Annotated in this window: 54 protein-coding genes (2 of these 54 only partly in view); 27 read left to right on the plus strand and 27 right to left on the minus strand. The window is 67.4% G+C overall.

Annotation, left to right across the window (positions count from 1 at the left end; genetic code table 11):
- Positions 1-162: the 3' end of an LOG family protein gene (locus tag AC3A6B_RS00305; protein WP_487834757.1), read on the plus strand. It extends 705 nt beyond the left edge of the window; 162 of the gene's 867 nt are visible here — the last part of the coding sequence; the start codon falls outside the window, past its left edge; its stop codon occupies positions 160-162.
- Here the strand turns inward: AC3A6B_RS00305 and AC3A6B_RS00310 are convergent.
- The 5 genes from AC3A6B_RS00310 to pncB are packed head-to-tail and all read right to left on the minus strand — an operon-like array spanning position 150 to position 6,330.
- Positions 150-1,331, minus strand: coding sequence for an MFS transporter (locus AC3A6B_RS00310; protein ID WP_487834758.1), 1,182 nt, complete (start codon positions 1,329-1,331; stop codon positions 150-152). The two genes, AC3A6B_RS00305 and AC3A6B_RS00310, sit on opposite strands and share 13 nt — an antisense overlap.
- A 13-nt stretch (positions 1,332-1,344) precedes the next feature.
- Entirely contained in the window at positions 1,345-2,697 is a 1,353-nt protein-coding gene (locus AC3A6B_RS00315; RefSeq protein WP_487834759.1) for a DNA recombination protein RmuC, read from the minus strand.
- A 5-nt stretch (positions 2,698-2,702) separates the two neighbouring features.
- On the minus strand, positions 2,703-3,689 hold the full coding sequence (locus tag AC3A6B_RS00320) for a 2-hydroxyacid dehydrogenase (protein ID WP_487834760.1): 987 nt from the start codon (positions 3,687-3,689) through the stop codon (positions 2,703-2,705).
- A 2-nt stretch (positions 3,690-3,691) separates the two neighbouring features.
- Positions 3,692-5,080 (minus strand): sodium:proton antiporter, encoded by a 1,389-nt coding sequence (locus tag AC3A6B_RS00325; protein WP_487835222.1) that lies wholly within the window; start codon positions 5,078-5,080, stop codon positions 3,692-3,694.
- 20 nt (positions 5,081-5,100) lie between these two features.
- Positions 5,101-6,330 (minus strand): nicotinate phosphoribosyltransferase, encoded by a 1,230-nt coding sequence (gene pncB, locus AC3A6B_RS00330; RefSeq protein WP_487834761.1) that lies wholly within the window; start codon positions 6,328-6,330, stop codon positions 5,101-5,103.
- A gap of 186 nt (positions 6,331-6,516) precedes the next feature.
- On the opposite strand from pncB, the gene AC3A6B_RS00335 reads away from it, so the two are divergent.
- Together AC3A6B_RS00335 and AC3A6B_RS00340 are read left to right on the plus strand one after the other, a co-directional pair.
- Positions 6,517-6,750, plus strand: coding sequence for a CsbD family protein (locus tag AC3A6B_RS00335; RefSeq protein WP_487834762.1), 234 nt, complete (start codon positions 6,517-6,519; stop codon positions 6,748-6,750).
- Positions 6,751-6,778: 28 nt separating this feature from the next.
- Complete coding sequence (locus tag AC3A6B_RS00340; RefSeq protein WP_487834763.1) at positions 6,779-7,186, plus strand: hypothetical protein; 408 nt, start codon at positions 6,779-6,781, stop codon at positions 7,184-7,186.
- A 48-nt stretch (positions 7,187-7,234) separates the two neighbouring features.
- On the opposite strand, the gene AC3A6B_RS00345 is transcribed toward AC3A6B_RS00340, so the two are convergent.
- Complete coding sequence (locus AC3A6B_RS00345) at positions 7,235-7,684, minus strand: acyl-CoA thioesterase (RefSeq protein ID WP_487834764.1); 450 nt, start codon at positions 7,682-7,684, stop codon at positions 7,235-7,237.
- Positions 7,681-8,622 (minus strand): histone deacetylase family protein, encoded by a 942-nt coding sequence (locus tag AC3A6B_RS00350; protein ID WP_487834765.1) that lies wholly within the window; start codon positions 8,620-8,622, stop codon positions 7,681-7,683. The genes AC3A6B_RS00345 and AC3A6B_RS00350 overlap by 4 nt, the downstream gene beginning before the upstream one ends.
- Positions 8,623-8,805: 183 nt before the next feature.
- On the opposite strand from AC3A6B_RS00350, the gene AC3A6B_RS00355 reads away from it, so the two are divergent.
- Both AC3A6B_RS00355 and AC3A6B_RS00360 read left to right on the plus strand, forming a co-directional pair.
- The gene (locus tag AC3A6B_RS00355) at positions 8,806-9,363 is read left to right on the plus strand and encodes a phasin family protein (protein WP_126836462.1); all 558 of its coding nucleotides are present in this window, start codon (positions 8,806-8,808) and stop codon (positions 9,361-9,363) included.
- A 105-nt stretch (positions 9,364-9,468) separates the two neighbouring features.
- The gene (locus AC3A6B_RS00360) at positions 9,469-10,227 is read left to right on the plus strand and encodes a 3-hydroxyacyl-CoA dehydrogenase (RefSeq protein WP_487834766.1); all 759 of its coding nucleotides are present in this window, start codon (positions 9,469-9,471) and stop codon (positions 10,225-10,227) included.
- Here the strand turns inward: AC3A6B_RS00360 and AC3A6B_RS00365 are convergent.
- On the minus strand, positions 10,175-11,128 hold the full coding sequence (locus tag AC3A6B_RS00365) for a YihY/virulence factor BrkB family protein (RefSeq protein WP_487834767.1): 954 nt from the start codon (positions 11,126-11,128) through the stop codon (positions 10,175-10,177). The genes AC3A6B_RS00360 and AC3A6B_RS00365 overlap by 53 nt on opposite strands.
- A gap of 90 nt (positions 11,129-11,218) precedes the next feature.
- Here AC3A6B_RS00365 and dnaG point away from each other — a divergent pair, with 90 nt between their 5' ends.
- From dnaG to sugE, 5 genes are all read left to right on the plus strand, one after another.
- Positions 11,219-13,111 (plus strand): DNA primase, encoded by a 1,893-nt coding sequence (gene dnaG, locus AC3A6B_RS00370; protein WP_487834768.1) that lies wholly within the window; start codon positions 11,219-11,221, stop codon positions 13,109-13,111.
- A 280-nt stretch (positions 13,112-13,391) separates the two neighbouring features.
- Positions 13,392-15,704: an RNA polymerase sigma factor RpoD gene (rpoD, locus tag AC3A6B_RS00375; protein WP_487834769.1), complete on the plus strand. Its 2,313-nt coding sequence runs from the start codon at positions 13,392-13,394 to the stop codon at positions 15,702-15,704.
- 100 nt (positions 15,705-15,804) lie between these two features.
- A complete protein-coding gene (locus AC3A6B_RS00380) occupies positions 15,805-17,043 on the plus strand; it encodes a multidrug effflux MFS transporter (protein WP_487834770.1) in 1,239 nt (412 codons plus the stop codon).
- 5 nt (positions 17,044-17,048) lie between these two features.
- Positions 17,049-18,179 (plus strand): HPP family protein, encoded by a 1,131-nt coding sequence (locus tag AC3A6B_RS00385; RefSeq protein ID WP_487834771.1) that lies wholly within the window; start codon positions 17,049-17,051, stop codon positions 18,177-18,179.
- A 25-nt stretch (positions 18,180-18,204) separates the two neighbouring features.
- Positions 18,205-18,525, plus strand: a complete 321-nt coding sequence (gene sugE, locus AC3A6B_RS00390; RefSeq protein ID WP_487834772.1) for a quaternary ammonium compound efflux SMR transporter SugE — start codon at positions 18,205-18,207, stop codon at positions 18,523-18,525.
- A 3-nt stretch (positions 18,526-18,528) separates the two neighbouring features.
- Here the strand turns inward: sugE and AC3A6B_RS00395 are convergent, their stop codons facing one another.
- The 3 genes from AC3A6B_RS00395 to AC3A6B_RS00405 are packed head-to-tail and all read right to left on the minus strand — an operon-like array spanning position 18,529 to position 21,655.
- Positions 18,529-19,506 carry a Bug family tripartite tricarboxylate transporter substrate binding protein gene (locus tag AC3A6B_RS00395; protein ID WP_487834773.1) on the minus strand — a complete coding sequence of 326 codons (978 nt, stop codon included), beginning with the start codon at positions 19,504-19,506 and terminating at the stop codon, positions 18,529-18,531.
- A gap of 30 nt (positions 19,507-19,536) precedes the next feature.
- Positions 19,537-20,691 carry a CaiB/BaiF CoA transferase family protein gene (locus tag AC3A6B_RS00400; protein ID WP_487834774.1) on the minus strand — a complete coding sequence of 385 codons (1,155 nt, stop codon included), beginning with the start codon at positions 20,689-20,691 and terminating at the stop codon, positions 19,537-19,539.
- 13 nt (positions 20,692-20,704) lie between these two features.
- The gene (locus tag AC3A6B_RS00405) at positions 20,705-21,655 is read right to left on the minus strand and encodes a hydroxymethylglutaryl-CoA lyase (protein WP_487834775.1); all 951 of its coding nucleotides are present in this window, start codon (positions 21,653-21,655) and stop codon (positions 20,705-20,707) included.
- 113 nt (positions 21,656-21,768) lie between these two features.
- Here AC3A6B_RS00405 and AC3A6B_RS00410 point away from each other — a divergent pair, with 113 nt between their 5' ends.
- Positions 21,769-22,692 carry a LysR family transcriptional regulator gene (locus AC3A6B_RS00410; RefSeq protein ID WP_487834776.1) on the plus strand — a complete coding sequence of 308 codons (924 nt, stop codon included), beginning with the start codon at positions 21,769-21,771 and terminating at the stop codon, positions 22,690-22,692.
- Here the strand turns inward: AC3A6B_RS00410 and AC3A6B_RS00415 are convergent.
- The gene (locus AC3A6B_RS00415; RefSeq protein WP_487834777.1) at positions 22,676-23,605 is read right to left on the minus strand and encodes a LysR family transcriptional regulator; all 930 of its coding nucleotides are present in this window, start codon (positions 23,603-23,605) and stop codon (positions 22,676-22,678) included. The two genes, AC3A6B_RS00410 and AC3A6B_RS00415, sit on opposite strands and share 17 nt — an antisense overlap.
- A 188-nt stretch (positions 23,606-23,793) precedes the next feature.
- Here AC3A6B_RS00415 and AC3A6B_RS00420 point away from each other — a divergent pair, with 188 nt between their 5' ends.
- Together AC3A6B_RS00420 and AC3A6B_RS00425 are read left to right on the plus strand one after the other, a co-directional pair.
- The gene (locus AC3A6B_RS00420; protein ID WP_487835223.1) at positions 23,794-24,447 is read left to right on the plus strand and encodes a DsbA family protein; all 654 of its coding nucleotides are present in this window, start codon (positions 23,794-23,796) and stop codon (positions 24,445-24,447) included.
- A 42-nt stretch (positions 24,448-24,489) separates the two neighbouring features.
- On the plus strand, positions 24,490-25,107 hold the full coding sequence (locus AC3A6B_RS00425; protein WP_487834778.1) for an NAD(P)-dependent oxidoreductase: 618 nt from the start codon (positions 24,490-24,492) through the stop codon (positions 25,105-25,107).
- On the opposite strand, the gene AC3A6B_RS00430 is transcribed toward AC3A6B_RS00425, so the two are convergent.
- From AC3A6B_RS00430 to AC3A6B_RS00470, 9 genes are all read right to left on the minus strand, one after another.
- On the minus strand, positions 25,101-25,517 hold the full coding sequence (locus AC3A6B_RS00430; protein WP_487834779.1) for an SRPBCC family protein: 417 nt from the start codon (positions 25,515-25,517) through the stop codon (positions 25,101-25,103). The two genes, AC3A6B_RS00425 and AC3A6B_RS00430, sit on opposite strands and share 7 nt — an antisense overlap.
- A 71-nt stretch (positions 25,518-25,588) precedes the next feature.
- On the minus strand, positions 25,589-26,293 hold the full coding sequence (locus tag AC3A6B_RS00435; protein ID WP_487834780.1) for an ABC transporter ATP-binding protein: 705 nt from the start codon (positions 26,291-26,293) through the stop codon (positions 25,589-25,591).
- Positions 26,286-27,044, minus strand: coding sequence for an ABC transporter ATP-binding protein (locus AC3A6B_RS00440; protein WP_487834781.1), 759 nt, complete (start codon positions 27,042-27,044; stop codon positions 26,286-26,288). The genes AC3A6B_RS00435 and AC3A6B_RS00440 overlap by 8 nt, the downstream gene beginning before the upstream one ends.
- The gene (locus AC3A6B_RS00445) at positions 27,041-28,012 is read right to left on the minus strand and encodes a branched-chain amino acid ABC transporter permease (protein WP_487834782.1); all 972 of its coding nucleotides are present in this window, start codon (positions 28,010-28,012) and stop codon (positions 27,041-27,043) included. Before AC3A6B_RS00445 ends, AC3A6B_RS00440 begins: the two co-directional genes overlap by 4 nt.
- Complete coding sequence (locus AC3A6B_RS00450) at positions 28,012-28,884, minus strand: branched-chain amino acid ABC transporter permease (RefSeq protein WP_487834783.1); 873 nt, start codon at positions 28,882-28,884, stop codon at positions 28,012-28,014. The genes AC3A6B_RS00445 and AC3A6B_RS00450 overlap by 1 nt, the downstream gene beginning before the upstream one ends.
- A 113-nt stretch (positions 28,885-28,997) precedes the next feature.
- On the minus strand, positions 28,998-30,170 hold the full coding sequence (locus AC3A6B_RS00455; RefSeq protein ID WP_487834784.1) for an ABC transporter substrate-binding protein: 1,173 nt from the start codon (positions 30,168-30,170) through the stop codon (positions 28,998-29,000).
- A 156-nt stretch (positions 30,171-30,326) separates the two neighbouring features.
- A complete protein-coding gene (locus tag AC3A6B_RS00460; protein ID WP_487834785.1) occupies positions 30,327-31,325 on the minus strand; it encodes a PDR/VanB family oxidoreductase in 999 nt (332 codons plus the stop codon).
- Positions 31,325-32,065 (minus strand): GntR family transcriptional regulator, encoded by a 741-nt coding sequence (locus AC3A6B_RS00465; protein ID WP_487834786.1) that lies wholly within the window; start codon positions 32,063-32,065, stop codon positions 31,325-31,327. The genes AC3A6B_RS00460 and AC3A6B_RS00465 overlap by 1 nt, the downstream gene beginning before the upstream one ends.
- The gene (locus AC3A6B_RS00470; RefSeq protein WP_487834787.1) at positions 32,062-33,177 is read right to left on the minus strand and encodes an aromatic ring-hydroxylating dioxygenase subunit alpha; all 1,116 of its coding nucleotides are present in this window, start codon (positions 33,175-33,177) and stop codon (positions 32,062-32,064) included. The genes AC3A6B_RS00465 and AC3A6B_RS00470 overlap by 4 nt, the downstream gene beginning before the upstream one ends.
- A 147-nt stretch (positions 33,178-33,324) precedes the next feature.
- Between AC3A6B_RS00470 and AC3A6B_RS00475 the strand changes: the two genes are divergently transcribed.
- From AC3A6B_RS00475 to AC3A6B_RS00485, 3 genes are all read left to right on the plus strand, one after another.
- Positions 33,325-34,446, plus strand: coding sequence for a 5-methyltetrahydropteroyltriglutamate--homocysteine S-methyltransferase (locus AC3A6B_RS00475; protein ID WP_487834788.1), 1,122 nt, complete (start codon positions 33,325-33,327; stop codon positions 34,444-34,446).
- Positions 34,447-34,484: 38 nt separating this feature from the next.
- The gene (locus tag AC3A6B_RS00480; RefSeq protein ID WP_487834789.1) at positions 34,485-35,141 is read left to right on the plus strand and encodes a glutathione S-transferase family protein; all 657 of its coding nucleotides are present in this window, start codon (positions 34,485-34,487) and stop codon (positions 35,139-35,141) included.
- Between the two features lie 272 nt (positions 35,142-35,413).
- Positions 35,414-36,793, plus strand: a complete 1,380-nt coding sequence (locus tag AC3A6B_RS00485; RefSeq protein ID WP_487834790.1) for a phospholipase D-like domain-containing protein — start codon at positions 35,414-35,416, stop codon at positions 36,791-36,793.
- On the opposite strand, the gene AC3A6B_RS00490 is transcribed toward AC3A6B_RS00485, so the two are convergent.
- Positions 36,790-37,860, minus strand: a complete 1,071-nt coding sequence (locus AC3A6B_RS00490; protein WP_487834791.1) for an ROK family protein — start codon at positions 37,858-37,860, stop codon at positions 36,790-36,792. The genes AC3A6B_RS00485 and AC3A6B_RS00490 overlap by 4 nt on opposite strands.
- Before the next feature lie 22 nt (positions 37,861-37,882).
- Complete coding sequence (locus AC3A6B_RS00495) at positions 37,883-38,671, minus strand: alpha/beta fold hydrolase (protein ID WP_487834792.1); 789 nt, start codon at positions 38,669-38,671, stop codon at positions 37,883-37,885.
- Positions 38,672-38,766: 95 nt separating this feature from the next.
- Between AC3A6B_RS00495 and AC3A6B_RS00500 the strand changes: the two genes are divergently transcribed.
- A complete protein-coding gene (locus AC3A6B_RS00500) occupies positions 38,767-40,305 on the plus strand; it encodes an ABC transporter permease/substrate-binding protein (RefSeq protein ID WP_487834793.1) in 1,539 nt (512 codons plus the stop codon).
- A 48-nt stretch (positions 40,306-40,353) separates the two neighbouring features.
- Here AC3A6B_RS00500 and AC3A6B_RS00505 read toward each other — a convergent pair whose 3' ends face one another.
- The 4 genes from AC3A6B_RS00505 to AC3A6B_RS00520 all read right to left on the minus strand — a co-directional run bounded on the left by AC3A6B_RS00505 (position 40,354) and on the right by AC3A6B_RS00520 (position 44,746).
- A complete protein-coding gene (locus AC3A6B_RS00505) occupies positions 40,354-41,790 on the minus strand; it encodes an aldehyde dehydrogenase family protein (protein ID WP_487834794.1) in 1,437 nt (478 codons plus the stop codon).
- 86 nt (positions 41,791-41,876) lie between these two features.
- Complete coding sequence (kdgD, locus tag AC3A6B_RS00510; RefSeq protein ID WP_487834795.1) at positions 41,877-42,788, minus strand: 5-dehydro-4-deoxyglucarate dehydratase; 912 nt, start codon at positions 42,786-42,788, stop codon at positions 41,877-41,879.
- A gap of 31 nt (positions 42,789-42,819) precedes the next feature.
- Positions 42,820-43,794, minus strand: a complete 975-nt coding sequence (locus AC3A6B_RS00515) for a Bug family tripartite tricarboxylate transporter substrate binding protein (protein WP_487834796.1) — start codon at positions 43,792-43,794, stop codon at positions 42,820-42,822.
- Positions 43,795-43,921: 127 nt separating this feature from the next.
- On the minus strand, positions 43,922-44,746 hold the full coding sequence (locus AC3A6B_RS00520; protein ID WP_487834797.1) for a FadR/GntR family transcriptional regulator: 825 nt from the start codon (positions 44,744-44,746) through the stop codon (positions 43,922-43,924).
- Positions 44,747-44,811: 65 nt separating this feature from the next.
- On the opposite strand from AC3A6B_RS00520, the gene AC3A6B_RS00525 reads away from it, so the two are divergent.
- The 10 genes from AC3A6B_RS00525 to asd form a co-directional block, all read left to right on the plus strand.
- Positions 44,812-45,639, plus strand: coding sequence for an NAD-dependent epimerase/dehydratase family protein (locus AC3A6B_RS00525; RefSeq protein ID WP_487834798.1), 828 nt, complete (start codon positions 44,812-44,814; stop codon positions 45,637-45,639).
- 5 nt (positions 45,640-45,644) lie between these two features.
- Complete coding sequence (locus AC3A6B_RS00530; protein WP_487834799.1) at positions 45,645-46,535, plus strand: SMP-30/gluconolactonase/LRE family protein; 891 nt, start codon at positions 45,645-45,647, stop codon at positions 46,533-46,535.
- Positions 46,536-46,578: 43 nt separating this feature from the next.
- Positions 46,579-47,547, plus strand: coding sequence for a TRAP transporter substrate-binding protein (locus tag AC3A6B_RS00535; protein WP_487834800.1), 969 nt, complete (start codon positions 46,579-46,581; stop codon positions 47,545-47,547).
- Positions 47,548-47,636: 89 nt separating this feature from the next.
- Complete coding sequence (locus AC3A6B_RS00540) at positions 47,637-48,083, plus strand: TRAP transporter small permease (protein ID WP_487835224.1); 447 nt, start codon at positions 47,637-47,639, stop codon at positions 48,081-48,083.
- Positions 48,074-49,372 carry a TRAP transporter large permease gene (locus AC3A6B_RS00545; RefSeq protein WP_487834801.1) on the plus strand — a complete coding sequence of 433 codons (1,299 nt, stop codon included), beginning with the start codon at positions 48,074-48,076 and terminating at the stop codon, positions 49,370-49,372. The genes AC3A6B_RS00540 and AC3A6B_RS00545 overlap by 10 nt, the downstream gene beginning before the upstream one ends.
- Complete coding sequence (gene garD / locus AC3A6B_RS00550) at positions 49,369-50,943, plus strand: galactarate dehydratase (RefSeq protein WP_487834802.1); 1,575 nt, start codon at positions 49,369-49,371, stop codon at positions 50,941-50,943. Before AC3A6B_RS00545 ends, garD begins: the two co-directional genes overlap by 4 nt.
- A gap of 13 nt (positions 50,944-50,956) precedes the next feature.
- Entirely contained in the window at positions 50,957-51,721 is a 765-nt protein-coding gene (locus AC3A6B_RS00555) for an SDR family NAD(P)-dependent oxidoreductase (RefSeq protein WP_487834803.1), read from the plus strand.
- Positions 51,722-51,748: 27 nt separating this feature from the next.
- Complete coding sequence (locus tag AC3A6B_RS00560) at positions 51,749-52,849, plus strand: lactonase family protein (protein ID WP_487834804.1); 1,101 nt, start codon at positions 51,749-51,751, stop codon at positions 52,847-52,849.
- A gap of 36 nt (positions 52,850-52,885) precedes the next feature.
- Positions 52,886-53,878: a Bug family tripartite tricarboxylate transporter substrate binding protein gene (locus AC3A6B_RS00565; RefSeq protein WP_487834805.1), complete on the plus strand. Its 993-nt coding sequence runs from the start codon at positions 52,886-52,888 to the stop codon at positions 53,876-53,878.
- Positions 53,879-53,945: 67 nt separating this feature from the next.
- A protein-coding gene (gene asd, locus AC3A6B_RS00570; RefSeq protein ID WP_487834806.1) for an archaetidylserine decarboxylase crosses the window boundary here: on the plus strand, positions 53,946-54,320 show its 5' end (the start). It continues 477 nt past the right edge of the window; the window shows 375 of its 852 coding nt (coding positions 1-375); it begins with the start codon at positions 53,946-53,948; its stop codon lies off the right edge, out of view.

Genomic DNA, 54,320 nt, shown 5'->3' on the forward strand with positions numbered 1-54,320 from the left:
GTGCCGATCGTGCTTTTCGGCTCGGACTACTGGAAGCAGCTGATCAATTTCGACTTCCTGGCCGAGGAAGGTGTCATCTCGCCCGAGGACGTGAAGCTGATCGAGTACGTGGACGCCCCGCAGGACGCATGGAACGCGATCAGGCGCTTCTACAAGCTCTGATCGTGCCGGGGCAGCTGCAAGCCCCACACCGCCCGCCCACCCAGCGCCACCACCCCGCCGACCAGCCAGAACACGCCTGAGACACCGAGCAGCGCACCGACGGAGCCGAACAGCATCGGCATCGCGACGCTCGAGGCATTGATGGTCATGAGCCGCAGCCCCAGCGCCTCGCCGTGGCGCGCGTGCGGCGTGATCTGGTGCAGCATGCTCATCACCATCGGCTGCACGGCGCCGAGCGCGAAGCCCAGCACCACCGAGCACGCGCCCATCGCGAGCGCCGACGACAGCAGCGGATAGACCGCGAACACCAGCGCGGTGACGACTGTCGACGCGGCAATCACGCTGCGCTCCGACGCGCGCGAGGCCGCGAGCGGCAGCACGATCCGTATCACCGCGGCCGCGATCGCGAAGGCGCCGAGGATCGAGCCGATCACCGAAGCGCCCAGGCCGCGCTCGTGGCCGAGGATGGGCAGCACGAAGGCATGCACGTCCCAGGCCGAAGACTGCAGCCAGTTCACGAACAGCAGGCGCCGGAACATGGACTCCCGCAACAGATCCCAGGCGCGCGGCCTGGCGCCGCCGGCCGGCAAGGGCACTCGCGGCAGTTCGCGGGTCTTGCGCGCAAACAACCAGCCCGCCAACGGCAGCAGCGCCAGCGCCGCGAATGCGATCCGGAAGCCCGGCAGGTCGGCAGGCGTGCGACCCGCATGATCGATCAGCAGCCCGGCGCAGAAGGGCCCGACGAAGTTGGCCACGGCCGGTGCGATCGCGAGCCAGCTGAACACCTTCTTGAGCTGTACCGGATCGGCCGCGGCGCGTCCGACGTGGCGTTGCAGCGCGATGACGGCCGCACCGGTGGCGCCGCCGGTCATCAGCGCCGCGAGGCACATCACGGAAAACCATGGAACGACGGCCACGAGCGCGGTGCCCGCAGAGGCGGCGATCACCGACAGCATCAGCGGCCGCTTGAGCCCATGCCGGTCGGCAAAGCGACCGGCCGGCAGCGCCAGAAAAACCTGCGTGAGCGCGAACAGCGCGATCAGCAGGCCCACCGCCGCTGCGCTGTAGCCCTGCTGGAGCGCGAGCAAGGGGCCCGCCAGGCGCAGGCCGGTCATTGCCGCGTGCAAACAGATCTGGGCCGCGATGAGCTTCAGCAGCTCGGGAGTCATGCAGTCTTGGGGCTCACGGGGCTCCGTCGTCGGTATCTTCGGGCGATGGCAACAAGGCCTGCGCCTGCACCTCGGGCAGTGCCTCCACCTTGCGCAGCGCCAGGCGCATCTGCTTGGCGCGCGTGTCGGCCTTGTCGAGCGTGTCGGAGGCCTTGGCCACCTGCTCCTTGATGCGCGCGACCCATTCGCCGTAGCGCTCGAACTCGGTCTTGACCGCACCGAGCACCTTCCACACTTCGGACGCCTGCTGCTCCAGCGCCAGCGTGCGGAAGCCCATGTGCAGGCTGTTGAGCATGGCCAGCAGCGTGGTCGGTCCGGCCAGCGTCACGCGGTGCTGGCGCTGGATCGCATCCATCAGGCCGGGGCGGCGCAGCACCTCGGCATACAGGCTCTCCACCGGCAGGAACAGGATCGCGAAGTCGGTGGTGTGCGGCGCGGCCAGGTAGTTCTCGGCGATAGACCGCGCCTCGCTGCGGATGCGCGCCTCCAGCGCCTTGGCCGCGAGATCGGCAGCGGCCGGATCGACGCGCTCGTGGGCATCGAGCAGCCGCTCGTAGTCGTCGCGCGGAAACTTGGCATCGATCGGCAGCCAAACCGGCGCGCCGTCGCCGCCGCGGCCCGGGAAGCGGATCGCGAAGTCCACGCGCTGCCCGCTGCGCGGCTTGGTCTCGACCTGCTTCGCGTACTGGTCGGGCGTGAGCACCTGCTCGAGCAGGGCCTCGAGCTGCACCTCGCCGAACACGCCGCGCGTCTTCACATTGGTCAGCACGCGCTGCAGGCTGCCGACACCGACGGCGAGGGTCTGCATCTCGCCCAGGCCCTTGTGCACCTGCTCGAGCCGGTCCGCCACCTGCTTGAAGCTCTCGCCCAGGCGCGCCTCGAGCGTGCTTTGCAGCTTCTCGTCGACCGTCTTGCGCATCTCGTCCAGCTTGGCGGTGTTGCTCTGCTGCAATTGCGCGAGCTGGGTTTCCATGGTGGCGCGGACCTCGGCGAGCCGCCGCGCATTCGATTCGGAAAGGCCCTGCAGCTGGGTGTTGAGCGTGTCGGCCAAGGTCTTCTGCAGCATCGTCAGCTGCTGCGCGAAAGCGTCGATCTGCGCGCTCTGCGTGCGCGTGGCTTCGGCACTCTGCTGCACCAGCGCCTGCTGGAAAGTCGCGAAGGACTGGGCGGTCTCCTGGCGCGCGCCGCGCGAAGACTCGCCGATCTCGTGGCGCAGCTCGCGCTCGATACGTTCATTGGCTGCGCCCAGCGTGGCGATCAGCGTGCTGTGGTCGAGTGCCGGCGGCTTGCGCAGCAGCAGCCAGACGACGAGGATGAAAGTCAGGGCCGCGAGGGCCAGCAGGATCCAGGGTTCCAACGGGGGCATTGCGTCTACTTGCTCGCGAGCACTACAGGGTTGAGCGGCGTCACCGGCTTGTTGTGGACCAGAAAGCCGATCAGGTTGTCCGCTGCCAGATCGGCCATCGCGCGCCGTGTCGGCACGGTGGCGCTCGCGATGTGGGGCGTGAGCACGACGTTCGGCACCTGGAGCAGATCGGCATGCACCTTGGGTTCGCCCTCGAACACGTCGAGTCCCGCCGCGGCGATGCGCTTGTCGCGCAGGGCAGCGGCGAGCGCCGCGTCGTCGACGATGCCGCCGCGCGCGATGTTCACCAGCGTGGCGGTCGGCTTCATCAGCGCGAGGTCGGCAGCACCGATGGTGTGGTGCGAGGCCGGCGTGTAGGGCACCACGAGCACGACATGGTCGGCGGTCTTGAGCAGCTCTTCCTTGCTCACGTAGCTGGCCTTGCATTCGGCTTCGAGCTGCGCGTCGAGCCGCGAACGGTTGTGATAGATCACCTTCATGCCGAAGCCCAAGGCACCGCGCCGCGCGATGCCCTGCCCGATGCGACCCATGCCGATGATGCCGAGCGTGGCGCCGTGAATATCGGAGCCGGCGAACATGTCGTAGCTCCATTTTTCCCACTTGCCTGCGCGCAGGAAATGCTCGCTCTCGGTGATGCGGCGCGCGGTGGCCATCAGCAGCGCGAAGCCGAAGTCGGCGGTGGTTTCCGTCAGCACGTCCGGCGCGTTGGTGGCCAACACGCCGCGCGCGGTCATGGCGTCGACGTCGAAGTTGTTGTAGCCCACCGCCATATTGGCGCAGATCCTCAGCTCGGGACAGGCAGCGAGGACTTCGGCATCGATACGTTCGCTGCCGGTGGTGAAGGCGCCCTGCTTGCCCTTGAGCTTGTCGATCAGTTGGGCCTTGCTCCAGCCCTGGTCGCCCTGATTGGACTCGACCTCGAAGTGTTCTTCCAGGCGGGCGATGGTCTCGGGAAAGATCGAACGGGCGACGAGGATTTTGGCTTTGCTCATGATCAACGGAAGAAGATGAAGGTGGAGACGACGAACAACGGCACCAGGATGGCGCCCGACCACAGCATGTAGCCGAAGAAGCTCGGCATGCGGATGCCGCGGCTTTCCGCGATGGCCTTGACCATCAGGTTGGGCGCGTTGCCGATGTAGGTGTTGGCGCCCATGAACACGGCGCCCGCCGAGATGGCGGCCAGCGTGGTGGCGTAGGTGGTCATCAGCGCCTGCGGGTCGCCGCCGGCGGTATTGAAGAACACCAGGTAGGTGGGTGCATTGTCCAGGAAAGAGCTCAGCACGCCGGTGGCCCAGAAGTACATCGCGGGATCGGGCTGCCCGTCGGGCCGGGTCACGGCGGAGACGACCGCGCCGAAAGGGCCATCCACACCCGCCCTGAGCATCGCGATCACCGGGATGATGGTCAGGAAGATGCCCGCGAACAGCTTGGCCACCTCGGCCATCGGCTCCCAGGCGAACTGGTTGTCGGCGTGCACCTGGGGCGCCGTGATCTTCAGCGAAAGCAGCGTGATCGCGATCAGGCCCGCATCGCGCACGAGGCCCGGCAGGCCGACTTGCGTGCCGTAGACGTCGAAGCTGACAGGCGACTTCCAGAAGCCGCTGAGCAGCACGAAGAAGATCACGCCCGCCAACAGCCAGAAGTTGGCCGCGCCGTCGAAGCCGATCTTGCGCGAGTCGGGCGTGGGGTCGATCGGCAACACGCCTTCCTTGCGGTAGTACCAGGTGTCGATCGCATAGAACAAGGCGAGCAGGAGGCCGACGATGAACAGCGTGTCGGGAAGGATGTTTTTCGCGGTCCAGAAGAATTCCACGCCCTTGAGGAAACCCAGGAACAGCGGCGGATCGCCCAGCGGCGTCAGTGAGCCGCCGACGTTCGACACGATGAAGATGAAGAACACGATCACATGCGCCCTGTGCACGCGATTGTCGTTGGCTCGGATCAAGGGGCGGATCAGCAGCATGGAGGCGCCGGTCGTGCCCATGAGGCTCGCGAGCACCGCGCCGATCGCGAGGATCGCCGTGTTCAACCCCGGCGCACCGTGCAGGTTGCCGCGCACATGGATGCCGCCGGCCACGGCGAACAGCGCGGTTAGCAGGATGACGAACGGGATGTACTCGGCCAGCAGCGAATGGACGAACTGGGCCCCCGCCAGCGGGACGCCGTAGATCGCGGCGAAAGGCAGCAGGAAGGCCAGCGCCCAGCCGGCGGAAACCTTGCCGTAGTGGTGGTGCCAGAACGACGGCGCCAGCAGCGGCATCAGCGCGATCGACAGCAGGATGCCGGCGAAGGGCAGGCCCCACAGCGGGGACAGCACACTGCCGTCGAAATCGGCGGCGAAACTCGTTGCGGGGATCAGCGCCAGCAGCGCGATGGCCATCGGCCGGTGCAAAACGCCTCTCATCGCGCCGGGCCAGGCCGGTCGGCAGGCTGGGCAATCTCGAACACCTGCCGCAGATAGGCCAGGTACCTCTCGTCGTCGCACATGTTCTTGGACGGCGTGTCGGACAGCTTGGCCACCGGCTGATCGTTGCAGCGGACCATCTTGATCACGATCTGCAGCGGTTCGTAGCCCAGGTCGTTGGTGAGGTTAGTGCCGATGCCGAAGGCCAGCTGGCAGCGGCCCCGGAACTGCCGGTAGAGCTCGATGGTTCGCGGCACCGTGAGGCTGTCGCTGAAGATCAGGGTCTTGGTGCGCGGATCGACGCGGTTGGCGATGTAGTGGGCCAGCATGCGCTCGCCCCACTGGAACGGGTCCCCGCTGTCGTGGCGCGCGCCGTCGAACAGCTTGCAGAAGTAGAGGTCGAAGTCGCGCAGGAAGGCGCTCATGCCGTAGACGTCCGACAACGCGATGCCCAGGTCGCCGCGGTACTCGCGCGCCCACGACTCGAAACCGAAGACCTGGCTGTCGCGCAGGCGGGGCCCGAGCGCCTGGCAGGCCTGGAGGTATTCGTGCGCCATGGTGCCCAGCGGGATCAGGCCGAGCTTCATGGCGTACAGCACGTTGCTGGTGCCGGCGAGCTGCGGCAGCTTGGCGGCCCGCTGCGGCGGCGAGCTGACGGCGCCGAGGCTGGTTGCGAGCGTGCGCAGCACCTCCTCGTGCCAGTCCTTGGAGAAACGCCGGCGCGTGCCGTAGTCGGCGATCTTGAGGTCCTCCAGGCCTTCACCCTGCAACTGCGCGATCTTGGTTTCGAGGCGCCGGCGCCCTTCGGCAATGTCCGGTCTCGGTTGCGTGTTGCGGAAGTAGACCTCGTTGACGATCGCCAGCACCGGGATCTCGAACAGGATGGTGTGCAGCCACGGCCCCTCGATGCGGATGTCGAGCTCGCCCGAGGCCTGCGGAATGATTTTGATGTACTTCTCGTTCAGGCGGAACAGGCCGAGAAAGTCGACGAAGTCGCTCTTGATGAAGCGCATGGAGCGAAGGTAGCTCAGTTCGGGATCCCTGAACTGGAGCGAGCAAAGATGGCGGACCTCTTCGCGGATCTGTGCCGCGAACTGCGCCAGGTCGACGCCGGGGTTGCGGCACTTGAAGCGGTACTCGACGCGGGCGCCCGGAAAGTGATGTAGCACGACCTGCATCATCGTGAACTTGTAGAGGTCGGTGTCGAGCAGGCTTTGAATGATCATGGTGCGGCGCGCTGGTGTCCGGGTTCGGCGTGCGGTCGATTATCACGGGCCGCGTCGGCATGTGCCTACGACCCCTTCCCCGGGCGTCCTACCGTTCTATTTGCACCCCCACGCCAGAGTCTCTTCACGCTGGCCACAAGGGATTCGGGTCGGCGACAAAACCGCTCATCTGAAGGAGATACGTCGATGAACAAAGACACCATCGAAGGCAACTGGAAACAGCTCAAGGGCAAGGTCAAGGAGCAGTGGGGCAAGCTCACCGACGACGATTTCGACGTCATCGCCGGCAAGCGCGACCAACTGCTGGGGCGCATTCAGGAGCGGCACGGCATCAGCAGGGAAGAAGCTGAGAAGCAAGTTCGCGAATGGGAAACGCGCGATGGCCGCACACCCGAAGCGCTGTGGTTCGAGAAGTATTGAATTCAGTAACGCCTAAGGAGTACATACCATGAAGAAACATCTGCTCATGCTCGCAATCGCATCGTCGTGTCTTGTCGCAACGCAGGCCGGCGCGATGAGCCAGGACGAGTACAAGGTCGCCAAGGAAAAGATCGAAGCCGACTACAAGGTCGACAAGGCCAAGTGCGATCCCATGAAGGACAACGCCAAGGACGTCTGCGAGAAGGAAGCCAAGGGCAAGGAGAACGTTGCCAAGGCCGAACTCGAACAGCAGTTCAAGCCGAGCGACAGCAACTCCCGCAAGGTGGCCGAAGAAAAGGTGAAGGCTACCTATGAGGTCGCGAAGGAAAAGTGCGACGACCAGAAGGGCGATGCCAAGAACGCCTGCGAGAAGGAAGCCAAGGCTGCAGAAGCCAAGGGCAAGGCCGACATCAAGGCCATGACCGCGAAGAAGTAGTCGGCACCTGCCGATCGCTCGCGACAACGGCGCCTTCGGGCGCCGTTTCTACGTGCCTGCTGCCACTCGAAGCTCGTCGACGACGCGCAGCAAGGCGGGCGGCAGCTTGACGGGCCGATGCGTCGTGCGGTCGACATAAACGTGGACGAAGTGGCCTTGCGCCGCCGCCGTCTCCGAATCCTCGGCGAACAATGCAATTTCGTAGCGTACGCTGGAACTGCCCGCATGCACCACCCGGACGCCAGCCTCCACCGTCTGCGGAAACGCGAGCGGCGCAAAGTAATTGCACTGCGTTTCGACCACGAAACCGATCGTGTCGCCCTGGTGGATATCGAGCGCGCCGCGCTCGATCAGCAGCGCATTGACGGCGGTGTCGAACCAGCCGTAGTAGACGACGTTGTTGACATGCCCGTACATGTCGTTGTCGGCCCAGCGCGTCGGAATGCTGCGAAAGACGCGGAAGCTGCTGCGGCGGTGGGGCGTGGGTCTGGCGCTCATGGGTGCGATCTCGGCGCGGCATTCTGCCACCGCCGCCAGTAGTCGAAGGCCACGCGAAAGGTGCCGAGCTGCACCTGCACCGTCTCCGCAATGTCGCTCGCATAGCCGCCGGCCATCGCGAACGCGAGCGGAATCCGGCGCTGCCAGGCGAAGTCGAACACGCGCCGGTCGCGCGCCTCCAGGCCGTCGAAACTCAGCTTGAGGCGTCCCAGCCGGTCGCGCTCGAAGGGATCGGCGCCCGCGAGGTAGATCACCAGCCCGGGCGAGAAGCGCCGGTCGAGTTCGTCGAGCGCATGCTCGAGTGCCGCCAGGTACTCGGCATCGCCGCAGCCGTCGGGCAGTTCGACGTCGAGATCGCTCGCCTCCCTGCGGAACGGGAAGTTCTTCTGGCCGTGCATCGACAGCGTGAACACGCTCGGGTCGTCGCGGAAGATGCGCGCGGTGCCGTTGCCCTGGTGCACGTCGAGGTCGATCACCGCCACCTGGAAAGGCAGGCGGCCCCGCCGGCCGTGCTCCGCCTGCATGAGCCGCGCTGCAACCGCCGCATCGTTGAAGACGCAAAAGCCCCCTCCTCTGTCGCCACTCGCATGGTGGGTGCCGCCGGCCATGTTGGCCGAGATGCCTTCCGCCAGGGCCGCCCGGCAGGCGGCGATGGTGGCGCCGGTCGAGCGGCGCGAGCGCTCCGCCATGGCTTCGCTCCAGGGAAAACCGATCTCGCGCATGGCCTGCGGATCGACGCTGCCGTCGCTGATGGCGGCGATCCATTGCGGCGCGTGGGCCAGCGCCAGCTCGCCGTCGCTGGCACGAGGCGCCTCGAACATTTGCACCGCGGGCAGATGCTGCGCCAGCCGCTCGCGCAGCATGGCGTACTTCCCCATCGGAAACCGGTGCCCGCTGGGCAGCGGCAGCACGAATTGGCCTGAGTAAAACGCACGCATAGGAACATTGTCGGCCGCCGCCCCTCCTTTTTAGAAAGCCTCTTCTAAATTGCTGCAAAGCAACAAATTCCACTTGATCGAAACGCCTGGCTGCCTATACTTGAGGCCATGCTGCACCGCAACAAAAATGAAGAGGGGCAGCTCATCCGCGACCTACCTCATTCATTCAACTGGAGCATCCACATGGCACTGACCGCTGACCAAATCATCGCTTCCCACAAAGCCAACCTCGAGACCCTGTTCGGCCTCACCACCAAGGCCTTCGAAGGCGTGGAGAAGCTGGTCGACCTGAACGTCACCGCCTCCAAGGCTGCGCTGACCGAAGCCGCCGGCACCGCGCAAGCGATGCTGAGCGTCAAGGATGCGCAAGAGCTGCTCGCCCTGCAAGCCGGCCTGTTCCAGCCCTTGGCCGAGAAGACCGCGGCCTACAGCCGTCACCTGTACGACATCGCCCAAGGCACCGGCGCCGAGTTCACCAAGGCATTCGAAGTGAAGGCCGCTGAAGCCCAGCAAGCCTTCGTCGGCCTGGTCGACAGCGCTGCCAAGAACGCTCCCGCCGGTTCGGAAACCGCCGTCGCCGTGATGAAGAGCGCCGTGGCTGCTGCCAACAACGCTTTCGAATCGGTCCAGAAGGCCGTCAAGCAAGCGTCCGACGTCGCCGAAGCCAACTTCCAGGCTGTTTCGACCACGGCCGTGAACGCTGCCAAGAGCACCGCTCAAACCGCTTCGCGCAAGCGCTGATTGTCTCCTTGGGTCCTTCGGGATCCAATTCAGGGCCCTGTCCTCGGACGGGGCTTTTTTTTTGCGCTCTATGATCGCCGCCAACGTTTTTTCAGGAGACATCCCATGCAGATCGACGGCAAGGTTTTCATCGTCACCGGCGGCGCTTCGGGCCTCGGCGAAGGCACGGCGCGCATGCTGGCGGCGAACGGCGGCAAGGTGGTCATCGCCGACATGCAGGTGGACAAGGGCGAAGCGGTCGCCAAGGAAATCGGCGGCACTTTCGTCAAGTGTGACGTGAGCCAGGAGGCCGACGGCCGGGCCGCAGTGGCCGCCGCCCAGAAGCTCGGCAAGCTGATGGGCCTGGTCAATTGCGCCGGCATCGCGCCGGCCGAGAAGACCGTCGGCAAGAACGGGCCGCACGCCCTCGCCGTGTTCAGCAAGACGGTCACGGTCAACCTGATCGGCAGCTTCAACATGATCCGGCTCGCGGCCGACGCCATGAGCAAGAACGAGCCCGAGGCCACCGGCGAGCGCGGCGTGCTGATCTCGACCGCCTCGGTCGCGGCCTACGATGGCCAGATCGGCCAGGCCGCCTACAGCGCCTCCAAGGGGGGCGTGGTCGGAATGACGCTGCCGATCGCGCGCGACCTGGCGCGCAACGGCATCCGCAACATGACGATCGCACCCGGCATCTTCGGCACGCCGATGCTGTTCGGGATGCCGCAGGAAGTGCAGGACGCGCTGGCCGCCAGCGTGCCCTTCCCTTCTCGCCTCGGCACGCCCGAGGACTACGCGAAGCTCGCCAAGCACATCATCGAGAACGACATGCTCAACGGCGAGGTGATCCGGCTCGACGGGGCGATCCGGCTGGCGCCGCGCTGACCTTCGAGATCTCGGCCGGCAGCGGAGGCGCCCTGCCGGTGCGCTCCAGGCGTTCGTACTGCGCGATCACCTGGGCGCCGAACAGCACCAGCGTGGCGGCGATCTCCAGGCTCAGCAGCACCACAATCGCGGTGGTCAACGAGCCGTAGACCACGTTCACCTGCGACAGCGTGGCGAAGTAGAGCACCAGCAAGCGGCGCGTGATCTCCCACAGCAGCGCCGCAGTCACGCCGCCCAGCAGCGCGTGCCGCAGCCGCAGCCGCCCCACCGGCATCACCAGGTAGAGCGAGGTCAGCATGAAGATCTCGCCGCCGAGACCGAGCAGGTACAGCAGCACCCCCGACACGCCCGACAGCGACCAGCTGCGGCCGAAAAGCTCGACGCTTTCCTGCCCGATCACCTGCAGCGCGCCGGACACCAGCGTCACCAGCAGCAGTCCGACGCACAGGCACAGGATGTAGATGTAGGGCATCACCGCCGAGATCAGGAAGTGGCGGGAATGATCGGCCTTGCGGTGGTGGAAGATCACCGCCATGGCGCTTTCCAGCACGGTGAAGGCGAGCGAACTGAAGAAGATCATCGTTACCACCAGCACCGGCCCCAGCACGTCCCGATGGGCCAGGAAGTTCGACAACTCGGCGACGATGGCCCGCGACTGGCCCGGCAACAGCCACTCCAGGTAGCGGCCCACCGCGCTCAGCAGCTCCGCCTGATCGATGACGTGCGACATCGCGATCACGCTCAGGATCAGGATCGGCACGATCGACAGCAGCGCGTAATAGGCGACCGCGCCGGCCAGCAGCAGGCCCTGGTTGGCCCGAAACGCCTTGAGTGCCTCCCAGGTGAATCGGAGAGGATGGCGCAGCAAGGGCACTGCGTGGCGGGCGGTGTGGCGAATCATGCGGATGCGGCGCTGGATTCGAAGCGGCCAGTATGCCGCCGGCCCGCGGTGGCATGAGGTCTTGCGTATGATTTGCCGCTCTCCGCCTACATGACCATCCCCGCCTCTTTCATCCAGGAACTGATCGCGCGCGCCGACGTGGTGGAAATCGTCGGCCGCTACGTCCAGTTGAGGAAGGCCGGCGCCAATTTCATGGGCCTGTGCCCGTTCCATGGCGAGAAATCGCCTTCGTTCTCGGTCAGCCCCACCAAGCAGTTCTATCACTGCTTCGGCTGCGGAGCGCACGGCAACGCCATCGGCTTCCTGATGGAGCACGCCGGCATGGGCTTCGTCGAGGCGGTGCATGACCTGGCCGGCCAGTACGGCCTGCAGGTGCCCGAGGACGATGCCTCGCCCGAGGAGCGCGCCCGCGCCGCCGGCCAACGCCAGAAGCAGGCCACGCTGTCCGAGGTGCTCGAGAAGGCAGGCGAGGCCTACAAGAAGCAGTTGCGCCAGTCGCCCGCCGCCATCGACTACCTCAAGGGCCGCGGCGTCTCCGGCGAGATCGCACGGCAGTTCGGCATCGGCTACGCACCGGCGGGCTGGCGCACGCTGGCGGGCGTGTTCCCCGACTACGACGATCCGCTGCTGGCCGAAAGCGGGCTGGTGATCGCCGGCGAGCCGGACGACAACGGCGACGGCAAGCGCTACGACCGCTTCCGCGACCGCGTGATGTTCCCGATCCGCAACGTCAAGGGCGAATGCATCGGTTTCGGCGGCCGCGTGCTCGGCGACGAGAAGCCCAAATACCTCAACTCGCCCGAGACGCCGGTGTTCAGCAAGGGCCGCGAGCTCTACGGACTCTACGAAGCACGCGCCGCGTTCCGCGAGCGCGGCTATGCGCTCGTGACCGAAGGCTACATGGACGTGGTGGCGCTGGCGCAGCTCGGCTTTCCGAACGCGGTCGCAACGCTGGGCACCGCCTGCACGCCGGAGCACGTGCAGAAGCTGTTCCGCTTCACCGAATCGGTGGTGTTCAGCTTCGACGGCGACGCGGCCGGCCGGCGCGCCGCCCGCAAGGCGCTCGACGGCGCCCTGCCCTATGCCAGCGACGTGCGCAGCGTCAAGTTCCTGTTCCTGCCGGCCGAGCACGACCCCGACAGCTTCATCCGAGAGTTCGGCGCCGACGCCTTTGCGCGCTTCGTGAACGAGGCCACGCCGCTGAGCCGCTTCATGCTCGAAGCCGCGCGCGAAGGCTGCGACCTCGGGACGGCCGAAGGGCGCGCCCACATGGCCAGCAACGCGCGGCCGCTCTGGAGCGCGCTGCCGGAAGGCGCGCTCAAGCGCCAGCTGCTCGGCGAGATCGCCGAAATGGTCCAGTTGAGCACCCAGGAACTGGCTGAACTGTGGACGCCCGCGGCGGCCGCGCGCGCCCCGGCCGCCTCGGCGCGCGACCGGGGCGAAAGCGAGGGCTATGCCCGGCCGCGGGAGGGCCGCCGCGCCTCTACCCCCCGGCGGCCTCCGTCCCGCGGCCGCGCGCTGCCGCCGGGCCGGGCGGACGTGGCCGCGCGGCTGCTGCTGTCGAACATGGCCGAATGGGAGGGGCTTTCCCATGAGCTGCACGGCCTGCTGTGCGACCTGCCGGGCGATCACGGGCTGCTCTTCGCCTGGCTGGACAGCCAGTTGCACGAGCACGGCGTGCAGCCCTGGGCCGCGCTGCGCGAAGGCATGCGGGGCACGGCCTTCGAGGCGTTGGCCGACCGCGTCATGACCGACCCCGATGGCGGGCCCATCGGCGAGGCGGAGGGGGAACAGGCGGCCGATGCCGCCCGGGAACTGCGCAACGTCCTCGACTTCATGCTGGACGACCTGCTCAAGGCCCAGCAGAGCGAGGCCATTGCCGCCGTGGGGAGCGATCCGCGAGCGCTCGAGCGGTACAAGGCGCTGGAAGCGCGCCGCCTGGAGCTGCGCGCACGGCTCCAGCCCGGGTCGACCCTTGCTTGAAAAATGCGTAACAGGCTATAATCTAGGGCTTCGCCATACGCGAAACGGCAAGAGCGACAGCAGCACCTCCGGGCCGGCCCTCCAGCGCAATGCACTTCCCCACGGGAAAAGGGTCAATACACCGCAAGGACTGCACACCAAATGTTCGCCCGACATCTTGCCTTTTTGAAGAGTGCTTGAGGAGTCGCCTCCTCTTCGCCCCATTGTTTTGTGCTCCCGCCCGCGCCGGCTTGTTGGCGCCTGTGATTCCGCTTGTTCATTCTTGTTGTACCGAGGTTGTATGCCCAGTTCAAAGAAGCCTGCCGTGTCCGCCGCCAAGAAGCCGATTGCAGAAAAACCGTTGAAAGCGGCCGCCCTGGCGGCAACTAAGTCGAGTGCCGCCGCGTCCAAGGCGACAGCCGCAACGAAAGTGAAAACCGTGCCCACGAAATCGACCCCCATCGCCGAAGCCACCAAACCCGCCGCCAAGAAGGTCGGTCGTCCTCCCAAGGCCGCCGGCGCGCCCGCCGCTGCGGGCGGCGCCAAGCGCGGCCGCAAGCCCAAGGCCGGCAACGAGGCGCCGACGAGCGACGTCGACCTGTCCGACATCGAAGACGAGCTGATCGGCGACGAGCCGGCAGCGACGACGACCGAAGAAAAGGTCAAGCCGCTGCGCATGAAGATCAGCAAGGCGAAGGAACGCGCCTTGATGAAGGAGTTCGGCCTCGACGAGACCGTGCTCTCCGAGGAAGACCTGGCCAAGCGCCGCTCGCGCCTGAAGACCCTGATCACGCTGGGCAAGACGCGCGGCTACCTGACGCACGGCGAAATCTCCGACCACCTGCCCGACAAGCTGGTCGACGCCGAGACCATGGAAGTCGTGGTCACCATGCTCAACGACATGGGCGTGGCCGTCTACGAGCAGACGCCGGACGCCGAAACCCTGCTGCTGAACAACACGGCTCCGACCGCCACCACGGTCGAAGAAGCCGAAGAGGAAGCCGAAGCGGCCCTCTCGACCGTCGACAGCGAATTCGGCCGCACCACCGACCCCGTGCGCATGTACATGCGCGAGATGGGCACGGTCGAGCTGCTGACGCGCGAAGGCGAAATCGAGATCGCCAAGCGCATCGAGGGCGGCCTGATGGCCATGATGGAAGCCATCTCGGCTTCGCCCGCGACCATTGCCGAGATCCTGCGCCTGGGCCAGGAAATCCGTGACGGCAAGGTCGTCATCTCGACCATCGTCGACGGCTTCTCGAACCCGAACGAGGCCGACGACTACGTGGCCGAAGAAGACTTCGACGAATTCGACGAGGAAGATGACGACGACGGCAAGGGCGGCTCCAAGGCGCTGACCAAGAAGCTCGAGGAACTCAAGCGCGACGCGCTGGAGCGCTTCGACCGCATCGCCGCGCTGTTCGAGAAGGTCCACAAGATCTACGACAAGGAAGGCTACGGCACGCCGGCCTACCAGAAGGCGCAGCACGCGCTGTCCGAAGAGCTGATGACCATCCGCTTCACGGCCCGCACGATCGAGAAGCTGTGCGACCTGGTGCGCACGCAGGTCGACGACGTCCGCAAGAAGGAGCGCGAGCTGCGCCGCATCATCGTGGACAAGTGCGGCTTCCCGCAGGAAGAGTTCATCCGCGACTTCAGCGGCTACGACAAGAACGGCAACCGCGCGGCTTCCAACCTGCTCAACCTCAAGTGGGTCGAGAAGCAGGCCGCCGCCGGCAAGCCCTGGAGCACGGTGCTGGCGCGCAACATCCCGCCGGTGCAGGAGCTGCAGCAGAAGCTGGCCGACATCCAGTCGCGCGTGGTGGTGCCGCTGGCCGAGCTCAAGGACATCAACAAGCGCATGAACGAAGGCGAGTCGTCCTCGCGCGATGCCAAGAAGGAAATGATCGAGGCCAACCTGCGCCTCGTGATCTCGATCGCCAAGAAGTACACCAACCGCGGCCTGCAGTTCCTCGACCTGATCCAGGAAGGCAACATCGGCCTGATGAAGGCGGTCGACAAGTTCGAATACCGCCGCGGCTACAAGTTCTCGACCTACGCGACGTGGTGGATCCGCCAGGCGATCACGCGCTCGATCGCCGATCAGGCGCGCACCATTCGCATTCCGGTGCACATGATCGAGACCATCAACAAGATGAATCGCATCAGCCGCCAGCATCTGCAGGAGTTCGGCTTCGAGCCCGACGCCGGCATCCTGGCCGCGAAGATGGAGATCCCGGAAGACAAGATCCGCAAGATCATGAAGATCGCCAAGGAGCCGATATCGATGGAAACCCCCATCGGCGACGACGACGATTCGCACCTGGGCGACTTCATCGAGGACAGCAGCAACACGGCGCCCATCGAGGCCGCAATGCAGGCCGGCCTGCGCGACGTGGTGAAGGACATCCTCGACAGCCTGACGCCGCGCGAAGCCAAGGTGCTGCGCATGCGCTTCGGCATCGAGATGTCGACCGACCACACGCTGGAAGAAGTCGGCAAGCAGTTCGACGTGACGCGCGAGCGCATCCGCCAGATCGAAGCCAAGGCGCTGCGCAAGCTCAAGCATCCGAGCCGTTCCGACAAGCTGCGCAGCTTTATTGATACGCTCTGATCCTTCAGCGGATCTTCGAGCCCGAACGCCCGCTTTGCCTTCACCGGCAGCGGGCGTTTTCCATTCCCGCGCAGAACAAGCAAGAACGGATACCTCTCGCATGAACCCCGACGCAGACAAACTCTGGCACGCCCCGCGCTGGGCGCTGGCCGTGCTGCTCGCGGTGCTCGGCATGCTCGGGCCGTTCTCGATCGACACCTACATCCCGGCCTTCTCGGGCATCGCCAGCAGCATCGGCGCGACGCCGGCCCAGATGCAGCAGACGCTGTCTGCCTACCTGTTCGGCTTCGCCTTCATGAACCTGTTCCACGGCGCGCTGTCGGACAGCTTCGGCCGCCGGCCGGTGGTGCTGTGGGGCCTGGCCGTGTTCACCATCGCCTCGCTGGGCTGCGCGCTCGCGCAGACCATCGGCCAGCTGGTGTTCTTCCGCGCGCTGCAGGGCCTGTCGACCGGCGCTGGCATCGTGGTCTCGCGCGCCGTGATCCGCGACATGTTCCCGCCGGCCGAAGCGCAGCGGGTGATGAGCCAGGTCACGATCTATTTCGGCATCGCGCCCGCGATCGCGCCGATCGTGGGCGGCTTTTTGTTCGTGCACCTGGGCTGGCACAGCGTGTTCTGGTTCCTGGTGGCGGTGGGCGTGGTGCTGTTCGCCGCCAACTGGAAACTGCTGCCGGAGACGCTGCACCTGAGCCAGCGCCAGCCCTTCGAGGTTCGGCACCTGATGCGCGGCTACTGGGACCTGTGCTCCGACCCGCGCTTCCTGCTGCTGGCGCTGGCGAGCGGTGTGCCTTTCAACGGCATGTTCCTCTACGTGCTGGCCGCGCCCGCCTTTCTCGGCGATCACCTGGCGCTCGCGCCCACCCAGTTCTTCTGGTTCTTCCTGCTGACCATCGGCGGCATCATGGCCGGCGCCTGGGCCAGCGGCCGCATGGCAGGCAAGGTGGCGCCCAAGCGGCAGATCCGCGACGGCTTCGTGATCATGCTGGCGACCTCGCTGCTCAACGTGATCGCCAATGCCTTGTTCGAGCCGCACCCGGCCTGGGCGCTGTGGCCGATCGCGGTGTTCGCCTTCGGCTGGGCGTTGATGGTGCCGGTCGTGACGCTGCTGGTGCTCGACCTGCATCCGGAGCGGCGCGGCATGGCCTCTTCGCTGCAGGCCGTGATCGGCTCCACCGCCAACGGCATCGTGGCCGGGGTGATCGCGCCGCTGGTGATGCATTCGACGTTCGCACTCGCGCTGACCTCGCTCCTCATGATGAGCGTGGGCCTGGTCGCCTGGGTCTGGCTGCACGGGCGCTGGCCCGAGATCGGGCGCAGGGTCGCCGGCGAAGCGGCTTGACGGCGATGCGCTGGGACGATCTGCGGACCTTCGCGCGCGCCTGGCTGCCGGCGCGCACCAACGTCAACGCACGCGAAAGGCTGCGCGCCGTCGCCGGCGCCGGAATTGGTCTCTTGCTGACCGCCCTGCTTTGCCAGATGGCGGGCTCTTCGATCGACAGCCGCTGGCTGGTCGCGCCGCTGGGCGCCAGCGCGGTGCTGGTGTTCGCGCTGCCGGCCAGCCCGCTGGCCCAACCCTGGTCCGTGGTTGCCGGCAACACGTTCTCGGCGCTGGTCGGCGTGGCCTGCGCGCGCTGGATGCCGGATCCGGTATGGGCCAGCGCACTCGCGCCCGCGCTGGCCATCGCGCTGATGTTCGCCATGCGCTGCCTGCACCCGCCCGGCGGCGCGGTGGCGCTGTTCGCAGTGCTGAGCCAGACGACGCATTTCCCCTTCTCGCTCTACCCGGTGCTGGCCAACTCCGTGCTGCTGGTGCTCGCCGGCGTGGTCTACAACAGCCTGACCGGCCGGCGCTACCCGCATGTGCAGCTCGCGCCGCGCGAACCCAGGGCCGACGCGCGCTTCAGCTCGGCCGACATCGATGCGGTGCTCGCGCGCTACAACCAGGTGCTCGATATCAGCCGCGACGACCTCGAATCGCTGATCCAGCAGACCGAGCTCGAGTCGTACAAGCGCCGCCTCGGCACCGTGCGCTGCGCCGACATCATGTCGCGCGATCCGGTGGTCGCCGAGTTCGGCACGCCGCTGCAGGATGCATGGTCGCTGATGCAGCAGCGGCGCATCAAGGCGCTGCCGGTGATCGATCGCACGCGCCGCGTGGTCGGCATCGTGACGCAGGCCGACTTCTTTCGCCACATCGACCTGGAGCATCACGAAGGGCTGGGCGGGCGGCTGCGCGACTTCGTCCGCGCGACGCGAACCGTGATGTCGAGCAAGCCCGAGGTGGTCGGCCAGATCATGACGCGGCAGGTGCGCGTGGCCAGCGAGGAGCGGCCGATGGTCGACCTGGTGCCGCTGTTCTCCGAGGGCGGCCACCACCATATCCCCATCATCGATGGTGAAAGGCGGCTCACGGGCATGATCACGCAGTCCGATTTCGTACGCGCGTTGTACCGCGCCGTGCGGCCGGAAAACTGACCGCTTCATACTCAGGAGATGCCGCATGGCATGGATCGTCTTGTTCGTCGCAGGCCTGCTCGAGGTCGGCTGGGCCATCGGCCTCAAGTACACCGAAGGCTTCACGCGGCTGTGGCCCTCGGTCGGCACCGCCGTGTCGATGGTGCTCAGCGTGGTGCTGCTGGGCTGGGCAATGCGCAGCCTGCCCGTGGGCACGGCCTATGCGGTGTGGACGGGCATCGGCGCGGTGGGCACCGTGGCGCTGGGCATCGTGCTGTTCCACGAGCCCGCCACGGCCGCGCGGCTGGCCTGCGTGACGCTGATCGTCGCCGGCATCCTCGGGCTCAAGCTCACCAGCGCAGTCTGAGCCTCACTCCAGCGTCACATTCGCCTTCTTCACCAGCGCCGCATAGCGCGCCGCCTCGCTGCGGAAGTACGTCGCGGCCTCTTCCGGCGTGCTCGGCTTGATGATGTTGCCCTGCTTGGCCATCGCTTCCTGCACCTCGGCGCTGGAGAACGCAGCCACGACGGCGTCGTGCGCGCGCTTGACCTCTGCCGCCGGCAGCTTGGCCGGCCCGATGACGGCGAACCAGCCTTCGACGCTGTAGTTGGGCAGCCCCTGCTCGGCGATGGTCGGAATTTCGGGCGCCGCCGGCGAGCGCGCGGGTCCGCACAGGCCGATCGCGCGCAATGCGCCGCTCTTGATGTGCTGCTGCACCGCCGGCAGCGCGACCACGCCGATCTCGACCTGGCCCGCGATCATGTCGGTCACCATCGGGCCCGTGCCCTTGTAGGGGATATGGCGCGCCTTGACGCCCGCCTCGTCCATGAACATTTCGCCGGCCAGGTGAATGATGGTGCCGTTGCCCGACGAGGCGTAGTTGTAGCCGTCGGGCTTGGCCTTGAGCAGCGCGACCAGTTCCTTCACGTTCTTGGCTGGCACCTTCGGGTTCACCAGCAGCACCAGGGGCGTCGCGCCGACCACGCTGATGGGCGTGATGTCGTTGATGGCGTCGAAGGGCATCTTCTTGTAGACGCTCGGGTTGATCACATGGTTGTTCGACACCATGCCGAGCGTCATGCCGTCCGGCGCCGCCTTGACGACGACCGAGGTGCCGGTGAGGCCGCCGGCGCCCGGCAGATTCTCGATCACGACCGGCTGGCCGAAGGCCTTGCCGAGCGCCGGCGCGGCAGCGCGCGCAATGGTGTCCACGCCCGAACCGGCGCTGATGGGCAGGACGATGCGCACCGGCTTGTCGGTGCCCTGGGCAAATGCGGGAAGCGCGGCGAGGCCCAGCGCGGAAGCGCCGAGGCCGAGCACCGTTCGGCGCGAAAGGGTGGGGTTCATCTTTTGTCTCCTTGTCTTCGAAAACCTGTGTCAGGCAGCTTCGCGTGCCGCCAGTTGCGACAGCACTTCCTCAGTGTGCTCGCCAACGCGCGCCAGCGCCTGCCGCACGCCGGGGCGCCGGCCGCCCATCAGGAGCGGCAGCAGCACCACCTCGGTCATGCAGCCATCGTCGCACGCCATCGGCACCAGGCCGCCGCTGGCCTTGAGGTGCGGATCGTCCATCAGCTGGTCGGGCCGCACGATCGGCGCGTAGGGAATGCCGGCTTCCTCGAGCTTGGGCGCAAGTTCCTCGACGCGATGCCGGGCGAGGATCTCTCCCAGCCGATTCAAGAGCGCCGGCCGAACCGCGACGCGCAACGCATTGTTGGCCAACGCCGGATCCGCAGCGAGTTCAGGCGCATCGATCACGCGGCACAAGGTCAGGAACTGCTTGTCGCTCACCGCGCCGATGAAGAGCTGCTCGCCTTCGGCCAGCGTAAAGACGTCGTAGACGCTCCAGGCCGACACGCGCGAGGGCATCGGCGGCGGCGGCTCGCCGGTCATCGCGAACTGCTGCATGTGCTGCGACGAGAGGAACACGCAGTTCTCGAACAGGGCGCTCTGCACTTCCTGGCCTCTGCCGGTGCGCTCGCGCTCGCGCAGCGCGGCGAGCACGCCGATCGCGCCGAACATGCCGCCCATGATGTCGTTGACAGAGGTTCCGGCGCGCAGCGGCCGGCCCTCGGGGCCGGTCATGTAGGAGAGCCCGCCCATCATCTGCACCACCTCGTCGAGCGCCAGGCGGTTCTCGTAGGGCCCGGGCAGGAAGCCCTTGTGCGTGACGTAGATCAGGCGCGGGGATTTCGCCGAGAGCGTCTCGTAATCCAGCCCCAGCTTGCTCATCAGCCCCGGGCGGAAGTTCTCCAACACCACGTCGCACTGGCCGATCAGCTCGGTGGCCGTGGCGCGGCCTTCTTCGGTCGTGATGTCCAGCACCACGCTTTTCTTGTTGCGATTGAAGGAGCGGAAGAAGCCGATGCCCAGGCCGGGCAGCTTGCGCGTCTTGTCGCCGCCGGGCGGCTCGATCTTGATCACCTCGGCGCCGAGGTCGGCGAGGATCATGCCGCAGGTCGGGCCCATCACCATGTGCGTGAATTCGACGACGCGGACGCCGGTGAGCGGGAGCTTGTTGTCTTCAGCATTCATGAGGGACTTTCGGTCAGGGGAGCGCGGTTTCGGGGGCGAAGGTCTTGGGCAGGCCGGCGCGCCAGAGCGTGCCGTGCAGCGTCTCGCCGCTGAGCCACTCGGCCACGCGCTGGCGCAGCGCGAGCAGCGCATCGATGTCGACCCCGGTGGCGATGCCCATGCTGCCCAGCATGTAGGCCAGGTCTTCGGTCGCGACATTGCCGCTCGCGCCCGGCGCATGCGGACAGCCGCCGATGCCGGCCAGGCAGGCATCGAAGCGCGCAACGCCGACTTCGAGCGCCGCATAGACGTTGGCCAGGCCCAGGCCGCGCGTGTCGTGGAAGTGGCCGCACCAGAAGCGATCGCCGGCGATCTTCAGGGCCTCCTCGAACAGCGCGCGCACCATGGCCGGATCGGCATAGCCGACCGTGTCGGCCAGGCTCACGCGGTCGGCGCCGGCATCGAGCAGGGCCTGCATCAGGCGCAGCACCTCGCTCTTCTCGACCCGACCCTGGATCGTGCAGCCGAAGGCCGTGCCGACGCCGCCTTCGATCAGCGTCTTGGAACCGGCCGCGTCGCGCGCCGCGCGGATGTGGACGACTTCCGCCACCACCTCGTCGGGCGTCTTGCGCAGGTTGGCGAGGCTGTGGGCATGGCTGGCCGAAAGCGGCACGATCATCAGGTCGGCGCCGCTTTCGATCGCGCTCTCGGCGCCACGCAGGTTGGGCACCAGCACCGAGACGAATAGGGCCGGCAGCGTCTTGGCGAAGGCGACCAGTTCGGCGGTGTCGGCCAGTTGCGGCAGGAGCCGCGCCGGCACGAAGGAGCCGACCTCGATCTCGCGCTGGCCGGCGGCATGGGCCGCGCGGATCCATTCGCGCTTGTGCTCGGTGGGCAGGACGGTCGCGATGCTCTGCAGGCCGTCGCGCAGGCCGACTTCGCGAATGACGGCGGCGCGCGGCAGCCGCGGCTTGGGTGCTGGCATGGGTTCTCTCCAGACATCGGCATGGGCGCCAATGTGATGCCTCGACTTTAGACATTCCGTATTGATCGCAAAAGCGGTAATCTGGAACGCCCAACATTCCGAATTGGAACTTCATGCGCGACCTGGACCTCACCAGCCTGCGCCTCTTCGTCGCCGTCTGCGAAACCCGCAACATCGCCCGCGCCGGCGAGCAGCAGCACATCGTGGCCTCGGCGATCAGCAAGCGCCTGGCGCAGCTCGAGGATGTCGTGGGCGAGCAGCTCTTCGAGCGGCGCCGCCGCGGCGTGACGCCGACCGCCGCCGGCGAGATCCTGCTCGAGCACGCGCGCGCCATGCTCGCGAGCGCCGACCGTGTCGCGCGCGACATGGCCGACCATGGGCGCGGCGTGAAGGGACAGGTGCGCGTGCTGGCCAGCATGTCCTCGATCGCCGAGTTCCTGCCCGACGACATCGCGGACTTCCTGCAGACGCCGGCGCACCGCGACATCCGCGTCGACATCGAAGAAGCCTTGAGCCGCGACCTGGTGCGCGCGTTGCGTGAAGGCTCGGCGCCGGTGGGCGTGTGCTGGGACGCGGCGGATCTCGAAGGGCTGCAGGCCTGGCCGTATCGGCGCGATCGGCTGGCCATCGTTGCCCATCCTTCGCATCCCATCGCGCGCCGGCGGCGCTGCAGCTTCGAAGAGACGCTGGCGTTCGACCACGTGGGCCTGCCCGCCTCCACCGCGGTCCACACCATGCTGGCGCGGGCGGCCGCCATCATCGGCCGGCCGCTCAGCTACCGCGCGGCGGTGTCGACCTTCGATGCGGCGCTGCGCTGCGTGCGCGCGAACCTCGGCATCGCCGTGGTGCCGCGCGAGGTGATCGATCCGCTCGCGGCCAGCTTCGGCCTGCGCGTGGTGCCGCTTTCCGACGCCTGGGCCGAGCGCCGCTTCGCGATCTGCTTTCGCAGCGAGGCCAACCTGTCGCCCGCGGCCAAGCTGCTGGTTGCGCATCTGCGCGACCGCGCTGCGGCGTCTGCGCTCAACGCTTCTTCCTGAGCGTCGCGCCCCCGGCCGGCGGCCAGTAGCGCGCGTCGGCGAAGCGCGCCGCCAGAAAGTCGAGCATCGCGCGCAGCGCGGCCGGCATCTGGCGGCGTGAACCATAGACGCCGTAGACCCCCATCGTCTGCGGCCGCCAGTCGGGCAGGAGCGCGACCAGCCGGCCGCTGGCCACCAGCGGCGCGGCCGAGTACACCGGCTGCATCGCGATGCCGGCGCCTTCGAGCACCGCCGTCAGCAGCACCGACGATTCGTTGGCGCTGAGATTGCCGCCCACCGGCACCGCGATCTGCCGGCCCTTCTGCTCGAACTGCCACAGGCTCTTGCCGAAGTACGAATAGGTCAGGCAGTTGTGAAGGGCGAGCTCCTGCGGCGCGCGCGGCGTGCCGTGCTCGGCAAGGTAGGCCGGCGTCGCGCATACCACCGAGCCGCAGCTTCCCAACGGCCGCGCGATCAGGTTGGGGTCGAGGTCGTTCGTGATGCGGATCGCGAGGTCGATTCGCTCTTCCACCAGGTTGACGGTGCGGTCGCTGATGTGCAGGTCGATGGCGGTCTGCGGATGGCGGCGCAGGAAGTCCGCCACGGCCGCGGCCAGCACGTCCTGCGCGATCGACTGGGCGCAGGTCAGGCGCAGCAGGCCGTGCGGCACATCGGCCTGCGCATCCACGGCGACCTGCATCTGCTGGGCGACCTCGAGCATCTGCCGGCAGCGCGACAGGGTCTGCTCGCCTGCGGAAGTGAGGCTGATGCGCCGCGTCGTGCGATGCAGGAGGCGCGCGCCGGCCCAGGTTTCCATGCGCGCGAGATAGCGCGTGACCATTGCGCGCGACATGTCGAGGGCCTCGGCGGTGGCCGTCATGCTGGCGCGCTCGGCGACTTCCACGAACACCGTGGCGGCAGTGATGCGGTCCATGATCTGATCGATTCAAGCAATAAACATTTGCATCGTATGCGGTTTTTTGATCGGATTGAGAAACATAAGATTCGGTCCATTCCAACCCATCGGGCGCTTTCCACATGATTCGCAGAACCCTCGCAGGGATGGCCTCGCTCGCAGCCGTTCGAACCCTGCCAGCCTCGGCCGCCGAAGTGGCCGGCGAAATGAATGGCCCTGTCCTCCACTATGTGTTCGACCCGCTGTGCGGCTGGTGCTACGCGGCCGCGCCGCTGGTCCAGGCGGCACGCACGGTGCCGGGACTCGCGATCGCGCTGCACGGCGGCGGAATGATGACCGGCGCCAACCGCCGGCCGATCACGCTGCAATGGCGCGACTACGTGACGCCGCACGACCGGCGCATCGCGCAACTCACGGGCCAACCCTTCGGCGAGGCCTATTTCGAAGGGCTGCTGCGCGACACCACCGCAGTGATGGATTCCGAACCGCCGACGACCGCCATCCTCGCGGCCGAAGCACTCGGCGGCCGCGGGCTCGATCTGCTTCAGCGCCTGCAGCGTGCCCACTACGTCGAAGGGCGCCGCATCGCCGACACAGCGGTGCTGCATGAACTCGCGATCGACATCGGGCTCGACGGCGACGCGTTCGCTGCCCTGCTCGCACAACAGGCGGGCGAAGCTACCCGGCAACACATCGCTGACAGCCGTGCGCTGCTGGCACGCGTCGGCGGCGGCGGCTTTCCCACCTTCGCGCTGGCGCGCGGCGACGGCCGTCTCGAACGCATCGACGCCAGCGCGTGGCTGGGCCGGCGCGAGGCCTGGCAACAGCAGCTGATGCAGACGGCGCAGCAAGCCGCCTGAGCGCCCACCTTTTTTCTTTTTCGTTCAACCAGGAGTCCTCCCATGAGCAACATCGCCATCCTCGGCATCACGGGCCGCGCCGGCTCGCGCATCGCCACCGAACTGCTGCAGCGCGGCCGCAAGGTGACCGGCATCGCGCGCAACACGGCGAAGGCCGAAGCCAAGCCCGGCCTCAGCCTCCAACAGGCCGACGCCACGCAACTGGACGCGCTGGTGCCGCTGCTGCGCGGCCATGACGCCGTGATCAGCTCGACCCACTTCGCAGGCGGCATCGACGCAGCCACGGCCATCGCCGCCGCGAAGAAAGCCGGCGTGCCGCGCCTGTTGGTGGTCGGTGGTGCCGGCAGCCTCGAGGTCGCACCGGGCAAGGCCTTGGTCGACACGCCCGAATTCCCCGCTGCCTACAAGACGGAAGCACTGGCCGGCCGTGCGTTCCTCGAAGCACTGCGCGCCGAGAAGGAACTGGACTGGACCTTCATCTCGCCCTCCGCGTTCTTCGAGCCCGGCGAGCGCACCGGTGGCTACCGCCTCGGCGCCGACCAGTTGCTGGCCGATGCGAACGGCAAGAGCTGGATCTCGATGGAGGACTACGCGATCGCGATGGCCGACGAGATCGAGAAGCCGGCGCACTCGCGCCGGCGCTTCACCGTAGGCTATTGAGCGGCAGCGGGGGCTGTTTCGAGGGTCTTCTTCATGACCCGCATCCCCTCGTCGATCATCGCGCCGATCGCCCCTGCCGCCTCGTGCGGCAGCAGATCGGCGATCCAGACCATCCGGCTCTGCTGCTCGCCCTCGGCGAACACCTGCATCGACGCGTTGTAGTGCGTGAGCTGGCCGCCGGTCGCCGACCAGGCCAGCCGGCGCGCGGCATCGTCGAGATCGACGATCGCCTCGCGCACCACCAGGCCGTTGCCGAAGGTGACGATGCGGGCTTCGCCCGCCTCCTCGAGCCGGCAGTCGGTCACGAAGCCCGGCACCAGGCGGTGGTGGATTTCGCCGATGTCGCGCACCACCTCCCAGATCTGCTCGGCGCTCGCCGCCACCACCATCTCACGTCGAATGGATGCCATGTGAAGTCTCCTGAATCCAGGAGCGCATCCTAGGCAGGGAGGCGACGGATGGGAAGTGTTGGGAGGTGCCTTCAGCGCGCGACGCCCAGCAGCCGCTCCAGCACCTCGGGCTGCGCGCGCAGTGTGGCCGCGCGATCGGCATGCACCACCGTGCCGTGGTCGAGCACCACCGCCTCGTCGGAGATCGCGAGGATGGCCTGCGGATGCTGCTCGACGATGATCGCCGCCAGCCCTTCGTCCCGCGTGATGCGGCGGATCGCGCGCAGCAGCTCTTCGACGATGATCGGCGCCAGGCCTTCCAGGGGCTCGTCGAGCAGCAGCAGCCGCGGGTTGACCACCAGTGCGCGCCCCACCGCCAGCATCTGCTGTTCGCCGCCCGACAGCTGCGTGCCGAGGTTGCTCTTGCGCTCGGCCAGGCGCGGGAACATCTCATAGACGCGTTGCGGGTTCCACTTGCCTGGCCGCTCGACTGCGCTCAGGTTCTCGTGCACCGTGAGCGACTTGAAGATATTGCGCTCCTGCGGCACCCAGCCGATGCCGGCCGCGGCACGCTGGTGCGGCGAGAGCTTGTGCAGCGCCACGCCGCCGAGTGCGATGCCGCCGCCATGCTGGCGCGTCGCGCCGGCCAGCGTGTTGATCAGCGTGGTCTTGCCGGTGCCGTTGCGGCCCAGGAGCGCCAGGGTCTGGCCTTCGCCGAGCGTGAGCGCGATGTCGTGCAGCACCACGGCCTCGCCGTAGCCGGCACTGAGCTTCTCGATGCGCAGCAGCTCAGACATGCGCGGCTCCATGGCCGAGGTACACCTCTTTCACCTTCGGATCGTTCGCGATCGTGTCCGGGTCGCCTTCGGTCAGCACGGCGCCGTTGACCAGCACCGTCATGCGGTCGGCGAAGCTGAACACCAGGTCCATGTCATGCTCGATCAGAAGCACCGACACGTCGGCCGGCAGGGCCGCCACGGTCTGCAGCAGCTCCTCGCGCTCGCCGGCCGGCACGCCGGCCACCGGCTCGTCGAGCAGCAGCACGCGCGGCTCGCAGGCCAGCGCGATCGCGATCTCGAGCAGGCGGCGCTTGCCGTAGGCGAGCTGCCGCGTCTGCTGCTGCGCGACGTCAGCGAGATGGAATTGCTCGAGCAGTTGCGCAGCGCGTTCCGTCACCCTGGACGTCGAGCCCAGCGGCCGCCACCACTGCGCCGCCAGCCCGGCTTGCTGCGAGATCACCAGCGCCAGCGTTTCCAGCGGCGTCATCGAATCGAAGAGCTGGTTGATCTGGAAGGTGCGCACCATGCCGCGCGCCACGCGGCGGTGCGGCGCCAGGCGCGTGATGTCCTCGCCTTCCAGCACGATGCGGCCGGCCGTCGGCGTGAGCACGCCGGTGAGCAAGTTGATCAGCGTGGTCTTGCCGGCGCCGTTGGGGCCGATCAGCGCGTGGCGCGCGCCGCGCTTCAGGTTCAAGCTCACGTTGTCGGTGGCCGTGATGCCGCCGAAGCGCATCACCAGGCCGGTGGCAGAAAGAACGATGTCGTTCACGACCCCGCTCCTTTGCGCGCGCCGAACCAGGTCCAGGGCTTCAACAAGCGGTCGCGGCCCACCAGCACCAGCAGCACCAGGATCAGGCCGATCCAGAACATCCAGTACTGCGGCGTCACCGCCGACAGCCAGTTCTGCAGCAGCTTGAACACGATCGCACCGGCCACACCGCCGTAGAGCCAGCCCACGCCGCCGATCACCAGCATCAGCAGCACGTCGGCCGAGCGGTCGAAGGCCAGCACGTCGAGCGAGGCGAAGCCGGTGGTCTGCGCCAGCAGCGCGCCCGATGCGCCGGCCACCGCGGCAGCCACGGTATAGATCACTGCGATGCGCGAGATCACCGGAATGCCGATCGCCATCGCGCGCAGCCGGTTGTCGCGAATCGCCTTCAGCGTGGCGCCGAAGGGCGAGTGCACCAGGCGCCGCATCAAGAGGAACAGGACAAGCATCACGGCCAGCGAATACCAGGCCGCCGTGCGGCCGTAGAGATCGAATTCGAACAGGCCCAGCACCGGCCCCATCACCACGCCCTGCAGGCCGTCGGCGCCGCCGGTCAGCCAGTCGAGCTTGTTGGCGAGTTCGAGCAAGAGCAGCGCGGTGCCGAGCGTGACCATGAGCCGCGTGAGATCGCTGCCGCGCAGGATCGTGACGCTTGCCACCGCGCCCAGCGCGGCGCAGAGCAGCACCGCGACCACCAGGCCCGCGGTCGGATCGGCCATCACCAGCTTGGCGAACAGCGCGGCCGTGTAAGCGCCGAAGCCGAAGAAGGCCGCATGCCCCAGCGACACGATGCCGGTGTAGCCCAGGATCAGGTCGAGCGACATCGCGAACAGCGCGACGATCGCGATCTCGTTGATCAGCAGCGCGTGCGAAGGAAAAATACCGGGCAGCACGAAAGCCACGGCCCAGACCGCAAACTCCCACGGCCGCCAGCGCGTCTTGTGCAGCAGCGACTTCTGGAAATCCATCACTTCCCTCCCCTGCGCGTGAACAGGCCCTGCGGCCGCCACATCAGGATCAGGATCATCAGCAGGTAGACCGTGAAGGCGCCCATCTTCGGAATGAAGTACTTGCCCGCCACGTCGGCAATGCCGAGCAGCAGCGCGGCCAGCAAGGGGCCGGTGATCGACGAGGTGCCGCCGACCGAGACCACGATCAGGAAATAGATCATGTACTTGAGAGGGAAGGTCGGGTCCATGCCGAGGATCTCGGCGCCGAGCGCGCCGCCCAGGCCCGCGAGCCCCGAGCCGACCGCGAAGGTGAGGAGGAACACCACGTTGACGTTGATGCCGAGTCCCGCCGCCACGCGCGGATCGTCCACCGCCGCGCGCAACCGGCTGCCGAAGCGCGTCTTCGAAAGAATCAGCTGCAGCACCACGGTGAGCACCGCGCACACGGCGATGATGAAGAGCCGGTAGTGGCCCATGCCCAGCAGCCACGGATCAGCGCCGATCTCGCTGCGGCCGCGCAGCCATTCGGGCAGGTGGATGTTCTGCTGCGAGGAGCCGACGAAGTAGTCGATGGCCGCCACCGCCATGAAGGCCAGGCCGATCGAGAACAGCACCTGGTCCAGGTGCGGCTTGCCGTACATCGGCCGGTAGAGCGTGCGCTCCAGCAGCGCGCCCGCCAGGCCGACCACGATGAAGGCCAGCGGCAGGCAGGCCAGGAAAGGCACGTCCAGCTTCTGCATCGCGAACACCGTGAGATAGCCGCCGGCCATCGCGAAGGCGCCGTGCGCGAGATTGATGAAGTTCATCAGGCCGAGCGTCACGGCCAGGCCGACCGCGAGCACGAACAGCAGCATGCCGTAGGCGATGCCGTCGAAGAGGATGGTTAGCATGTCGAATCGGGCAAGCGGCGGCCGCCGCCGGGCCGCCCCAAGGCGGCCGCGTCTCCCCTTCGGGGGGTGGAGTTACACGCAGCGAAGCGTAGTGAAAAGCCGGGGGGCATTATTTACTTCGCCTTGCCCGGGTCTTTGACCGCCTTGATCACGTCGAACTCCACGTTGTAAAGCTGCCCGTCCTTCTTCTCGACCTTGCGCAGGTACACGTCCTGCACGATGTCGCGCGTCTGCGCGTCGATCAGCACCGGGCCGCGCGGACTCTCGAAGATCTGGCCCTTCATCGCGGCCAGCAGCGCATCGCCGCCGCCCTGCCCCTTGGTGGTCTTGAGCGCTTCATAGATCACGCGCATGCCGTCGTAGCCGCCCATCGCCATGAAGTTGGGACGCATGTTCTTGTTGGCCTTCTGGAAGGCCTCGACGAACTTCTTGTTGACCGCCGACGGATGCGCGGCCGAGTAGTGATGCGTGGTCACCACGCCCAGCGCGCCGTCGCCCATGTCGTTGAGCTGGTCGTCGTCGGTCACGTCGCCGGTGGCAATCATCCTGATGCCGGCCTTGTCCATGCCGCGCTCGATGAACTGCTTCATCACGGCCGCGCCGGCGCCCGATGGCACGAAGACGAACAGCGCATCGGGCTTGGCATCGCGCACCTTCTGCAGGAAGGGCGCGAAGTCGGGGTTGCGCAGCGGCACGCGCAGCGAATCGAGCACCTTGCCGCCGTTCAGCTGGAAGCGCTCCTTGAAGTACTTCTCGGCGTCGTTGCCCGGGCCGTAGTCGGTGACCAGCGTGACGACCGACTTGATGCCGTTCTTCGGCGCCCAGTCGCCCATCGCCACCGAAACCTGCGGCAGCGTGAAGCTGGTGCGCACGATGTAGGGCGAGGCCTCGGTGATGCTCGAAGTGGCCGCCGCCATCACAACCATCGGCGTCTTCGACTGGGTGGCGATGGGCGCGGTGGCCATCGCCGAAGGCGTGATGCCGAAGCCGGCCAGCACGTTGACCTTGTCGTTCACCACCAGCTCCTGCGCGAGGCGCTTGGTCACGTCGGGAAGGCTGGTGTCGTCCTTGATGATGAGCTCGACCTTCTTGCCCGCAACGGTGTCGCCGTTCTGCGCCATGTAGAGCCGAGCGGCGGCCTCGATCTGGCGGCCGGTGGTGGCCTGCTGGCCCGTCATCGGCAGCACCAGGCCGATCTTGAAGGTATTGCCCTGCGCCTGGGCCAGCGGCATGGCCAGCGCGATGGCCGCGAGGCTTGCGGCCTGGATGAGGTGACGACGTTGCATGGAGTCTCCTATTTCGATGGAAGCAGAACGAGGGTTATTGTGAACAAACGAAACCGGGCTCGCGCCGAGGCAAACACCTAGCGCCGCCAGCGGAGGGCGCGTTTCTGCGCGATATGCAAACAACGCGCGCGATGATCGCGCAACGCTTCGGCGGACTTATGGAAAGTCGGGCCGCCACGCGGAATCGATGGTGATGCGGCCGACGGCACGCGAGACGCAGGCGCAGATGCGCCGGCCCTCGGCCTTCTCGTGCTCGCTCAGGAACACGTCGCGGTGGTCGATCTCGCCCTCCACCGCTAGCACGTCCATTGCGCACAGTCCGCATTCGCCGCGCCGGCAATCCCAGAGGGTCTGCACGCCGGCGGCCTCGAGCGCCTCGAGCAGGGTGCCGTCGGCCGGCACGGTGAGCGCCAGGTCGTGGCGCGGGATGCGCACCTCGAAGGCCTGCGCCGCCAGGCGTCCGCTGCTGCCGAAGGTCTCGAAGCGCAGGTCGGCCGGCGCACGGCCGGCGGCCGCCCAGGCGCGCTTGACGGCTTCGAGCATCGGCACCGGCCCGCAGGTGTAGAGCTGGCCGCCGGGCGGCAAGGCCGCGATCTCGGCGACGAAGTCGATCGGCGCGCTGCCGGTGTGCGCCTGCACCTCGGGGCCCAACGCGACCTGCAGCGTGGGCAGGTAGGCGAGCTCATCGACGCTGCGCGCGCCGTAGAGCATGCGCACGCGCACGCCGTTGCGCTCGGCCAGTGCGCCCAGGCGCTGCGCCATGAAGACCAGCGGCGTGATTCCGATGCCGCCCGCCACCAGCAGGTAGCCCGGCGCCGTGGTGTCGAGGCCGAAGTGGCTCTGCGGCTCGGCGACCAGCAGGCGGTCGCCGATCGCCAGCCGCCACATCGCGAGCGAGCCGCCGCGCCCGTCTTCCAGGCGCTTGACCGCGATGCGCCAGGCGCGGCCGTCGGGTGCGCCGATCACCGAATAGGAACGGGTTTGCATCCGCCCTGAGCCCGGCGCACCGACCAGCACCTGAACTTGCAGATGCGCGCCCGGCTCGTGCGTGGCCGCGACGCCCGACTCGGGCGTGATCTCGAACTCGCGCACGGTCGGCGTCAGGTCGCGCAAGGCAGTGATGCGCGCGGGCATCCAGTGGGTATCGCTTTTCATCAGGCTCTGCGGCGGATCAGTTGAACGCCCGGAAGGGGATGGTGTTGCGCGCCGTGCAGCGCTTCGCGCAGGTTGCGCTGCGCGAGGCGGCTGTGCTCGCGCATCAGCGCCTCGGCGCGCGAGCCTTCGCGGTTCTCGATCGCATCGAGCACCTGGCCATGCTGGTCCTGCGCGATCACCAGCATGTCGCGCGCGGCCGGCGAGTTCGCCTGAACCACCACGAAGCCCGAGGGCGAAGCGAAAGGCAGGTTGATCACGCGCTCCAGCTGCTGCGCGATCAGCGGGCTGCCCGCCATCTCGGACAGGAGCCGGTGGAACTGCTCGTTGAAAGTCACATAGCGCGAGAAGGCCGCATCGTCGAGCGCGGGTTCGCGCAGCAATTCGTCGATGCGCTTCAGGCAGGCGCGCGCCTCGCGCAGCACCACCGGCGCCGCGCCGCGCTCGGCCGCGAGCCGCGTCGACAGGCCTTCGAGCGTGCCGCGCAGCTCGATGGCGTCGGACACGTCGCGCTCGGAAAAAGTGCGCACCGCGTAGCCGCCGCTGGGCAGGGCTTCGAGCAGGCCCTCCTGTTCGAGCCGCATGAGCGCGCTGCGCACCGGCGTGCGGGAGACGCCCAGCAGCTCGGAGATTGCCACCTCGGCGATGCGCGTGCCGCCGGGCAGCTCGCCGGCCAGCACCATCTCGCGCAGCCGCAACTGGGCCTTGACGGCTTGCGAGCTGCCGAGCTCTGTTTCGCTCATGGCCGCTCCACCGCGGCTTCGGCCGCAGGCCGGATCGGGATGGTCGCGCTTCGCGGCCTTTCCTTCGCGATCATCTGATCGATGAGCCGTCGCGCCCACATCGCGCCGGCGTCGATGTTGAGGTTGTAGAAGCTGTAGTCGGGCCGCTCGTCGATGGCGCGCTGCTGGGCCTCGAGCACCAGCTCGTCCTCGCGGAAGATGCCGGCGACGCCTTCGCGCAGCTCGTGCGTGAGGCGCTGTTCGCCGATGCAGTAGTTGCGGGCGAAGGCCCAGAAATAGAGGCAGCTCTTGTCGGTCTCGGGCGTGATGGTGTTGAGCACGTAGCCGTTGACGCCCTGGCTGCGATCGCCGGGCGCGCCGTCGCGCGGCACCGCGCCGCTGCCCGCCGGGGCCACGCCGACGTCGATGTTGACGGTGCAGGGGCCCTCGAAGCGAATGATCTGCCAGCGATCGACCTTGCCCTGGTAGCCGCGGGCATGCCGGATCTGCGCGGCCCAGAAGGGCGGCGCATCGATGTTCTCCATCCAGCGCGTGACGGTGGCCGAGCGGTCGCCGTGGGTCGCGACGAAAGGCGCCTCGGCCACCGCGCGGTTGCCGATCGAGGAGCCGTGCACGAAGGTCTCGTGCGTGAGGTCCATGAGGTTGTCGACCACCAGGCGGTAGTCGCAGGCCACGCGGATCATCTTGCCGTCGCCGGCCCACGCCGGGTCGTCGTTCCAGTGCATGTCGGGCACCAGCGCTGGGTCGGCCTTGGCCGGATCGCCGGGCCAGATCCAGACGAAGCGATGCTTCTCCACCGCCGGGTAGGACCGCACGCAGGCCGAGGGATTCAGCGTCTCCTGGCTCGGCATGTGGGTGCAGCGGCCCTGGCTGTTGTACACCAGGCCGTGATAGCCGCAGACCACTTCGTCGCCGTCGAGGCGGCCCATCGACAGCGGCATCAGCCGATGCCAGCAGGCGTCTTCCAGCGCGGCGACCCGGCCGTCGGTGCGCCGGTACAGCACCAGTTTCTGATTGCAGACGGTGCGCGCCAACAGCGCATGCTTGAGCTCAACGTCGTAGGCGGCCGCGTACCAGGCGTTGAGCGGAAAGGGGCTGGATGAGGTGCTCATGGGATACTCAATGTATACATTGACGCCGCAATTTCCAACACTTTTGCGCCAAAGCAAGGGTAAATACCGACTTCACTGTATCCATCGAGGTCCATCGGCATGAGATTACGATCGACCGTACTTTTTCTGATTTCGACGGAGCACCCCATGTCCCAGCACGCCCGCCTGCCTGCCCGCTACGACCACGTCGGCAGCTTCCTGCGCCCCAAATACCTGCTCGAAGCCCGCGAGCAAAAAGCCAGGGGCGAAATCACGCCCGAGCAGCTTCGCAAGGTCGAAGACAAGGCCATCACCGAGATCGTGAAGTTCCAGGAGGACATCGGCCTCAAGAGCATCACCGATGGCGAATTCCGCCGCACCTATTTCCATATCGACTTCCTCGAGCAGCTCGGCGGCGTGAAGACCGACATCCCGGTCACCATCAGGAAGCCCGACGGCACCGAGGAGCTGGCACCGCCGGTGATGCGCGTCATCGACAAGGTGACGCACGCGAAGTGCATCCAGCTCGCGGACTTCGAGTACTTGAAGAGCCAGGTGTCGGCCGGCAACACGCCCAAGGTCACGATCCCCTCGCCCACCATGCTGCACTTCCGCGGCGGCCGCGCCGGCATCAGCAAGGTGGCCTACCCCGAACTCGACCCGGCGTTCTACGACGACGTGGCCAGGGCCTACGGCGACGAGCTGCGCTCGCTGGCCGCGGCCGGCTGCACCTACGTGCAGATGGACGACACCAACCTCGCCTACCTGTGCGACGAGAAGATGCGCGAAGCTGCCCGCCAGCGCGGCGACGATCCCAACGAACTGCCGCACCGCTACGCCGCCTTCATCAACAAGGTGGTGGCGCAGAAGCCCGAGGGTATGACGCTCGCGATGCACCTGTGCCGCGGCAACTTCAAGAGCACGCACGCGGCGGCCGGCAACTACGAGCCGGTGGCCGAGGCGCTGCTCAAGGAGATGGACCTCGATGCCTACTTCCTCGAATACGACGACGCCCGCTCGGGCGACTTCCGGCCGCTGCGCTTCCTGCCCAAGGGCAAGACCGTGGTGCTCGGGCTGGTGACCACCAAGTTCGGCGAGATGGAAGACAAGGACGAGCTCAAGGAGCGCATCGAGGCGGCCGCCAAGTACGTGCCGCTGGAGCAGCTCGCGCTCTCGCCGCAATGCGGATTCTCGAGCACGGTGCACGGCAACAACATCGCGGTCGAGGCGCAGCGCGCCAAGCTGCGCCTGGTCGTGGAGACCGCACAGGAGGTCTGGGGCTCCCTCTGAGGTGCACGCGCGATGAAGTCGGGGCATGATCGCGCTCCATGAAGCTCTTCACCGGCCCCCTCAGCATGTTCGGCGCCAAGGCGCAGATCGCGGCGCTCGAAAAAGGCATCGCGATCGAAGCCGTCATGGTGCCTTTCGACCGCGACGACAACTACGAGCCCAAGCACCCCGAGGTGCTGCGCATCAACCCCAAGCGGCAAGTGCCGGTGTTGATCGACGGCGAGGTCGAGATCTTCGACTCGACGCAGATCTTCGAATACCTCGAAGACCGGGTGCCCGATCCGCCGCTGTGGCCGCGCGGCGTGGCGGAGCGGGCGCGCGCGCGCCAGCTCGAGCACATGTCGGACGAGGTGTTCTTCCCGCAGGTGATCAAGCTCATGGGCCTGCAGCACGACATGCAAAGCGAGGCCGCGGTGGCGGCCTGCACCGCCTGCGCCCGTTTCTATGCGCAGATGGAACATCGGCTGGCGCACGCCGACTTCCTCGCCGGCCCCTATTCGTTCGCCGACATCGCCTTCTACATGGCGCAGGTGTTCGCCGACCGCAAGGGCGCCGGCATGACCGGCGACACGCCGCGCCTCATGGCCTGGCGTGAGCGCGTGGGTGCGCGGCCCGCGGTGCGCGAAGTGGTCGGCCCGATGATGAGGTTCCTGGCCTCGCAAGGACGCCCGGTGCCCCTGGCCCTTCAGTCGTAGGGCCTGCCAACCCGTGAATCACCCCCGCGTGAGGCCCCACAGAGGGCCCAATCCAGGCGCCAAGCGGAACTGGGTTGCACACCCAGTGAGCATTGGCAACGACGAGTGGGCCCTCTGTGGGGCCTCACCCGAAGGGCCGGGGCGGCAAGGGGCGCATGGCGTCGTTGCGGTCCTTGCCCAGGCGGCCAGCCTGGGCTGCGGCCCGCGCCTAGCCCTGCACCCCTTGCCGCCCCGGCGCGGGGGTGATTCACGGGTTGACAGGCCCTAACCGCGTGAACCGCATCGACGACTTGCTCGACTGGCTGCCCTCGCCGTCGCAGCATTTGCTGGTCGTCACCTTCGCGCTGCTCGTCTACGTGCTGACGACGCGCGCAAGGCGCGAGCAGCGCGCGCCCAGCACCGCCATTTCATGGGTGATGGGTCTGGTGCTGCTGCCCTACTTCATCCTGCCGATCTATCTGCTGTTCGGCCAGCGCAAGCTGCGGCCGGCAGGCTCGCCGCGGCCGCGGCGCTCGGTACCCGCCGGGCACTGGGCGGCCGACCTGGTCGAAAGCTTCGGCCTCGCGGCGCCCGGACCCTGCGCGGTGCGCTTCCATGCCGACGGCGGCGCCGCGCGCGATGCGCTGTGGGAAGTGATCGAGGGCGCGCGCACGCGCATCGACGTCTGCACCTTCATCATCGGCGACGACGCGCTTGGGCACGAGGCGATCAACCGGCTCTCGCGGCGCGCGCGCGAAGGCATCAAGGTGCGGGTGCTGCTCGACGGCTTCGGCGCCTTGTCGCTGCCGCGCAGCCACTTCGACACGCTGCGCGATGCCGGCGCCGAGGTGGCCGTGTTCCGCCCGATCTTCAGCCTGCGCCGCGCGGGCCCGCGCAACCTGCGCAACCACCGCAAGCTCACGATCGCCGACGACGGCTGGCTCTGGTCTGGCGGCCGCAACATGGCGGGCGAATACTTCCTCGGCAACCACGACTACCCGCTGGGCTGGCGCGACCTGTCCTTCGATTTGAAGGGCAGCGTGGCCACCGCGGCGGCGCGCCAGTTCGACCACGACTGGGCCTCGGTGCGCGGGCGCAAGCCGCGCGCCATCGCGGCCGCGATCGCACCGCCGGACGGCCGCCTGGCGCAGTTCCTGCCGAGCGGGCCCGACCAGACCGAAGACACGGCGCACGCGCTCTTGATCGACGCCTGCTTCCGCGCCGAGCACCGCGTGCTCGCGATCACGCCCTACTTCGTGCCCGGCGACGGCCTGCGCGATGCGCTGCGCCTGGCCGCGCGGCGCGGCGTGCAGGTCACGATCGCGATTCCCCAGCAGTCCAACCACCGGCTCGCCGATTTCGTGCGCGCCCGCGCCATGCGCGACCTTGCGCGTGCCGGCGTGATCTTCCGCATGCTGCCCTTCATGGCGCACGCCAAGGCGGTGGTGGTCGACGAGGAGCTCGCGCTGTGCGGCTCGATCAACCTCGACATGCGCAGTCTGCTCCTGAACCACGAGGCGGCGGTGGTGTTCTACGACCGCAACGAGATCGACTGGCTCGCGCAATGGATCGAGACCACCGCCTCGGCCGGCGAGACCTACCGCGCGCGCCGTCCGGGCATCGTGCGCGACGTGGCCGAAGGACTGCTGCTGACCATCGCGTTCCAGCTCTAGCTTTTATTGGTGTAGCTGGCGTTGCCCAGTCCGGTGCCGATGGTCAGCACCGCCCAGCGCTTCACGTCGCGCATGAAAGGCAATTCGCTCAGGCCCTGCACCACGGCATCGTTGTGCATCAGCACCAGGGTGGGCTCGCCGCCGATCGTCGGAATCTTCTTGCCCAGCTCGGTCGGCAGATGGAAGTGTTCGCTCTCCCAGTCGCCCGGCAGGTTCTGCGCGCCGTGCGCGATCGAGCCGTCCTTGCGGATCAGGCCCGGGCAGCCGATGCCGATGAAGGGTGCGAGGCGGATGCCCTTCTTCGTGGCGTAGCGGACCTGGTCGTGCAGCATGTCCACCAGGCGCTCGACCAGCACCTTGCGCCCCGGGCCGTCATCCGCATGGCGCCATTTCTCGCGCCTCACCACCTTGGCTTTCGACAAGTCCTGGGCACGCCTGCGGCGCATCTTGACGATGCCACAGCGCACGTTGGTGCCGCCAATGTCGATTGCGAGGATCGCGTCATGGCCCTTCAGCAGCGGCGGCGGCGCCAAGTGCAGCCAGCCGAGCAATCCGCCGTCGTCGGTTTCGTGGCCGATGCGGCCCAACTGCACGTCGATGCCCATGCCCTGGAGGATGGCCGCCGCCTGCAGCACCGCGCGCTCGCCGACATCGCTCTCCGGGAAGCCGCCGCCGATCACGATGCGCTCCACGCCCTGCCATGACGGCTGGCGCAGGAAGCGGTCGATGACCCAGGCCAGTTCTTCGGCGAACTCCTCGATGGCGCCATGAACCACGTCGGTGGCCTCGGAGCTCTGCCGCGTCTTCAGCGCGGCATCCAGCGTGCTCTTGGACAGGTCCTTCGAATGCCTGGCGCCCAACGGATCCCTGCCCTTCTTCCGGCGGCGTCGGCGCCAGCGCTCCAACAGCTCCCTGAAGGCCGTCTGGCTGGCCTGGTCGCCGACGAAGCCGTCCTTGTCGCGCAGCTGGAGGCTGTAGCCTTCGACCAGCACCGTAGGCAGTTCTCGTGCGCCGTGGATCTCGGGCGGGGGAAGCGAAGCCTCTTTATTTCTCTTGTGGGATGCCATTGCGTCTTTCGAAGATGCGAATTCAATCGGCCGTGGTTTCGAGAATCAGGCGCGCGGTTTCCTGCGGCGCGTCCCAGTGCGGAAAGTGGCCGCAGCCCTCGAACCAGTGCAGGCGCGCATCGGGAAAGGCCTGTTGGGCACGCACCGCCTGCTGCGGAAAACAAAGGCGATCGAGGCGGCCCCAGCCGATCACGAGCGGCTTGGTCAAGCTGCCGGGGGCGATGCCCTGCGGCGGCGAAGCGCGCACCAGATCGTCGAGCACTGCGTCGAACCACGGTGCGGTCGCATAGCTGCGCATTTCCTCCAGCACCAGCGATGGCGCCAGCGCGTCCGGCCTGGCCGAAAACTGCGCCAGCAGCAGCGCACGCAGCCGTGCATGCGTCGCGATCAGCGGCATCGCGAATTGCAAGGTGCGCACCAGCCGCACCGAGAACCAGATCGAGGCGTAAAAAACCTGGCGCTCCCAGCCCGCCCAGAATCCGCCGGGGTTGAGCGAGATGACGCAACCCAGCACGCCGCCGCGGCGCGCCAGTTCGAGCACCAGGCGCGCGCCCATCGAGCTGCCGACGGCATCGGTGCCGATCAGGTCATGCTCGCGCAGAAACTCCGTGACGGCATCGGCCAAGGTCTGCAAGGAAACCTCTCTTGCCAGCGGCGGGCTCTTGCCGAAACCCGGCAGATCGATCGCGACCACCGCGCGCTTGGCAGCCAGCGGCTCCATGATGGTTTGCCACGAGCGCCAGCTGCTGCCAAGCCCATGAACGAGCAGCAGTGGCTTTCCTTCACCGCGTCGGACGTAATTGATCAGCACCAAATCAGCTTGCGTTCATCTGGTGCGGTGCAGCATCAGTCCCGCGCACCACCTGCTGTAGGAAACCCGCCTGTCACGCCGATACACTGCGCTCGATGCATCCCTCGCGCCGCGCGTGGCTGACCGCCTTGTCCTGCCTGGGCCTGCTGCTCTGCGCGGTCTCCTCCTCGCACGCGCAGGAGGGGAGCCTGCGCATCGGTTCCAAGCGCTTCACCGAGTCGTACATCCTGGCGGAAGTGCTCGCCCAGACCGCATCGCCCCATACGCCGAGCGCGCCCGTGGTGCGGCAGGGCCTGGGCAACACCGCCATCGTCTACGAAGCCCTGCGCTCGGGCGGCATCGACCTCTACGCCGAATACACCGGCACCATTGGGCTGGAGATCCTCAAGAACCCGCAGCCGATGACGCGCGAGGCCATGAACGCCGCACTCGCGCCGCTGGGGCTCGGCGCCGCCATCCCGCTGGGCTTCAACGATGGCTATGCGCTCGCGATGCGCGCGGCCGATGCGGACCGGCTCGGCGTGCGCAGCCTGAGCGACCTAGCACGCCACCCTGAACTCCGGCTCGGGCTCTCGAATGAGTTCATCGGCCGCGCCGACGGCTGGCAGGGCTTGGCCGCGCGCTACGGCTTCGCCCAGAAGCCGACCGGCCTGGACCACGGCCTGGCCTACGACGCGATCGCGGCCAGGCAGATCGACGTGATCGACATCTACACCACCGACGCCAAGATCGACCACCTCGGCCTGCGCGTGCTGGACGACGACCGCCGCTATTTCCCGCGCTACGACGCGGTGCTCCTCTACCGGCTGGACGTGCCCACGCGCTTTCCCCAGGCCTGGGCCGCGCTGCAGAAGCTCGAAGGCCGCATCGACGAGCGCGCCATGATCGCGATGAACGCGCGTGCCGAACTGCAGGGCGTGGCCTTCGACGTGATCGCGCGCGACTTCCTGGCACAGGGCCAGGCTGGCGGGCAGGCGGGCGCCGAGAGCGCCGCCCGGGGCTTCGCCGCCAAGCTCTTCGGCCCCGATCTGGGCCGGCTGGCACGGCAGCACCTGCTGCTGGTGGTGGTTTCGGTCGGGCTCGCGATCCTGATCGCGGTGCCCTTGGGCATCTTCGTGTTTCCGCACCTGCGTTTGCGTGCCGTGGTGCTCGGCCTGACAGGCCTGCTGCAGACCGTGCCATCGCTCGCGATGCTGGCGGTGCTGATCTCGCTGATCGGCGCCATCGGCACCTTGCCAGCGCTGGTCGCGCTCACGCTCTATTCGCTGCTGCCGATCATGCGCAACACGGTGACCGGGCTGGCCGAGGTGCCCGTGGGCTTGCGGCAGGCGGGCACGGCATTGGGGATGACCGGCGGCCAGAGCCTGCGGCTGGTGCTGTTGCCGCTGTCGCTGCCGACGCTCTTGGCCGGTGTACGGACGGCGACGACGATCGCGATCGGCACGGCGACCATCGCGGCCTTCATCGGCGCCGGAGGCTTCGGGGAACGCATCGTGACCGGCCTTGCGCTCAACGACCGCGAGTTGCTGGTTGCGGGCGCGGTGCCGGCGGCAGCGCTGGCGCTGTTGAGCGAGGCGATGTTCGAGTTGATCGAATACTGGCTGCGGCGCGGGCAACGTCGCGCTTCATCTTGAGGCGCTGCCTCTTGCTCCCTCCCCCAGCGGGCGAGGGAGCAAAGACACTCAAGCCAGCGTATAGGCGGTCTTCACCACGGTAAAGAACTCCTGCGCATAGCGCCCCTGCTCGCGCGGCCCGTAGCTCGAGCCCTTGCGCCCGCCGAAGGGCACGTGATAGTCCACCCCCGCGGTCGGCAGGTTCACCATCACCATGCCCGCCTGGCTGTGGCGCTTGAAGTGCGTCGCATACTTCAGGCTCGTCGTCGCGATGCCCGCCGACAGCCCGAACTCGGTGTCGTTGGCGGTGGCCAGCGCCTCCTCGTAGTTCTTCACCCGGATCACGCTGGCCACCGGCCCGAAGATCTCTTCCTTGTTGATGCGCATGCTCGCCACCGATTCGCTGAACAGCGCCGGCGACATGTAGTAGCCCTCGGTGTCCAGCTTCAGCCGCTCGCCGCCCGCGGCCAGCGTGGCGCCCTCGCCCTGGCCGATCTCGATGTAGTTCAGGTCCTGCTGCAGCTGGCTCTCGCTGGAGACCGGGCCGATGTCGGTGCCCTGCGCCAGCGCATCGCCGACCTTGATCTTCGCCATGCGCGCCTTCATCGCCTCGATGAATTTCGGGTAGATGCCCTCGGTCACGATCAGCCGGCTCGAGGCGGTGCAGCGCTGGCCGGTGGAATAGAAGGCGCTCTGCACGCTGAGCTCGACCGCCTGCTCGAGGTTGGCATCGTCCAGCACCACCTGCGGGTTCTTGCCGCCCATCTCGAGCTGCACCTTCTTGTGCTTGGTCGCGCACTGCACCGCGATGTTGCGGCCGACGCCGACCGAGCCGGTGAAGCTGATGGCGTGGATGCCGGGATGGTCGACCAGGGCGTTGCCGATCACGCTGCCGCGGCCCATCACGAGGTTGAACACGCCGGGCGGAATGCCCGAGCGGCTGATGATCTCGGCCAGCGCCCAGGCGCAGCCGGGCACTAGGTCGGCGGGCTTGAGCACCACGCAGTTGCCGAATGCCAGCGCCGGCGCGATCTTCCAGGCGGGAATCGCAATCGGAAAGTTCCACGGCGTGATGAGCCCGACCACGCCCACGGGCTCGCGCGTGATCTCGACGCCGATGCCCGGGCGCACCGAGGGAATGACTTCGCCCGACAGGCGCAGGCACTCGCCGGCGAAGAACTTGAAGATGTGGCCGGCGCGCGTGGCTTCGCCGATGCCTTCGGGCTTGGTCTTGCCCTCCTCGCGCGCGAGCAGGGTGCCGAGCTCTTCCTTGCGCGCCAGGATCTCGTTGCCGATCTTGTCCAGCGCATCGCTGCGCGCCTGGATGCTGCCGGTGGACCAGGCCGGGAAGGCCGCGGTGGCCGCCGCGACGGCCGCATCCACCTGGGCGGCATCGCCCTGCGCGTACTGGCCGAGCACGTCGCTCAGGTTGCTCGGGTTGGTGTTCGGGCTGTAGCTGGCGCCGGCGCGCCATTCGCCGTTGATCAGGTTGTCGAAGTTCTGCATGGCAGTTCCTTGGGAGGGGGTCGGGAAAAAAAGGAAAAGGCCGCCAGAGCGGCCTCGCGCATCGGTGACTCTACGCCCACCGCGGCTTATTGCGGACCGAGCTTGTCGATCAGCGCCGCCAGCGCGTCGTACTCCTCGAGCTTGAGCTCGGTGAGCGGCGTGCGCACCGGGCCGGCGTCGTGTCCCACGATCCTGGCGCCGGCCTTCACGATGCTCACCGCGTAGCCGTGGCCCTTGTTGCGGATATCGAGGTAGGGCATGAAGAACTCCTTGAGCAGGCGGTGCTGCGTGGCCATGTCGTCGTCCGCCACCGCCTTGTAGAAGTCCATCGCGGTCTTGGGGATGAAATTGAACACGGCCGAGGAATACACCGGCGTGCCCAGCGCCTTGTAGGCGGCCGCATAGACCTCGGCCGTCGGCAGGCCGCCCAGGTAGGCGAAGCGGTCGCCCATGCGCAGGTGGATGGAACTCATGAGCTCGATGTCGCCGATGCCGTCCTTGAAGCCCACCAGGTTGGGGCAGCGCTCGGCCAGCTTCTCGAGCGTGGCCGGGTAGAGCTTGCTCTGGCCGCGGTTGTAGACGATGACGCCGAACTTCACGCTCTTGCACACGGCTTCGACATGCGCGGCCAGCCCTTCCTGGCCGGCTTCGGTCAGGTAGTGCGGCAACAGCAGGATGCCGTGGGCGCCGGCCTTCTCGGCCGCCTGCGCGCACTGGATCGCGAAGCGCGTCGGGCCGCCGGCACCCGCGATGATCGGCACCTTGCCGCGGCAGGTGTCGACCGCCGTCTTGATGATTTGGGGATATTCGTCGGCGGTCAGCGAGAAGAACTCGCCGGTGCCGCCGGCCGCGAACAACGCGCTCGCGCCGTAAGGCGCCAGCCATTCGAGGCGCTCGATGTAGCCCTTCTTGTGGAAGTTGCCTTCGGCGTCGAAGTCGGTCAACGGGAAGGACAACAGGCCGGAGCCCATGATGGATTTGAGTTCTTGCGGATTCATGCGATTGGAGTGAGAGAAAAAAAGAGGCGGATCAGTCCAGCTTGATCTGGGCCGCTTCGACCACCTTGGCCCAGCGCGCGCGTTCCTTGTTGAAGAACTGCTCCTGTTCCGTCGGCGCCATGGTCACGACCTCGGCGCCCTGCCCGGCCAGGCGCGAGCGAATGTCGGGCGAGCGGATGATCGAAACTAGTTCCTTGTTGAGGCGCTGGATCACCGCCTCGGGCGTGCCGCGCGGGGCCAGCATGCCTTGCCAGGTACCGGAATCGAAGCCGGGCACGCCCTGCTCGGCGATGGTCGGCACATCGCCGATCAGCGGCATGCGCGTGGACTTGGAGACGCCGAGGATCTTGAGCTTGCCGCTCTGCACATGGGGCAGCGTGGCGAGCATGCCGTTCATCAGCACCTGGGTCTGGCCGCCGACCGTGTCCTGGATGGCCTGCACGCCGCCCTTGTAGGGCACGTACTGCCAGCGCGCGCCGCTGGCACGTTCGAGCGCGACGCCGGCGAGGTGCGGCGCGCTGCCGGTGGCGGTGACGGCGAAGTTCAGGTCGGACTTCTTCGACAGCGCGATCAGTTCCTTGAGATTGCTCGCCGGCACCGACGGATGCACGACCAGCAGGTGCGGCGAGTAGGCCAGCATGGTGACGCCGCGCAGGTCCTTCGACGGATCGAAAGGCAGCTTGGTGTAGACCGAGGGGCTGATCGCGAGCGCGCCGACGTCGCACAAGAGCAGCGTGTAGCCGTCGGGCGAGGCCTTTGACACCAGGTCGGCGCCGAGGTTGCCGTTGGCGCCGGCGCGGTTCTCGACGATCACCGATTGCTTGAGCGCTTCCGACAGCGGCTGGCTGATCGAGCGCGCGATGATGTCGGACGACCCGCCGGGCGGGTACGGCACCACGATGCGGATGGGTTTGGCGGGCCAGGCGTCGGCCGCATGGGCCCCGCCCGCGGCCAGCAGGCCGGTGCCGAGTGCGCCGAGCACGAGATCGCGTCGATTGATGGTCATGTCTTGTGTCTCCTGAGGGTGGAATGGACGAATTGCCGCGGCCGACACACAGCGGTGCACAGGCGGGCACGTTATCAGTCATCGTACAACCAGTTGGGCGCCATGTCCAGCGTTGCGGGCCGGCTGCTCAGGCCGGAGACGTGGTACCGGCCGGATCGGCCGGGGGCGCGGCTTCGGCAGCGGCGCTCTTGGCCGCTTCCTGCGCGATCCGCAGCCGCTCGCGGCTGTTGGTGAGATGGACGCGCATGGCCGCGCGCGCCGACTCCGGGTCACGCCGCGCGATGGCGGCGTAGATTTCTTCGTGCTCGCGGTTCACGCGGCTCAGGTATTCGCCGCGGCGGTCGTGGTTGCGGATGGCGGTGATGCGCGTGCGCGGAATGATCGTGGTGCCCAGGTGGCTCATGATGTCCGCGAAGTACGGGTTGCCGGTGGCCTGCGCGATTTGCAGATGGAAGCGGAAGTCGGGCGCCACCGTGTCCCCCGCCACCGCCACGTTGCGCTCGAAATCGTCGAGCGCCTCGCGCATCGCAGCCAGCTGCTCGTCGGTGCGGCGCGTGGCGGCCAGGCCGGCGGATTCGGTCTCCAGGCTGATGCGCAGCTCGAGCACCGCGAGCACGTCGACCGAGGTCGCGATGTCCGAGGGATCGAGACGGAACATGCCGGCGGCCTTGGGCTGCAGCACGAAGGTGCCGATGCCGTGGTGCGTCTCCACCAGTCCGCTTGCCTGCAGCTTCGAGAGCGCCTCGCGCACCACCGTGCGGCTCACGCCGTAGGCCTGCATGATGGCCGACTCGGTCGGCAGCTTGTCGCCCGGCTTCAGCTGCTGACTGCGGATCTTCTCGCCCAGGTCGTCGACCAGGCCATGGGCCAAGCCGCGCCCGCGGCGGCGCGGGCTTCCAGTAAAGGTGCCGGCTTCGGCGCTAGCGGTTGACCCCGTTGACAGGTTCGACATGCGATGATGATAATCGTCATCTCGTTGTACGACAACCGATAACTTACCACCCGAGACAACAAGAGATGAGTGAGATTTCCAGAGCCAATCCGCCCCGCGTGGCCCGCCTGCTCCTGACGGGAGCCGCCGGCGGCCTGGGCAAGGTGCTGCGCGAACGGCTGCGCCCCCATGCGGATGTGCTGCGCGTCTCCGACATCGCGGCGCTCGCGCCGGCCGAGGGCAAGCACGAGGAAGCCGTGACCTGCGATCTGGCGGACAAAGCCGCGGTCGACGCGCTGGTTGCCGGCTGCGACGCGATCGTGCACCTGGGCGGCGTCTCGGTCGAGCGCCCTTTCGAAGAAATCGTCGAAGCCAACATCAAGGGCATCTTCCATCTCTATGAAGGCGCACGCCGGCACGGCGTGAAGCGCGTGGTCTTCGCGAGCTCGAACCACGTGATCGGCTTCTACAAACAGACAGAAACGATCGACGCCCACGCCGCGCGCCGGCCCGACGGCTACTACGGCCTGTCCAAATCCTTCGGCGAGGACGTGGCGCAGTTCTACTTCGACCGTTATGGCATCGAGACCGTGAGCATCCGCATCGGCTCCTCCTTCCCCGAGCCGGCCAACCGCCGCATGATGAGCACCTGGCTCAGCTACCGCGACCTGACGACGCTGGTCGAGAAGTCGCTCTTCACGCCTTCCGTGGGCCACACCGTGGTCTACGGCGTGTCGGCCAACCGCGATGTCTGGTGGGACAACGGCGCGGCCGCGCACCTGGGCTTCCAGCCGCAGGACAGTTCGGAAGTCTTCCGCGCCAAGATCGAAGCGCAGCCGCCCGTCGCGCCGAGCGACCCGAACGCCATTTACCAGGGCGGCGCGTTCACGGCCCAGGGACCCTTCGGAGATTGAGCGCCATGCGCAGCAAGGCCGAGCTCGTGGTCGATGCACGCTGCGGCACGGGCGAGAGTCCCGTGTGGTCGGCGGCCGAAGAGGCGCTTTACTGGGTCGACATTCCGGGCCGCGCATTGCACCGCTGGTCCGCCGCCGGCCACACGCACTGGATCGGCGAGGAGATGCCGGCCTGCATCGCGCCCCGCGCCGATGTGCCGGGCGCCTGGATCGCAGGCATGGAAAGCGGCCTGTTCTCGATCGTGCCGCGGGACGACGGCACGCTCGACGCGACGCGGCTCGCGCAGGTGGCGCACGCCCTGCCCGGCATGCGCTTCAACGATGGCCGCTGCGACCGCCAGGGCCGCTTCTGGGCCGGCACCATGCTGATGGATATGGCGGCCGGTTCGCGCGTCGGGCGCCTCTATCGCCATGACAAAGGCGCCGAAGCGCCCACCGCGCAGCTCGACGACCTGATCGTGCCCAACGGCCTTGGCTTCAGCCCTGACGGCCGCACGATGTATCTCTCGGACTCGCACCCGAGCGTGCAGACCATTTGGGCCTTCGACTACGACACCGCCAGCGGCACGCCCACCAACCGCCGCGTCTTCGTCGACATGAAGCCGCTGCCCGGCCGGCCCGACGGCGCCGCGGTCGATGCCGACGGCTGCTACTGGATCTGCGGCAACGACGCCGGCCTGGTGCATCGCTTCACGCCCGAAGGGCGGCTCGACCGCTCGCTCGAAGTGCCGGTGAAGAAGCCCGCGATGTGCGCCTTCGGCGGCCCGAAGCTCGACACGCTGTTCGTGACCTCGATCCGCCCGGGCGGCGATCTCTCCGACCAGCCGCTCGCCGGCGGGCTGTTCGCGCTGCGCCCCGGCACCCTGGGCATCGCGGAGCCCGCGTTCGGCGCCTGAGAGCGTTCCAATTTTCATAAACCACCACCAAAGAGGAAGACAAATGAAATTCAACCGCACCCTGATCGCCCTGGCGGCCGCCACCTTGGGCGTGGCCGCGCAGGCCGTCGAATTCCGTTCGGCCGACGTCCACAACAGCGACGATTACCCGACCGTGGCCGCGGTCAAGTACATGAGCGAACTGCTCGACAAGCGCAGCAACGGCAAATACAAGATCAAGGTTTTCAACAAGGGCGCGCTGGGGACCGAAAAGGAAACCATCGACCAGGTGAAGATCGGCGCGCTGGAAATGACCCGCGTCAATATCAGCCCGCTGAACTCGATCTGCGCGAAGACGCTGGTGCCGACCATGCCCTTCCTGTTCGACTCGATCGCCCACATGCGCAAGTCGCTCGACGGCCCGGCCGGCGAGGAGATCCTGAAGAGCTGCGAACCCGAGGGCCTGGTCGGCCTCGCCTTCTACGACAGCGGCGCGCGCTCGATCTACGCCAAGAAGCCGGTGAAGTCGCTGGCCGACACCAAGGGCATGAAGATCCGCGTGCAGCAATCCGACCTGTGGGTATCGCTGATCAACGCCATGGGGGCCAATGCCACGCCGGTGCCGATCGGCGAGGTCTACACCGGCCTCAAGACCGGGCTGATCGACGCCGCGGAGAACAACATCCCGTCCTATGACGGCTTCAAGCACTACGAGGCCGTCAAGTTCTACTCGCGCACCGAGCATTCGATGGCGCCCGAGATGCTGGTGATGTCCAAGGCCGTCTACGACAAGCTGCCCAAGGCCGAGCAGGACATGTTCCGCGCCGCCGCCAAGGAATCGGTCGCATTCCAGCGCAAGAAGTGGGACGAGCAGGAAGCCAAGTCGCTCGAAGTGGTCACCAAGGGCGGCGCCACCATCGTGTCCGACGTCGACAAGGCCTCGTTCCGCGCCGCCATGGCACCGGTCTACGCCAAGTTCATCTCGACGCCGGACCTGCAGCGCCTGGTCAAGGCGATCCAGGACAACAAGTGATCGACGGGCCGGCCGAACCCGAAAGCCTGCGCCCGCCCTCGCGCCACGCGTACTCGCGCGTGTGCGCGCTGCTCTCCAAGGCCAGCCTGATGCTGGCCGTGGTGCTGCTGATCGCCATCATCGTGTGCGTGCAGTACCAGGTGGTCGGGCGCTACCTCTTCAACGACACACCGGTCTGGGCCGAAGGCCTCGCGCTGCAGTTGGTGCTGTACGTGACTGCGCTCGGCGTGGCGGTCGGCGTGCGCGACGCCGGCCACATCGGCCTGGAGTCGCTGGTCATGCTGCTGCCGGAGTCGATGCGCCTCAAGCTCGAGATCCTGATCCACGCACTGGTGGCGCTGTTCGGCGCCATCATGGTTTCCAGCGGCTGGCTCTGGACCCGGCTCAAGTGGAGCGACATCAAGCCCATGCTGGGCATTCCGGTGGGCATGGACTACCTGGCGCTCGTGATCGCGGGCCTGTTGATCGTTCTTTTTTCGGTTGAACACATCGTGGCACTGCTGCGTGACGAGGAAGTGGTGCCGGCGTGGAATTGACTGTTCTCTCTCTTAGTTTTCTCGCGTTGCTGATCCTCGGCGTGCCGGTCGCATTCTCGATCGGCCTCGCCTCGATCGCGACGGTGGTGTATGCCGGCCTGCCGGTGGCGGTGGTGTTCCAGAAGATGGTCGGCGGGATGCAGATCTTCTCGTTCCTGGCCATCCCCTTCTTCGTGTTCGCCGGCGAGCTGATGCTCTACGGCGGCATCGCGCAGCGCATCGTGCGCTTCGCCAACAGCCTGGTCGGCCATGTACGCGGCGGGCTCGGCATGAGCAACGTGATCGGCTGCACGCTGTTCGGCGGCGTGGCGGGCTCGCCGGTGGCCGACGTGTCGGCCATGGGCTCGGTGATGATTCCGCTGATGAAGCGCGAGGGCTACGACGCGGACTACGCGGTCAACGTCACCACCCACGCGGCGCTGGTCGGCGCGCTGATGCCGACTTCGCACAACCTCATCATCTTCACGCTGGCCACCACCGGCCTCGCCTCGGTCAGCGTGCTGAGCCTGATCCTGGCGGGCCTGATCCCGGCGCTGCTCCTGACGCTGTGCAACCTGGCGGCCGCGTACTACGTGGCGATCAAGCGCGGCTACCCGATCCGCGGCGCTTTCCCCGGCTGGGGCGAGGTGCTGGCGGCCTTCATCGGCGCGCTGCCCGGGCTGCTGATCGTCGCGATCATCCTGGTCGGCATCCTGTCGGGCGTGTTCACCGCCACCGAGTCGGCGGCCACCGCCGTGCTGTGGGCGCTGGGCGTCACGGTGCTGGTGTATCGCTCGCTCAGCTGGAAGGATTTTCTGAAAGCCTGCGCCAAGGCCTGCAAGACCACCGGCGTGGTGCTGCTCCTGATCGGCATCTCCTCGGCCTTCGGCTACTTCATGGCGCTCTACGAGGTGCCGCAGAAAACCGGCGAGCTGATGACCTCGGTCTCGGACAGCCCCTGGGTCATCTTCCTGATGATCAATGTGCTGCTGTTCGTGCTCGGCACCTTCCTCGACATGGCCGCCACGATCCTGATCTGCACGCCGATCTTCCTGCCGATCGCGATGCAGTTCGGCATGAGCCCGGTGCAGTTCGGCATCGTCATGCTGATCAACTGCGCGCTCGGGCTGAACACGCCGCCGGTCGGCACCACGCAGTTCATCGGCTGCGCGATCGGAGGGGTGTCGGTCGGGCAGGTGATGCGATCGATCTGGCCCTTCTACGGGGCGCTGCTGGTGTGCCTGATGCTGGTGACCTACGTGCCGGCATTCTCGCTGTGGCTGCCCGAGCTCTTCTCCGCACCGAAATGAGCGACCCTCTCTACATCACCATGCACGAGCGCGACAACGTCGCGATCGTGGCCAACGACGGCGGCCTGCCGGCCGGCACCGTGTTCCCCTCGGGCCTGACGCTGCGCGAGAAGGTGCCGCAGGCGCACAAGGTGGCGCTGGTCGACATCCCCGAGGGCGGCGAGGTGCGGCGCTACGACGTCGTGATCGGCTATGCGCTCAAGCCGATCGCTGCCGGCAGCTGGGTGCACGAGCGCCTTCTGCGGATGCCCGCCGCGCGCGAACTCAAAGGTTTGCCGATCGCCACCGTCAAGCCGCCGCCGCAGGCGTCGCTCGAGGGCTACACCTTCGAGGGCTACCGCAACCCGGACGGCTCGGTCGGATCCAGAAACATCCTGGCCATCACCCAGACCGTGCAGTGCGTGGCCGGCGTGACCGAGTTCGCCGTGCAGCGCATCAAGGCGGAGTTGCTGCCGAAGTTTCCGAACGTCGACGACGTGGTGGCCCTGGAGCACGGCTACGGCTGCGGCGTGGCGATCGATGCCCCCGACGCGATCATCCCGATCCGCACGCTGCGCAACATCAGCCTCAACCCCAACTTCGGCGGCGAGGTGATGGTGGTGAGCCTGGGCTGCGAGAAGCTGCAGCCCGAGCGCCTGATGCCGCCCGGCACCATACCGCTCATCGACGAGCGCAACGTGGCCGATGTCGGCGAGAACGCCGACAGCAGGCTCGACGTGGTCTGCCTGCAGGACGAGGCACACATCGGCTTCATGTCGATGGTCGATTCGATCCTGCGCCAGGCCGAAGAACACCTGGAGCGCCTGAACGCCCGCCGGCGCGAAACCGTGCCGGCCAGCGAGCTGGTGGTCGGCGTGCAGTGCGGCGGCAGCGATGCCTTCTCGGGCGTCACCGCCAATCCGGCCGTCGGCTTCTGCACCGACTTGCTGGTGCGCGCCGGCGCCACCGTGATGTTCTCGGAAGTGACCGAGGTGCGCGACGGCATCGACCAGCTCACCTCGCGCGCCACCACGCCCGAGGTGGCCGAGGCCATGATCCGCGAGATGGCCTGGTACGACGCCTACCTCGACAAGGGCCGCGTCGACCGCAGCGCCAACACCACGCCCGGCAACAAGAAGGGCGGGCTGTCCAACATCGTCGAGAAGGCGATGGGCTCGATCGTGAAGTCGGGCAGCTCGCCGATCTCGGGCGTCGTGGCACCTGGAGAGAAGGCGCGGCAGAAAGGCCTGCTCTATGCCGCCACGCCGGCCTCCGACTTCATCTGCGGCACGCTGCAGCTCGCCGCCGGCATCAACCTGCATGTGTTCACCACCGGCCGCGGCACACCCTACGGCCTGGCCGAGGTGCCGGTGATCAAGGTCGCCACGCGCAGCGACCTGGCACGCCGCTGGCACGACCTGATGGACGTCAACGCCGGCCGCATCGCCGATGGCGAAGCCACGATCGAAGACGTGGGCTGGGAGCTGTTCCGCCTGATGCTCGACGTGGCCAGCGGCCGCAAGAGGACCTGGGCCGAGCATTGGAAGCTGCACAACGCACTGGTGCTGTTCAATCCGGCGCCGGTCACCTGAAAAGGAGAATCGCATGGAAGATCTGAAAGGCAAGACCGCCCTCGTCACGGGCGCCAGCACCGGCATCGGTGCCGCCGTCGCGCGGGCCTATGCGGCGCGCGGCATGCGCGTGGCCGTCCACTACAACCGTTCGGCCGGCCCCGCGAAGGAGGTGGTGGACGCAATCACCGCTGCCGGCGGCGAAGCCTTCGCGCTACAGGGCGACGTGCGCGACACCGAAGCGATCCGGCGCGTGGTGCGCGAAACCGTCGCTCGGCTTGGCGGCATCGACGTTCTCGTCAACAACGCCGGCAGCCTGGTCAAGCGCGTGCCGATCGCCGAGTTCGACGACGCGCTCTTCGATGACGTGCTGCACATCAATGCGCGCTCGGTGCTCGCCTTCTGCCGCGAAGTGGTGCCGCTCATGCGCGCGCAGGGCCGCGGCGGCAGCATCATCAACGTCTCGTCGGTCGCGGCGCGCCACGGCGGCGGGCCGGGCGCCTACCTGTATGCCGGCGCCAAGGGCTTCGTCAGCACGGCGACCCGCGGGCTGGCCAAGGAACTCGCCGCCGAGCGCATCCGCGTCAACGCGGTGGCGCCGGGCGTGATCCAGACGCCCTTCCACGACCAGTTCTCGACGCCGCAGATGCTCGAGTCCTTCAAGGCCACGATCCCGATGGCCCGGATCGGCGAGCCCGACGACTGCGTGGGCGCCTTTCTCTATCTCGCATCGGAGCAGCTTTCGAGCTACGTGACGGGCCAGATCCTCGAAGTCAACGGCGGCCAGTACATGCCGTGAACCGGCTGAACCCCTAAGGAAAAGAACATGCATCCAGCCATCACTTCGCGCGCGTTGCGCCGCCTCGCCCTGCTGCTCGCGCCCGGACTCGCGGCGATCGGCGGCAGCGTTTCGGCCGCCACCTGGGTCTACGTGTCCAATGCGGACAGCCAGGAAATTTCCGTGCTCGAGCTCGATCGCGCCCAGGGCACGCTGAAGCCCGTGGAATCGGTGAACGTCGGCGGCATGGTGATGCCGATGGCGGTGAGCCCCGACAAGCGCTTCCTGTACGCCGCACTGCGCTCGCAGCCCTTTCGCGTCGCGAGTTTCGCGATCGATGGCGCCAGCGGCAAGCTGAAGAAGCTGGGCGAGGCGCCGCTGGCCGACAGCATGGCAAGCATCGACACCGACGCCACCGGGCGCTGGCTGTTCGCAGCCTCCTACCCGGGGCACAAAATCACGGTCAACAGCATCGACCCGAAGACGGGCAGCGTCGGCCCGATCCAGCAGTTGCTTCCCACGGCACCCAACGCGCACGCGATCCATGCCGATGCCGGCAACCGCTTCGTGCTGGCGACCAGCCTGGGCGGCGACAACGTATCGAGCTGGCGCTTCGACGCCCAGACCGGGGTCTTGTCGCCCAACGACCCGCCGCTGACCACCGGCGCCGCGAAGTCGGGACCGCGCCACTTCGTCTGGGACAAGGCGCAGCGCAACGTGTACCTGCTGAACGAGCTCGACGCCGGGCTGCATGTGTATGCCTGGGACGCCGCCCGCGGCACGCTGCAACTTCAGCAGAGCACCACTGTGCTGCCGGCGGGCTTCACCGGCAAGCCCTGGGCCGCCGATCTTCATCTCACGCCCGACGGCCGCTATCTCTACGCGTCGGAGCGCACGTCCAGCACGCTGTCGGGCTTCAAGGTCGACGCCTCGACCGGCCGGCTGCAAGCGCTGGGCCAGACGCCGACCGAGAAGACGCCGCGCGGCTTCGCCATCGATCCGAGCGGCCGTTTCCTCGTCGCCGTCGGGCAGGAGTCCCACAGCGCCTCGGTGCACCCGATCGACGCTGCGAGCGGCGCCCTCGGCACGCCCCAGCGACTGCCGCTGGGCAAGAACCCGAACTGGGTCGAGATCGTCGAGCTGCCGTGAACGTTTTTTGTATTTGAATTTCAAGGAGACCCTGTCATGCAACGCCGCACCCTGATCCACACCGCCATCGCCTCGCTCGCCGCGGGCCTGCCCGCCCTGCCCGCCTTCGCGCAGGGCCAGTGGCCGACAGGCAAGGCCATTACCTACCTCGTGCCCTTTCCGGCCGGCGGCACCACCGACGTGCTCGGCCGCCTGATCAGCCAGAAGCTCGGGCCGGCGCTGGGCACCAGCGTCGTGATCGACAACAAGGGCGGCGCCGGCGGCAGCGTGGGTTCGGAGATCGCGTCGCGCGCCGCGCCCGACGGCTACACCATGCTGGGCGGCACCATCAGCTCGCACGCGATCAACGTGAGCCTCTATCCGAAGATCGGCTACGACCCGCAGAAGTCCTTTGCACCGGTCACGCTGATCGGCACCAACCCGGTGGTGCTGGTGGTCAACCAGGCCAGTCCCTACAAGACGCTGAAGGACGTGCTCGAGGCCAGCAAGACCAAGTCAGGCGGGCTCTCGTCCGCTTCGGCGGGCACCGGCACCTCGCAGCACCTGACGCTGGAGCTGCTGTCTTACAAGTCGGGCGTCAAGTTCACGCATGTGCCCTACAAGGGCAGCGGCCCGGCGATCCAGGACGTGATCGGCGGCCAGGTCGACATGATGTTCGACACCACGGTAGTCGCCGGCCCGCACATCCAGAGCGGCAAGCTGCGCGCGATCGCCGTCAGCTCGGCCAAGCGGCTGGCCTCGATGCCGGACGTGCCGACGGTGGCGGAGTCGGGCCTGCCGGGCCTGAAGGACTTCGAGGTGCTGTCCTGGCAGGCGATCTTCGTGCCGGCCGGCACGCCGGCGCCCATCGTCGACCGGCTGCACACCGAGATCCGCAAGATCCTCGCCCAGCCCGAGATGCAGGACAAGCTCAAGGGCTTCGGCATGGAACCGGCCGACATGACGACCGCGCAGATCGCCGCCTTCCAGAAGGCCGAGGTCGAGAAGTGGGCGCAGGTCATCAAGGCCGCCAACATCAAAGCAGAGTAGCCGCAGTCCCACGGGCGACAGGCGGGGCGCTCGATAGAATCGCCTTCCCTTTTTTGGAAGCCCCTTCTTGTCCGACCGCCTCTTCGTCCTGCCGCAGTACCTCTTTCCCAAACAGGCACTGACTTCGTTTGCCGGCTGGGTGGCCGGCAAGGAGCGCGGTGCGGTCACGACCTGGATCATCCGACGCTTCGTCGCCAAGTACGGCGTCGACATGGGCGAGGCGCTCGACAGCGACATCGCGAGCTATCCGAGCTTCAACGAGTTCTTCACGCGGGCCTTGAAGCCGGGTGCACGCCCGATCGCGAACGCCGACCTGGTGTCGCCGGTCGACGGCGCGATCAGCCAGTTCGGCTCCATCGAGGGCGACCAGATCTTCCAGGCCAAGGGCCACCGCTACAGCATCACCGCGCTGGTCGGCGGCGATGCGGGGCTGGCGGCGCAG

Source organism: Variovorax sp. Soil_C_33 (assembly GCF_057656935.1).

What these genes read in the sequence shown, in the direction of transcription:
- AC3A6B_RS00310 (WP_487834758.1), bottom strand. Translation starts at nt 1,331, where the DNA reads ATGACTCCCGAGCTGCTGAAGCTCATCGCGGCCCAGATCTGTTTGCAC.
- AC3A6B_RS00315 (WP_487834759.1), bottom strand. Translation starts at nt 2,697, where the DNA reads ATGCCCCCGTTGGAACCCTGGATCCTGCTGGCCCTCGCGGCCCTGACT.
- AC3A6B_RS00320 (WP_487834760.1), bottom strand. Translation starts at nt 3,689, where the DNA reads ATGAGCAAAGCCAAAATCCTCGTCGCCCGTTCGATCTTTCCCGAGACC.
- AC3A6B_RS00325 (WP_487835222.1), bottom strand. Translation starts at nt 5,080, where the DNA reads ATGGCCATCGCGCTGCTGGCGCTGATCCCCGCAACGAGTTTCGCCGCC.
- pncB (WP_487834761.1), bottom strand. Translation starts at nt 6,330, where the DNA reads ATGATCATTCAAAGCCTGCTCGACACCGACCTCTACAAGTTCACGATG.
- AC3A6B_RS00335 (WP_487834762.1), top strand. Translation starts at nt 6,517, where the DNA reads ATGAACAAAGACACCATCGAAGGCAACTGGAAACAGCTCAAGGGCAAG.
- AC3A6B_RS00340 (WP_487834763.1), top strand. Translation starts at nt 6,779, where the DNA reads ATGAAGAAACATCTGCTCATGCTCGCAATCGCATCGTCGTGTCTTGTC.
- AC3A6B_RS00345 (WP_487834764.1), bottom strand. Translation starts at nt 7,684, where the DNA reads ATGAGCGCCAGACCCACGCCCCACCGCCGCAGCAGCTTCCGCGTCTTT.
- AC3A6B_RS00350 (WP_487834765.1), bottom strand. Translation starts at nt 8,622, where the DNA reads ATGCGTGCGTTTTACTCAGGCCAATTCGTGCTGCCGCTGCCCAGCGGG.
- AC3A6B_RS00355 (WP_126836462.1), top strand. Translation starts at nt 8,806, where the DNA reads ATGGCACTGACCGCTGACCAAATCATCGCTTCCCACAAAGCCAACCTC.
- AC3A6B_RS00360 (WP_487834766.1), top strand. Translation starts at nt 9,469, where the DNA reads ATGCAGATCGACGGCAAGGTTTTCATCGTCACCGGCGGCGCTTCGGGC.
- AC3A6B_RS00365 (WP_487834767.1), bottom strand. Translation starts at nt 11,128, where the DNA reads ATGATTCGCCACACCGCCCGCCACGCAGTGCCCTTGCTGCGCCATCCT.
- dnaG (WP_487834768.1), top strand. Translation starts at nt 11,219, where the DNA reads ATGACCATCCCCGCCTCTTTCATCCAGGAACTGATCGCGCGCGCCGAC.
- rpoD (WP_487834769.1), top strand. Translation starts at nt 13,392, where the DNA reads ATGCCCAGTTCAAAGAAGCCTGCCGTGTCCGCCGCCAAGAAGCCGATT.
- AC3A6B_RS00380 (WP_487834770.1), top strand. Translation starts at nt 15,805, where the DNA reads ATGAACCCCGACGCAGACAAACTCTGGCACGCCCCGCGCTGGGCGCTG.
- AC3A6B_RS00385 (WP_487834771.1), top strand. Translation starts at nt 17,049, where the DNA reads ATGCGCTGGGACGATCTGCGGACCTTCGCGCGCGCCTGGCTGCCGGCG.
- sugE (WP_487834772.1), top strand. Translation starts at nt 18,205, where the DNA reads ATGGCATGGATCGTCTTGTTCGTCGCAGGCCTGCTCGAGGTCGGCTGG.
- AC3A6B_RS00395 (WP_487834773.1), bottom strand. Translation starts at nt 19,506, where the DNA reads ATGAACCCCACCCTTTCGCGCCGAACGGTGCTCGGCCTCGGCGCTTCC.
- AC3A6B_RS00400 (WP_487834774.1), bottom strand. Translation starts at nt 20,691, where the DNA reads ATGAATGCTGAAGACAACAAGCTCCCGCTCACCGGCGTCCGCGTCGTC.
- AC3A6B_RS00405 (WP_487834775.1), bottom strand. Translation starts at nt 21,655, where the DNA reads ATGCCAGCACCCAAGCCGCGGCTGCCGCGCGCCGCCGTCATTCGCGAA.
- AC3A6B_RS00410 (WP_487834776.1), top strand. Translation starts at nt 21,769, where the DNA reads ATGCGCGACCTGGACCTCACCAGCCTGCGCCTCTTCGTCGCCGTCTGC.
- AC3A6B_RS00415 (WP_487834777.1), bottom strand. Translation starts at nt 23,605, where the DNA reads ATGGACCGCATCACTGCCGCCACGGTGTTCGTGGAAGTCGCCGAGCGC.
- AC3A6B_RS00420 (WP_487835223.1), top strand. Translation starts at nt 23,794, where the DNA reads ATGAATGGCCCTGTCCTCCACTATGTGTTCGACCCGCTGTGCGGCTGG.
- AC3A6B_RS00425 (WP_487834778.1), top strand. Translation starts at nt 24,490, where the DNA reads ATGAGCAACATCGCCATCCTCGGCATCACGGGCCGCGCCGGCTCGCGC.
- AC3A6B_RS00430 (WP_487834779.1), bottom strand. Translation starts at nt 25,517, where the DNA reads ATGGCATCCATTCGACGTGAGATGGTGGTGGCGGCGAGCGCCGAGCAG.
- AC3A6B_RS00435 (WP_487834780.1), bottom strand. Translation starts at nt 26,293, where the DNA reads ATGTCTGAGCTGCTGCGCATCGAGAAGCTCAGTGCCGGCTACGGCGAG.
- AC3A6B_RS00445 (WP_487834782.1), bottom strand. Translation starts at nt 28,012, where the DNA reads ATGGATTTCCAGAAGTCGCTGCTGCACAAGACGCGCTGGCGGCCGTGG.
- AC3A6B_RS00450 (WP_487834783.1), bottom strand. Translation starts at nt 28,884, where the DNA reads ATGCTAACCATCCTCTTCGACGGCATCGCCTACGGCATGCTGCTGTTC.
- AC3A6B_RS00455 (WP_487834784.1), bottom strand. Translation starts at nt 30,170, where the DNA reads ATGCAACGTCGTCACCTCATCCAGGCCGCAAGCCTCGCGGCCATCGCG.
- AC3A6B_RS00460 (WP_487834785.1), bottom strand. Translation starts at nt 31,325, where the DNA reads ATGAAAAGCGATACCCACTGGATGCCCGCGCGCATCACTGCCTTGCGC.
- AC3A6B_RS00465 (WP_487834786.1), bottom strand. Translation starts at nt 32,065, where the DNA reads ATGAGCGAAACAGAGCTCGGCAGCTCGCAAGCCGTCAAGGCCCAGTTG.
- AC3A6B_RS00470 (WP_487834787.1), bottom strand. Translation starts at nt 33,177, where the DNA reads ATGAGCACCTCATCCAGCCCCTTTCCGCTCAACGCCTGGTACGCGGCC.
- AC3A6B_RS00475 (WP_487834788.1), top strand. Translation starts at nt 33,325, where the DNA reads ATGTCCCAGCACGCCCGCCTGCCTGCCCGCTACGACCACGTCGGCAGC.
- AC3A6B_RS00480 (WP_487834789.1), top strand. Translation starts at nt 34,485, where the DNA reads ATGAAGCTCTTCACCGGCCCCCTCAGCATGTTCGGCGCCAAGGCGCAG.
- AC3A6B_RS00490 (WP_487834791.1), bottom strand. Translation starts at nt 37,860, where the DNA reads ATGGCATCCCACAAGAGAAATAAAGAGGCTTCGCTTCCCCCGCCCGAG.
- AC3A6B_RS00500 (WP_487834793.1), top strand. Translation starts at nt 38,767, where the DNA reads ATGCATCCCTCGCGCCGCGCGTGGCTGACCGCCTTGTCCTGCCTGGGC.
- AC3A6B_RS00505 (WP_487834794.1), bottom strand. Translation starts at nt 41,790, where the DNA reads ATGCAGAACTTCGACAACCTGATCAACGGCGAATGGCGCGCCGGCGCC.
- kdgD (WP_487834795.1), bottom strand. Translation starts at nt 42,788, where the DNA reads ATGAATCCGCAAGAACTCAAATCCATCATGGGCTCCGGCCTGTTGTCC.
- AC3A6B_RS00515 (WP_487834796.1), bottom strand. Translation starts at nt 43,794, where the DNA reads ATGACCATCAATCGACGCGATCTCGTGCTCGGCGCACTCGGCACCGGC.
- AC3A6B_RS00520 (WP_487834797.1), bottom strand. Translation starts at nt 44,746, where the DNA reads ATGTCGAACCTGTCAACGGGGTCAACCGCTAGCGCCGAAGCCGGCACC.
- AC3A6B_RS00525 (WP_487834798.1), top strand. Translation starts at nt 44,812, where the DNA reads ATGAGTGAGATTTCCAGAGCCAATCCGCCCCGCGTGGCCCGCCTGCTC.
- AC3A6B_RS00530 (WP_487834799.1), top strand. Translation starts at nt 45,645, where the DNA reads ATGCGCAGCAAGGCCGAGCTCGTGGTCGATGCACGCTGCGGCACGGGC.
- AC3A6B_RS00535 (WP_487834800.1), top strand. Translation starts at nt 46,579, where the DNA reads ATGAAATTCAACCGCACCCTGATCGCCCTGGCGGCCGCCACCTTGGGC.
- AC3A6B_RS00540 (WP_487835224.1), top strand. Translation starts at nt 47,637, where the DNA reads ATGCTGGCCGTGGTGCTGCTGATCGCCATCATCGTGTGCGTGCAGTAC.
- garD (WP_487834802.1), top strand. Translation starts at nt 49,369, where the DNA reads ATGAGCGACCCTCTCTACATCACCATGCACGAGCGCGACAACGTCGCG.
- AC3A6B_RS00555 (WP_487834803.1), top strand. Translation starts at nt 50,957, where the DNA reads ATGGAAGATCTGAAAGGCAAGACCGCCCTCGTCACGGGCGCCAGCACC.
- AC3A6B_RS00560 (WP_487834804.1), top strand. Translation starts at nt 51,749, where the DNA reads ATGCATCCAGCCATCACTTCGCGCGCGTTGCGCCGCCTCGCCCTGCTG.
- AC3A6B_RS00565 (WP_487834805.1), top strand. Translation starts at nt 52,886, where the DNA reads ATGCAACGCCGCACCCTGATCCACACCGCCATCGCCTCGCTCGCCGCG.